This window comes from Actinoplanes sp. NPDC051861, from assembly GCF_040681145.1.
Lineage (GTDB): Bacteria > Actinomycetota > Actinomycetes > Mycobacteriales > Micromonosporaceae > Actinoplanes.
Genome location: NZ_JBFAYE010000033.1, coordinates 1 through 57079 on the forward strand (window position 1 = coordinate 1; position 57079 = coordinate 57079).

Sequence of the window (57079 nt, forward strand, 5' to 3'; positions counted from 1 at the left end):
AACCCGGTCGAGAAGGTCTGGTCGACGATGAAAGCCAGCCTGGCCAACCTCGCCGTGCGCACCGCCACCGACCTGACCGCCGCCGTGAAGAACCGACTCAAACGCATGCAATACCGCACCGGCCTGATCGACGGCTACCTCACCGGAACAGGTCTATCCCCACCCACCTCAGCCGGACCCTGACGGCAAAAGGTGTCTAGCCCGCCATCGTCAGGTGTGGGCGGGCCGGAGACCGAAGTTTCGCGTCACCAGGTCGGTCACCAGGGAGGACATGGTTCGCGCGTCGCCACCCGTCGCGCTCCAGAGCAGGGCGGCGGCCGCGCCGTCGATGCGTACCGTCACCGCGGGCAGGCTCTGCGCCTCCACCTCCTGGACGGGCACGAGTGCCGGCAGCGGCACCGGCAGGGGCGGCGGGGAGACCGGAGCTGTCCGAGGGCCACACGTCAGGCATCCGGCTGTGACGCCGGTCAGCACGTACTGGGTGACCGCTCCCCGGTTGACCGGTTTCCACTGGCGGTCGCCGCACCCGGTGCAGGTCACGCCGGGGACATAGGCGGCGGCCGCGGCGTGCGCGTTCTCCGCCTCCCGGACGTCGTCGTCGGTGTGCCCGCCGGTCAGCCACCGGGGCCGGGCACCGCCCGGAGCGCACGCCCAGTACCGCTGCGCCCGCGCGAAACCGTCGGGGCTCGCGCGCGGATGACGGCGCAGCGTCAGGGTCAGCAGCACCCGCCCGTCCGGGCCGGTCGTGAGCGCGAAACGGTCCGCCTGTTCGATCACGGCCCGAACATCGGCACGGCCGGGTGCGAATCAAGGGTTACCGGATCGGGCTCAGGGTGCGGTGGGGCGGCTGACGTCCCAGTGCTCGACGATCAGGAAGTTCTCGAAGCGCCAGATGTCGACCACGTCCTCGCCCGGACCGCCCTCGGCCGGCGTCAGGTGGTAGTGGGCGACCACGAACTCCGGATCCGCGATGACGTGCTGCAGTTCCAGGGTGCTGGTCGCGATCGGGGAGTTCTTGATGTACTCGATCCACGCGTCCCGGCCGGACGGCGCCCCCGGGCTGTGCGTCACGAAATCCTCTCGGATGATCTCGAACAGCACGTCGGTGTCCCCCTGGGCGAACCGACCGAACGCCTCCAGGAACCGCCTCTTGTTCTCCGCCGCGACATCGATGTCAGTCATGCATCCACGTTCGCACCACCACGCCCCCCTGTCGATCGGCCGGTGGCCGCGGCGCGGACCCGAACGGAGGACCGGAACCGCTCGGCGCCAGGGTCGAACAACGTCAGCGAGGACTCACCAGACCGGAGTTGAAGGCGACGATCACCAACTGCGCCCGGTCACGCGCCGCCAGCTTGGCCAGCAGGTGCGTGATGTGCGTCTTCACCGTCTTGACCGAGATGACCAGGGCGTCGGCGATCTCGTCGTTCGACAGGCCGTTGCCGATCAGCGCCAGCACCTCCACCTCACGCGGCGTCAGGCCGGGCGGCGGTGCCGGCGTGCGCTCACGGCGGGGAGCCGCGACATAGTGGGCCACCAGCCGGGTCAGGATCGACGGCGCGAACAGGGACTCGCCCCGGTACGTACGCCGGATCGCGTCCAGCAGCTCCTCCGGCCGGGCGTCCTTCAGCAGAAACCCGGACGCGCCCGCGTGCAGGGCCTCGTACACGTACTCGTCCAGCTCGAACATGCTCAGCACGAGCACCCTTGAGCCGTTGAGCACCGGATCCGCGCAGATCCGCCGGGTCGCCTCCAGCCCGTCGAGCCCCGGCATCCGGACGTCCATGAGGATCACGTCCGGCCTCGCCGACCGGGCCCGCAGCACCGCCGAGCCGCCGTCGCCCGCCTGGCCCACGACCGCGAGATCCGGCTCGTTCTCGATGATCATCGCGAGGCTCCGGCGGAGCAGCGGCTGGTCGTCGACGAGCAGTACGCCGATCACGTGGGCACCTCGTCGGGTATCCGCGCGGTCAGCCGGAACCCGCCGTCCACCGGCTCCGCGGACAGCGTCCCGCCCAGGCTCCCGACCCGTTCCCGCAGTCCCACCAGCCCGTGCCCGGCGCCCGGGACCGCACGCCACCCCGGTGCCGCCGGACCCCGGTCGGCCACACTCACCACCACGAATCGCCCGTCCCGGTGCACCCGCACCAGCACGTCGCACGGCCCCGCGTGGCGGGCGGCGTTGGACAGGCCCTCGCGCACCGTCCGGCAGACCGCGACCTGCACACCCTGCGTGACCTCGCCGAGCGGCTCGGCCGTCAGCCGCGGGCGCAGACCGGACGCCGACGCCGCGCGGACGATCTCCGGCAGGGCGTCCAGGCTCTCCAGCGGCGACCGGGGACCCGCCGCGTCCGGCTCGCGCAACACCGTGAGCATCCGCCGCAACTCCGACGTGGCGTGCCGGCTCGTCTCCTCGATGTCGGCCAGCGCCTCACCGAGCTCGGGGGACTTCGGGAGATGGCGGGTGCTCGCCGCGCGTACGGTGATGAGCCCCAGACCGTGCGAGACCAGATCATGCAGGTCTCGCGCGATGTGCAGGCGTTCCGCCAGGATCGCCTCGGTCGCCGCCCACTCGGTCAGCCGCCGCTCGTAATCCGCCCGGTCCGCGCGCCAGCGGCGCACCGCCCAGAACACGGCCGCGGCCGCGCCCCCGCCGATCAGCGGCGGGATCAGCCGGGCGATCGGCCCGGACGCGCCGACCGTGCACATCGCCAGCAGCAGCACCGTGGCCACCGCGGCGATGACCGGGACCGCACGGTTACGCCAGGCAGGCCGGGAATGGGCGGACACCAGCCCGACTGTAACCCTACGACCAGGGTCCGAGACGCCCCGCGAGCAACCGACGACCACGGTCCGATGTGCCGGGAACGCCCCGCCGGTTGACTGGGCCAATGATCACGATCGACCGATTGTGCAAGACCAGGGGCCGCACCCGGATCCTGCACGAGGTGAGCTTCGACGCCCGGCCCGGCCGGGTCACCGGCTTCCTCGGGCCGAACGGTGCCGGCAAGACGTCCACGCTGCGGATCCTGCTCGGCCTGGACCGCCCGGAGAGCGGAACCGCGCTGGTGGACGGCCGTCCCTATGCCGGCTGGCACCACCCGCTGACCACCGTCGGCGCCCTGCTCGACGGCAGCGGCGCCCACCGGGCCCGCTCCGCCCGCGCCCACCTGCGCTGGGTCGCCACCAGCAACGGCCTTCCGCGATCCCGGGTCGACGAGGTCCTCGACGTGGTCGGCCTGGCCGCCGACGCGGGCAAGCGGGCCGGCCGGTACTCCCTGGGCATGAGCCGCCGCCTCGGCCTGGCCGCCGCCCTGCTCGGCGACCCGCGCGTGCTGATCCTCGACGAGCCGGTCAACGGGCTCGACCCGGCCGGCATCCGATGGATGCGCACGTTTCTGCGCGATTCCGCCGACCAGGGCCGGACCGTGCTGCTCTCCAGCCACCTGATGGGCGAACTCGCGGAGATCGCGGACGACGTCGTGATCATCGACCGGGGCCGGGTCGTCGCCCGCGGCACGCTGAGCGAGGTCACCGGCAGCCACCCCACACTGGAGGACGCGTTCCTCACCCTGACGGCGGCAAGCGAGCCGTGGTGAACCTGATCCGCGCCGAGCTCCGCAAACTCCTCGGCCTACCGACCGCCTGGGTGGGCCTGATACTCGGCCTGCTCGCCGCCCCCGCGCTCGTCGTCATCAACGCGCCGGCGGTCCGCCGCGCCCTCGCCGACGGCGCCTCCATCGACGCTTCCGACCTGGGATTCCAGAACCTGGGCATCGGCCTGCTGGGCGCGATGATCCTGGGAGTGGTGACGGTGAGCAGCGAGTACACCGGCACCGGCGAGGACGCACCCGGGGCACGCCAGCTCACCGCCTCCCTCACGGCGGTGCCGCGCCGCGCGCGCCTGCTCGGCGCCAAGGCGATCGCCCTCAGCCTGGTGGTCACGGTCCAGGGTTCGCTCACGGCCGTCGTGACGCTGGCTTTGACAGAGCGAATTCACGGTACGGCGGTGCCGGCACCCGATCCGGTCAGAGTGCTCCTGGCCGTCCTGTACTGGCTGCTCATCGGGCTCCTGGCGTATGCGATAACGCTGATCGCCCGCAACGGCATCATCACCCTGACCGTCCTGATCGTGAACTCCTCGGTCGTGTCGGTCTCCTACCTCCTGACCAAGGTCACCCCGCTCGCCGCCTACCTGCCCGACATCGTCGGCGCCCACATGTTCCTGCGCGGCATCGACACCCCCGTCGAGATCTCCCCACTGACCGCCGGCCTGGTCATGACCGGCTGGGTGGCCGTCCTGCTGGCCGTCGCCGGATACCTCTTCCAGAGGCGTGACGCGTGAACGCCGTCCGAGCCGAGCTCACCAAACTGCTGACACTCCCCTCGCTCTGGATCACCGCCGCGCTCACCTGGACCGTGACCCTCCTGTTGAGAGCCGTCGACGCACCCGGTTCCGTCCCCGCCCACACGATGCCCGGCCTGCTGGTCCTCGGCGTGCTGGCCACCGCACACGAGTACCAGCCCGGCAACCAGATCCGCGCCACCCTCCTGGCCGTCCCCCGTCGCCTCCCGCTGGCGGCCGCCAAGTTCACCGCCCTGACCGTCACCGCCGTCCCCCTGGCCACCCTCGTCGCCCTGACCGGCGACGACCTCGCCACCACGCCACCACTCGTGCTCTTGATCCTGGTTGCGGCAGCCCTGGGAGTCCTCCTGCGCAACCCCTTGACGGCCGTGACCACCGCCCTGACCGCCTACGTGATCCTCGGGCCACTGCTGCGGTTCCGCTTCCCCGGCACCGCGGCCTGGCTGCCCGACACGGCCGTCCACGAACCCGGCCGCGGTCTCCTCGCGGCCTCCCTCTGGGCAGCGACCGCCCTGCTCCTGGCCGCCCTCGCGCTGCACCGCCGAGACGCCTGACCGGAGTGACGCGAAGATCGGGTCTAGACCGTTGCGCGCGCTTCCTAGATTATGTCCGGCAGCGCGCGGCCATGACATGTCCATGCATCGTTGGGACCCGCGACGCCGCTAGTTCACATTCCGGCGGGGTGGAGAGACGGCGATGGCACAACGAACGACACTCGCGGACATCCGCGCGCGCACCTACAAGAGGCGTGACGCGTGGTGGACCGTCTGGCTGGTGGACCCGCTGGCGGCCCGGCTGGTCTGGCTGGTCGCGCCGTACCGGTGGATCACACCGAACCGGCTGACCGCCGCCGCCTTCCTGATCGGCCTGGGCGCGGCGGCCAGTTTCTGGCGCGGGAGCTACGGCTGGCTGCTGGTGGGCGCGCTCCTGTTCCACCTGAGCTTCGTGCTCGACTGCATGGACGGCAAGATCGCCCGGCTGAACGGGACCGGTTCGGTCTTCGGCACCTGGCTCGACTACGTCTTCGACCGGCTGCGCGTGGTGGCGTGCACGGTCGGCCTCTTCGGCGGCCAGTACGCGAGGACCGGCGAGCTGCGCTACCTCTGGCTGGCCACGCTGGTGGTCTTCCTCGACATGTTCCGCTACCTGAACGCGCTGCAGATGCAGAAGGTCAAGCAGAGCATGAGGGAGCGGCTGCTCGCGGCCTCCGAGGCGGCCGGGAAGCCGGCGCCGGTCATCGTCGAGGAGAACGACGAGGAGATCGACGAGGGGATCCGCGCGGCGGAGGAGCGTCGTGAGCGGGTGGACGTGCACGGCGACTTCCGTACAAAATTCGGTCTTTTCGTGACAGTGCGTAATTTCCTGTTGCGGCAGCGGATCCGGGCGCACGTCTTCAGCGGCATCGAGTTCATGATGTTCGTCTTCATCCTGGGCCCGGTGCTCGACCAGATCGTGGTGGTCACGCTGCTCTCCGCGGTGCTCATGGTCGCCTTCGAGGCCCTGCTGGTCTACAAGCTCTGGACCACGACGAAGACGTTCACCAAGCGCATCGCCAAGCTGGAGCCGCAACCGGCACTGGTGTAAGAACTTTCAGCTCGAAGCCCCGGCGGGAACCCGCCGGGGCTTTTCTGTGAATCGAGAACGGCCTCTTTACGCGCGTGTCATCACTTGGTAATTTTCTGCCACCGCTGCAAGAACTTGCAAGAGTCCCTTCCGCTTCAGCAGAAGAAGCAGGCATTCATGAAGAAGATCCTCGCCGGATCACTCTCCGCCCTCACCGCAGCAGCAGCCGCACTGACCGCCCTCTCCCTCCCCACCACCGCGTCCGCCGCGGTGACCCTCAACAACAGCGACGTGGCCGCGAACCTCTGGGAGTGGAACTTCGACTCCGTCGCGTCGGCGTGCACGAACCACCTCGGCCCGGCTGGATACGGCGCCGTGCAGGTGGCGCCACCCCAGGACTCGGTGAGCCTGTCGTCCAGCAGCGACGGCGCGCACCCGTGGTGGGAGGTCTACCAGCCCACGTCGTACGACATCGCCGGCCGCCTCGGCAACCAGGCCGCCTTCACCGCGATGGTCACCGCCTGCCACGACGCGGGCGTCCGGGTCTACGTCGACGCCGTGATCAACCACATGGCCGGCGCCAACAACACCCAGACCACGACGTACGGCGGGTCGACGTTCAGCCCGTCCGGATACAGCTACCCCGCGGTGCCGTACTCGTACAGCGACTTCCACCACGCGAACGACGGGTACTGCAACGACGAGGACGGCGTCATCGACAACTGGAACGACATCAGCGAGATCACGAACTGTGAGCTGCTGTCGCTCTCCGACCTGAAGACGCAGGACTCCAGCGTCCGAACCAAGATCGCCGGGTACCTGAACAGGCTGATCGGGCTCGGCGTCGACGGGTTCCGGGTCGACGCCGCCAAGCACCTCGCGATCGACGACTTCACGGCGATCCGCGGGCTGCTCAACAACACCACGGCCGAGAACAAGCCCCCGTACATCGCCCAGGAGATCTTCCCGGGCGGAGTCTCGCCGTCGTCCTACACCGGCAACGGCGACGTGCTCGGCTTCTCGTACGCCTACGGCCTGAAGACGCAGTTCAACAACGGGACGCTGAGCAACCTCTCCGGGATCCCCGGCTGGAGCCTCGACGCGTCCAGCGCCCTGACCGCGGCCATGGTCACCAACCACGACCTGGAGCGGGACGGCTCGACACTGCGCTATCAGGACGGCACCAACTACGTGCTGGCCAACTACTTCCTGCTGGCGTACCCGTACGGCCAGCCCTTCGTCTACGACGGCTTCGCGTTCTCCACCTCGGCGACCGGCGCCTCGCCCCCGTCGAACTCCAGCGGCTTCGTCACCGCCACCGACTGCTCCAACGGCGCCTGGCAGTGCCTCACCCGCAGCACCGGCGTCAAGGGCATGGTCGCCTGGCGCAACACCACACAGTCGGCCACGACGGTCTCCAACTGGACCAACACGGCGAGCAACATCATCGGCTTCAGCCGCGGCTCACTCGGCTGGTTCGGCGTCAACCGCTCGGGCAGCGCCTCGACCGCCACGTACCCCACCGGTCTGGCCGACGGCCTCTACTGCGACCGCGTCACCGGCGGCGCGTCCGGCTCCGGCTGCGCGGGCACAGCCGTCACCGTCTCCGGCGGCAGCGCCTCGGTCACCATCCCCGCCAACAGCGCCGTAGCCATCGACGTCAACGCCCGGCCGGGCGCTTCGCCCTCGCCTTCGGCTTCGGCCTCCGTCTCTCCGTCGGTCTCGGCCTCCGTCTCACCCTCACCCTCCGCGTCGGCCTCGGTGAGCGCAACCTTCAATGTGTACGCGACGACGACCACCGGCACAGACGTCTACGTCGTCGGCAGCACCGCCGCCCTGGGCAGCTGGAACCCGGCGAACGCGGTCAAGCTCTCGGCCACCGGATATCCGATCTGGACCTCCACGGTCGCGGTGCCGTCGGGCGCGAGCTTCGAGTACAAGTACATCAAGAAGGACGCCTCCGGCACCGTCACCTGGGAGAGCAACGCCAACCGCACGGCACCCGCCGCCACCGCGGCCCTCGCCGTCACCAACAGCTGGAACCTCGCCGACGCCAACGCCACAGCCATCACGTTCACCACGACCGCCACCACCACCAGCGGCCAGAACGTCTACGTAGTCGGATCCCTCGACACCCTCGGCGCCTGGAACCCGGCCAACGCGATCCCGCTCTCCGCCACCGCGTACCCGACCTGGAGCCGCTCGGTGATCGCACCGAAGAGCACCACTTTCCAGTACAAATACATCAAGAAGGACGCTTCCGGCACCGTCACCTGGGAGTCCGGCAGCAACCGCTCCTACACAACCGGCACCGCCACGACGTACACCGTGACCGACACCTGGAAGTAGTCCCGCACCGGGTAGGCCGCCCGTCCCCGCGGGCGGCCTTTCTCGCGTCAGGTGGTGGTGACCCAGGCGCCGGTGGCGTCCACGTTGACCGCGACGTTCTGGCGGTGGCCGCCGGCGAAGTCGACCATGCACTGGTAGGAGCCGGCGCCCTGGGCGTCGACGGTGTTCGCCGAGCAGACCGCGCCGGTCACCTCGGCCTGCTTGCCGTCGGCGGTCCGGAAGTCGCCGTCCTGGACGATCGAGTCCTGCAGCCACGTGGTGGTGATCTGCGGGCCGGTGGGTTCGGGTGTGGTCTCCTGGGTGGCGAAGTAGACGAGGGCGCCCAGGATCCAGTTGATCGCCAGGGTGACGCCGAAGGCGACCCAGTACTTGCGGGTGCTGTGGCCGGTGGCCTCCGCCTTGTGTGCGCGCAGGAAGGCCGGGATCATGCCGATCAGGCCCAGGAAGAAGGTCACGACGACCACCGCGACGACGCCCGGCGCCGGTCCGTACGCCTGCGGGGGCAGCGCGGGGTAGACCGGTTGGCCGGGGTAGCCGTAGGGGCCCGCCTGGTACGGCGGCGCGGGCTGGTAGGGCGGCGCCGGCTGATAGGGCTGCTGGTAGGCCGGCGCCGGGGGTGCCTGCCCGACGTAGGCGCCGGGCACGTAGGCCGAGAACTGCTGCCCGCCGGTCGCGTGGCCGCCGTAGGGGTCGGCCACCGGCTCCGGGACCGGCTCATAGGAGGGCGCGACGTAGGCAGGCTGCTCGTAGAAGGGCGGACCGTGGCCGGGCGCCCCATGGGCGGGAGCCGCATAGCCGGGCGCCGCGGCCTCGTAGGCCGGCGCCGTGTAAGCCGGCTCGTAGGCCGGTGGCTGGACCTGCGGGTGGACCGCCGTGGGCTGGTGCTGCCAGCCCGCCGTGGGATCGGGATATCCGGTCATCTGAGCGCCCGTTCGTCGTCCTGCGTTGCGGGGCTCAACATCGGCGGGCCGGCCTCGAGCTTTAGGACAACCTGACCGGGACCACGTCGGGAGCGCCCAGGCGGGCGGCGTCGGCGGTCTCGTCGTCCTGCTGCTCCTGGGAGGCGCGTTCGGCCTCCACACGCAGCCGGTAGTTCTCCACCTCGCGGTCGCGCTGTTCGGCCGTCCAGCCCAGCACCCGGCCCATCAGCTCGGCCGCGGCCGGTGCCGCCACCACGCCCCGGTCGAACGTCTCGATGGAGATCCGGGTACGCCGGGTCAGCACGTCCACCAGGTGACGGGCACCCTCGGCCGCCGCCGCGTAGACGAACTCGGCCCGCAGGTAGTCGTCGGCGCCCTCGATCGGGCGGCCCAGGTCCGGGTCCTCGCCGATCAGGTCGAGCAGTTCGGTGGTGAGCGAGCCGTACCGGCCGAGCAGGTGCTCCACCCGCGCCACGTGCAGACCGGAGGAGGACGCGAGCAGGCCACGCCGGTTCCACAGCGCCGGATAGCCGTCCGCGCCGAGCAGCGGCACCCGGTCCGTGACGCAGCGCGGCACCGAGCGGGCGAGGCTGTGCACGCAGGCGTCGACCGCGTCGCGGGCCATCACCCGGTACGTCGTGTACTTGCCGCCGGCCACCACGACCAGTCCGGGTACCGGGCTGGCCACCGTGTGCTCGCGGGACAGTTTCGACGTCGACTCGGACTCGCCGGAGAGCAGCGGCCGCAGCCCGGCGTAGACGCCCTGCACGTCGGCGCGTTCCAGAGGCCGGGAGAGGACCTTGTTGACCTCGGTCAGCAGGTAGTCGATGTCCTTGCTGGACGCGGCCGGGTGCGCCTTGTCCAGGGCCCAGTCGGTGTCGGTGGTGCCGACGATCCAGTGCCGGCCCCAGGGGATCACGAACAGGACGCTGGACGCGGTACGCAGGATCAGCCCCGTCGATGACTGGATCCGGTCACGGGGCACGACCAGGTGGATGCCCTTCGAGGCGCGGACGTGGAACTGGCCGCGCTCGCCGACCAGGGACTGCGTCTCGTCGGTCCAGACACCGGTCGCGTTGATCACCTGCTGGGCGCGGATCTCGTACGTCCGGTCGTGTTCGAGGTCGTTCACCCGTACCCCGGTGACCCTCTCGCCCTCCCGGAGGAAAGCCACCACCTCGGTCCGCGACACCACGTGGGCGCCGTAGGCGGCCGCGGTCCGGGCCAGGAACATCGTGTGCCGGGCGTCGTCGACCTGCGCGTCGTAGTACTGCAGCGCGCCGACCAGCGAGTCCCCGCGCAGCGCCGGGCAGGCACGCAGCGCGCCGCGGCGGGTCAGGTGCCGGTGATGCGGCACCCCCGAGCCTGCGCCGCTGAACGCCATCGTGTCGTAGAGGGTGACGCCGGCGCCGGCGTAGAGGCGCTCCCAGCCGCGGTGTTTGAGCGGGTAGAGGAACCGGACCGGCCGGGCCAGGTGCGGCGCGAGGCGCTGCAGGATCAGACCACGCTCCCGCAGCGCCTCGCGTACCAGCCCGAAGTCCAGCATCTCCAGGTAGCGCAGCCCGCCGTGGATCAGCTTGCTGGACCGGCTGGACGTGCCGGAGGCGAAGTCGCGCGCCTCGACGAGGCCCACGGTCAGTCCCCGTGTGACCGCGTCGAGCGCGCAACCCGCCCCCACCACTCCCCCACCGATCACCAGCACGTCGACCTCGGACCCCGCGAGGGAGTTCAGGGCGGCGTCCCGGTACGAAGGAGAAAGGGCAACCATGATCAATCCACATCCACCCAGTCGAGGGTCCGCTGCACCGCCTTCTTCCACTTGCCGAAGCCCTGGTCGCGCTGTTCCGCGGACCAGGCCGGCTGCCAGCGCTGGGACTCGTTCCAGTTGTCACGCAGCTCGTCGGTCGACTTCCAGAAGCCGACCGCCAGGCCCGCGGCGTACGCGGCACCGAGCGCGGTCGTCTCGGCCACCACCGGGCGGCTGACCGGCACGCCGAGCACGTCCGCCTGGATCTGCATGCAGAGGTTGTTGACGGTGATGCCGCCGTCGACCTTGAGCACGTCCAGCGTCACGCCGGAGTCCTGCGCCATCGCCTCGACCACGTCGCGGGTCTGGTAGCAGATCGACTCCAGGGTGGCCCGGGCGATGTGCGCGCCGGTGTTGTACCGGGACAGGCCGACGATCGCGCCGCGCGCGTCCGAGCGCCAGTACGGCGCGAACAGGCCGGAGAACGCGGGCACGAAGTAGACGCCGCCGTTGTCCTGCACCGACGCGGCGAGGGACTCGCTCTCGGCGGCGTCGTTGATGATGTGCAGCTGGTCGCGCAGCCATTGGACGGCCGAGCCGGTGACGGCGATCGAGCCTTCCAGGGCGTAGACGGGCGCGGCGTCACCGAACTTGTAGCAGACCGTGGTGAGCAGCCCGTTCTCCGAGCGGACCAGGTTCGTGCCGGTGTTGAGCAGCATGAAGTTGCCCGTACCGTAGGTGTTCTTGGCCTCGCCGGGTGCGAAGCACACCTGGCCGACCGTCGCGGCCTGCTGGTCGCCGAGGTCGCCGGTGAGCGGGACGTCACCGCCCAGCGGGCCCCGCGTGTGCGAGATGCCGTATGTGTTCGGATCCGACGAGGGCCGGATCTCGGGCAGCATCTGCCGCGGGATGTTGAAGAACGACAGCAGTTCGTCGTCCCAGTCGAGGGTCTCCAGGTTCATCAGCATCGTGCGGCTGGCGTTGGTGACGTCGGTGAGGTGGTTGCCACCGTCGACGCCGCCGGTGATGTTCCAGATCAGCCAGCTGTCGGTGTTGCCGAAGATCGCGTCGCCACGCTCGGCCGCCTCCCGGACACCGTCGACGTTCTCCAGGATCCACTGGACCTTGCCGCCGGAGAAGTAGGTCGCCGGCGGAAGGCCGGCCTTGCGGCGGATCACGTCACCGCGCCCGTCACGGTCGAGGGCGGAGGCGATTCGATCGGTACGGGTGTCCTGCCACACGATCGCGTTGTAGTACGGCCGCCCGGTCCGGCGGTCCCACACCACCGTGGTCTCCCGCTGGTTCGTGATGCCGACCGCGGCCAGGTCGCTCGCCTGCAGGTTCGCCTTCTGCATCCCGGTGCGCACGACCGCGACCGTCCGCTCCCAGATCTCGATCGGGTTGTGCTCGACCCAGCCGGCCTGCGGCAGGATCTGCTCGTGCTCGAGCTGGTGACGAGCGACCTCGTTGCCACCATGGTCGAAGATCATGAACCGGGTGCTGGTGGTTCCCTGATCCACTGCGCCGACGAAGTCAGCCACGGTTGACCTCCACGTTCTCTTCTTCTCTCGGTGTGGGCACACGGCCCGGCTCCGGGGGCTCGGCCGACGGCAGGAACCGCCCGACCAACTGCTGGTAGAGCCCGGCGCCGAGAATGCCGCCGAGGATCGGCGCGACGATCGGGATCCAGAAGTAGAGATACCCGGTCTGGTCGCGGAAAGCTCCCCCATAGCCCGTCAGGAAGCTGGCGAGTCGCGGGCCGAAGTCACGGGCCGGGTTGATCGCGTACCCGGCGTTGGTGCCCCACGCCATGCCGATCGCCACCACGACCAGGCCGATGATGAACGGTGCCAGGTTCGCCAGCGGCGGGGTGCTCGCCGTGTCGGTGAGCGCCAGGATCAGGAACAGCAGGATCGCCGTACCGATGATCTGGTCGCGGAAAGCGCCCCACTCACCGACCGGCAGCGTGCCGTTGCCGGGCAGCGTGGAGAAGACGCCCTGGGTCTTGATGGTCAGGTTCGGGTCAGCGGCGTGCAGCACCTCGGTGTAGTTCCAGCGCACCAGCAGCGCGGCGACGAACGCGCCGAGGAACTGGGCGATCGAGTACGGCGCCACCTTCCGCCAGGAGAAGCCCTTGAAGACGGCGAGGGCGATGGTGACCGCCGGGTTGAGATGCGCGCCGCTGATCCGCGCCGCGACATAGACGCCGAGCGTCACGCCCAGGCCCCATGCCCAGGCGATGCTGTCGTGATCTCCGATGCCGGCCGCGGCGACCTGTGCCACCACGCCCACACCGAACAGGATGAGAATCATCGTGCCGGCGAACTCAGCCGCGAGCTCACCGAACAGGCCAGGGATCTTGGGTTCTGTAGCCATGCTCCCTCCCTTAAATCCGATGTCTCGGACGCTATGGAGGGGTCCGAAGTGGGGCAATGAACAGCGGTCGGCATTGTCGAACATCAATCACGGCGGGTCGTCACACGGTGGCATAGAGTCCGAAACATGCCCGGTACGGTGCAGTCGATCGAGCGAGCGGCCGCGATCCTGCGGATCCTCGCCGGTGGGCCGGGCCGGTTGGGGCTCAGCGAGATCGCCCGCGCGCTGGACCTGGCCAAGGGCACCACGCACGGCATTCTGCGCACCCTGCAGGGTGTCGGCTTCGTCGAGCAGGACCGGGTCTCCGGGCAGTACCAGCTCGGCGGGGCCCTGCTGCATCTCGGCACCAGCTATCTCGACATCAACGAACTGCGCTCACGGTCGATCGTCTGGGCCGACCCCCTCGCCGCCCGCAGCGGTGAGGCGGTCCGGATCGGCACGGTCCTGGAGGGGCGTGTCCTGGTGGTGCATCACGTGTTCCGGCCCGACGACACGTTCCAGACCCTCGAGGTCGGCGCGTTGTTGCCGCTGCACGCCACCGCGCTGGGCAAGGTGCTGCTGGCGTACCGGCCGTTCACACCGTCCGAGCTGGAGGCGTACACGCGGCTCACGATCGTGGAGCCGCGCGCGCTGACCGCCGCGCTTGACGGGGTACGCGAGGTCGGCTGGTCCGTGGAGATCGAGGAGTTCCTGCTCGGGCAGGCGTCGATCGCCGCGCCGATCCGCGGGTTCGGCGGCCTGGTGGTCGGCGCGATCGGCATCTCCGGCCCGGTCGAGCGGCTCTGCGACAGCCGCTACCGGCCGCGCGCCCCACTCGTCACCTACGTCCGCGACGCCGCCCGCGCGGTCTCGCGGGACCTGGGAGCCGCCCGATGACCGAGCGATACGTGGTCGCGATCGACCAGGGCACCACCTCCACCCGCTGCATCGTGTTCGACCGGCGCGGCCAGTTGGTCTCGCTCGCCCAGCAGGAGCACAAGCAGCACTTCCCGCGGCCCGGCTGGGTCGAGCACGACGCCGCCGAGATCTGGCGCAACGTGGAGAGGCTCGCACCGCGGGCGCTGAGCCGGGCCGGGATCGGCCTCGATCAGGTCGCCGCGCTGGGCATCGCGAACCAGCGGGAGACCACGGTGTTGTGGGACCGCAGGACGGGTACGCCGATCGGCCGCGCGATCATCTGGCAGGACACCCGTACCGACGCGCTGGTGCACGAGCTCTCCGGACGACCAGACGCGCCCGCTGTCGAGGCGCGATCGGGGCTTCCGCTGGCCACGTACTTCTCCGGGCCCCGGCTGAAGTGGGCCCTCGACCACACGCCCGGCCTGCGCGAGCGGGCGGAACGCGGCGACGTGCTCTGCGGAACCATGGAGACCTGGCTGATCTGGAACCTGACCGGCGGCCTGCACGTCACCGACGTCACCAACGCGAGCCGGACCATGCTGCTCGACGTGCACACGCTCGAGTGGTCGAAGGAGTCCCTGGAGTTCTTCGGCATACCGCGGGAGATGCTGCCCGAGGTGCGGCCGTCGATTGGCGTCTTCGGCACGGCGACCTCGGCGTTCCCGGGGGTGCGCATCGGTGCGGCGCTCGGCGACCAGCAGGCGGCGCTGTTCGGGCAGACGTGTTTCACACCGGGTGAGGCGAAATGCACGTACGGGACCGGCAGCTTCCTGCTGCTCAACACCGGCACGGAACTGGTCCGCCCGGAGAACGGGCTGCTCTCCACGGTGGCCTACCGGATCGCCGGTGAGCCGGCCGCGTACGCCCTCGAAGGCTCGATAGCCATCACCGGCTCGCTGGTCCAGTGGTTCCGCGACCAGCTGGAGCTGATCTCCACAGCGCCGGAGATCGAGACGCTGGCACGCACCGTCGCGGACAACGGCGGCTGCTACATCGTCCCGGCGTTCTCCGGCCTCTACGCACCCTATTGGCGCAGTGAGGCCCGCGGCGTGATCGTGGGCCTGACCTCGTACATCACCAAGGGCCACCTGGCCCGCGCGGTCCTGGAGGCGACCGCCTGGCAGACCCGCGAGGTCGTCGACGCGATGAACGCCAACTCCGGCCTCACCCTGTCCACGCTCAAGGTCGACGGCGGGATGACCGCCGACAACCTGCTCATGCAGATGATCGCCGACGTCCTCGACGTGCCACTGGTACGCCCCCTCGCGGTCGAGACGGTCTCGCTGGGCGCGGCGTACGCGGCCGGCCTGGCCGTAGGCTACTGGCCCGACCTGGACGGTTTACGCCGCAACTGGCACATCGCCGGCCAGTGGATGCCCGCCATGGACCCGTCGGTACGCGCCGCCGAGTACGCCAACTGGCGCCGCGCGGTGGAACGCACCTTCGACTGGATCCAGCCCGCCCAACCCCCCCGCGTGTGAAGTTCGGCCCTCCCACGCACCCCAACTCAACACGCAACAACGCACCACCTCAGCGTGTGAAGTACGGCCCACCCACAAACCCCAACTCAACACGCAACAACCCACCACCTCAGCGTGTGGAGTACGGCCCACCCACACACCCCAACTCAACACGCAACGACGGACCGCCTCAGCGGAAGGCGCGGCAGTGGCCGCACACCAGGAAGTGGCGGCTTGCCTTCACCGGGAACAGCGGGATGAAGAAGAGTGTGAACTTCGTGGAGCGCCGCAGGACCGACTGGAGCGCCTCCCACCCGCAGACCTCGCAGGTCATCATGCGGGTGCCGACCATGTGGTCCTTGGTCCGCAGACCGAACAGCACGAACAACGGAATCTCCCCGACCTCGGCGGCGCCGGACTCCATGGTGTTACCCACCCGCAAACGACATGATCCTGGGGGTAGGGTCCGGGCCCATGGTGAGCGGGTTCGGGCGGCTGTGGACCGCGTACGCGATCTCCACCCTCGGCACCTGGCTCGCCTTCGACGCGTTCCCACTGATCGCGATCCTGGCGCTGGACGCGACGCCCGCGCAGGTCTCGCTGCTCGCCGCGGCCGGGCTCGCGGTCGGCGCGGTGGTGGCGGTGCCGCTCGGCCCCTGGGTGGAGTTCCGCCGCAAGCGCCCGGTGCTGGTCGCGATGGACCTGGTGCGGTGCGCGGCGCTGCTGACGGTGCCGGTCGCGTACGCCCTGGGCCTGCTCACCCTGGCTCAGCTGATCGTGGTGTCGGTCGTGACGGCGGCGGCGGACATCGCGTTCACGGCCGCGAGCGGCGCGTTCCTGAAATGGCTGGTGCCGCCGGATCAGCTGTTACGGGCGAACGCGCGGTTCGAGTCGACGACGTGGACCGCCACGGTTCTCGGGCCTCCGGCCGGCGGTGCGGCGATCGGGCTGTTCGGGCCGGTCCTGACCGTCGTCCTGAACGCGACGAGCTTCCTGCTGTCGGCGACGGCACTGAGAGGAATCAAGAGCGAACCACCAAAGAAGCCGATAAAAACGGATAAGTCGGTTTTGGGGGGCTGGCGATTCATCGTGCGGACCCCACGACTCCGACGACTCTTCCTCAATGTGATCACCGTCAACGCGCTGATCATGGCCCCGGCCCCACTGTTGGCCGTCCTCATGCTCAGAACGCTGGAATTCCCGCCGTGGCAGTACGGGCTCGCTTTCGCCGTACCCTGCCTTGGTGGTCTTCTCGGATCCCGCCTGGCCGGACCGATGGTCGCCAAGCTCGGCCGGCACCGGGTCCTGATCCTCGCCGGAACCCTGCGCGCCTGCTGGGGCCTCGGCCTCGCCCTGATCGTGCCCGGACCGGCCGGCCTGGCACTCGTGATGATCGTCGAATTCGGCCTGATCACCTGCGCCGGCCTGTTCAACCCGGTCCTCGCGACCGAACGCCTCGACCTGATCCCGCCGGACCGGGTGGCCCGCGTGCTGACCGCCTGGTCGGTGAGCACCAAGGCCGCGATCGCCTCCGCCACCGCCCTCTGGGGCCTGCTCGCCACCGTCGCCGGTGTTCGCGGCGCGATCGCGATCGCCGGCGCGCTCCTGCTGGCCACGCCGCTGCTGTTGCCCTGGCGCAATTCCTTCAGTACGCCGCCGGACAGCCGACCCTTCTCACCGAAGCTGGAAGATTCGAGTGAGCAAAGGACGAGCTAACGGTGCAGACTTCCGCGGTTTACGACCAGATCCCCGTCGTGAAGGCGACCGGGCGGGGCACCACCACCCTCTCCGCGTTCCACGACGCCCTGGTCGAGGCCGACATCGCCGTGTACAACCTGGTCCGGCTGTCGAGCGTGATCCCGCCCGGCACCAGCGTCGACCCGAGCGGCAAGGGCCCGGTCCCGGAGGGCGCCTGGGGCGACAAGCTCTACTGCGTCTACGCCGAGCAGTACGCGACGCTCCCGGGTGAGCAGGCCTGGGCCGGCATCGGCTGGGTGCAGCGCCTCGACGGCCAGGGCGGGCTGTTCGTCGAGCACGAGGGCACCAGCGAGGGCTACGTGATCCAGGCGATCAAGAACAGCCTGCGTGACGTGGTACGCGGGCACGAGGAGGCGTTCACCGACCCGGACTTCGTGGTGCACGGCGCGGTCTGCGAGAGCGACCCGGTGTGTGCGCTGGTTGTCGCCCCGTACGAGACCGAGACCTGGGTCGGCGCCCGCGCCTGAAATGAGATCCGGCCGGTGTGCCCCCGATCACGGTGGCGCGCCTGCCGGAATCGTTCGCTGCGCCGGGAGGTTCGCGCTGACATGACGACGATCGGACTCATCGGCAGCGGGAACATCGGCAGCACCGTGGCGCGCCTGGCGGTGGCCGCCGGGCACGACGTGGTGCTGAGCAACTCCCGCGGGCCGGAAACCCTCCAGGAACTGGTCGCTGAGCTGGGCCCCAAGGCCCGCGCGGCCACCGTGGCGGAAGCGGCCGCGGCCGGCGACATCGTGGTGGTGACGGTCCCGCTGAAGGCCTACCGGGACGTGCCGGCGGAGCCGCTCACGGGCAAGGTGGTCATCGACACGAACAACTACTACCCCGAGCGTGACGGCGTCTTCGCCGAGCTGGAGGACGGCACGACCACCACGGGTGAGCTGCTCCAGGCGCACCTCCCCGAGTCGCACGTGGTGAAGGGCTTCAACAACATCTGGGCCGGTCACCTCGGCGCACTCGGGCGCCCGTCCGGCGCCGCCGACCGGTCGGCCCTGCCGATCGCGGGCGACGACGCGGACGCCAAGAAGGTGGTCACCGAGCTGTTCGACAGCATCGGTTACGACGCCGTCGACATCGGCCCGCTCGCCGAGAACCGGCGCACCCAGCGGGACACCCCGGTCTACGTCGGCACGTACGGGGACTACGGGGTTCTGCCGGGCACGCCGGCCGGTGCCGATGTCGTCCGCGAGCGCGTTGCCGCGGCCTGACAGGCATTATCCCTGGCTGAGGCCCGCCGCCCTCGGGGCGTCGGCGGCGGGCCTCGCCGCCAGGATCAGCTCCGGAACTCGTCGTGCGTGACGTACTGCCCGCCGGGCGGGGTCACGGTGCTGCGGTTCTCGCCCTGCTCCCAGGTCACGCTGCCGTCCGGGTTCTTCTTCAGGTACTTGAACTCGATCGCCGTGCCCGCCGGCAGGCTCACCTCACCGGACCAGACCGGATAGCCTGCGGCGGAGAGCGCGACCGCCCGCGCCGGATCCCATTCACCCAGCTCGCCGATGTTCCCGGTGACGAAGACGTTCTGACCCCAGTAGGTCTCGCCGGTCACGTTGAAGGTCGCCGCGACGCGGCGCGAGGCCGTCCGGAACCTCACCCCGAGGCCTTCGGTCACCGAGGTGCCGTTCACCGCGTACGCGAACCCGTCGCCACCCGCCGGGCCCTCCAGCCCGACGGTCGCGCTGATCCCGGCAGCTCGCGCCCCGGCCAGCCCTCGGTATCCGAAGGTGACCGATCCGTCGCGCCGGAGCACCGCGCTCACCGAGAGCCGCTGCGCCGTGTCCTCGCCGAAGAACCGCACGTCGCGCCACTCCACCACGAACGTGTCGCCGTCCGAAGCGATGTACACACCGGAGTCGGTTCCGACGAAGAGATCGTCCCAGAACGGATAGATCGCGTTGTTCGGCTCGGTGACGTCCGGCAGGCCGGTGTTCGCGTACCGGGTCTGCGCGCCGTCGAAGGAGATCAGCCCGTTGGTGCTGATCCAGGCCCGCTCGTGGGCGACGCCGTAGTGCGGGACGGGGAACGGCAGGCTCACCTCGATCGCGTTGTCGTCCCCGGTCAGGGCCAGCCGCTCGCTGCCCGCCCGGTAGGGCTCCGGCGACGGGCCGCAGACGTGGCCATACCGGTCGGTGCTCTGGTCGAGCGGCAGGTCCACGGTCACGTCACCGGTCAGCGTGATGTCACGGGACGCGCCACCGGTGCAGCCGCCGAGCGGGCTCACCGTGATCCGGTGAGCGCCGAGCGGGGCAGCGATCCGGTAGCGGCCGTCGTCGCCGGTGCGCACCGAGACCGGCGTACCGGCCAGCGACACGCTCGCACCGGGAACGGCTGCGCCGGCCGCGCTGACCAGGCCCTCGATCGTCGCCGAGGCGCTCACGGCCAGGTCGGCGTCGCGGGACTGCGCCACACCCTCGACGATCCGCAGGTCGGTCTCGTACGTGTCGTAGCCGAACGCGCTCACCCGCAGGTGGTGCACGCCGGCCGGGAGCCGCCCGAACCGGTATCCGCCGTCGGCGCCGGTGGCCGTGGTCCGGTCGCCGGCGCCGGTGAGCGCGACGGTCGCACCGGCGAGCGGGACGCCGGCACCGGTCACCGTGCCGGTCAGGCTGCCTGCCGGGCGCACGGCGAGGGCCACGGCGGCGTACGCGTCCAGCCTCCCCTCCCCGAACACGTTGTTGTCACCGGCCGTGCCGCCGCAACTCGTGTCGTCGGTGTCGATCGCGGTCGCGTCCAGGATCTCCCGGGTGGCCGCCACGTCCCGGCGCAGCGCCGGTGCCGCCGCCCAGATCAGCGCGACCGTCCCGGCCGTGTGCGGTGAGGCCATCGAGGTACCGCTGAGGCTCGCGTACCCGTTGCCCGGCGTGCTGGAGCGCACGTCGGCACCGGGCGCCGCGAGGTCCGGCTTGACCGTGCCGTTCTGGCCGGAGCCCCGGCTGGAGAACCCGGCGATCGCGTTGCCGATGTCGAACGCCCCGGAGGAGTACGTGTCCGCGTACGAGCCCGGGGTCGCGGCGGTGCCGCAGGACGGACCGGCGTTGCCGTTGGAGAACGCCGGGAAGATGCCCGCCGCCACCCACGCGCGGACCACGTCGGCGTACCACGGGTCGAAGCCCGGCGCGCCGCCCCACGAGTTGTTCACCACGTCCGGGGCCAGGTCGGGGCGAGGGTTCTGCCCGTTGCGGTCGGTCGGCGCGACGATCCACTGCCCGGCCGCGAGCAGCGCCGACACCGAGCAGGAGCTCGTCTCGCAGCCCTTCGCGGCGATCCAGGTGGCGCCGGGTGCGACGCCGACGCCCTCGGATCCGGCGATCGTGCCCATGGTGTGGGTGCCGTGCCCGTTGTTGTCGCAGGGGGCCGCGTCCGGGCAGACGCGGGACGGGTCGTACCAGTTGTAGTCGTGCTGGTACGACCCGTCGGCCTGGCGTCCCCGGTATCCGGCGGCCAGCACCGGGTGGTCGAACTGGACGCCGGTGTCGACGTTGGCCACCACGATCCCCTGACCGCGGTCGTCGCGATCGGCCCAGACGCGCGGCGCGCCGATCCGGTCGATGTTCCACTCGACGGCGTCGACGGCCGCCTGCACCCGCCCGGCCGCCGGTGCCGGCAGCGTCACCGGCTTGTCCGGCAGCACGGCCTTGACCTCCGGGCGGGACGCGACGGCTTCCACCAGCGCCGCGTCGCCGGTGACGCGCATCGTGTCGGCGATCCAGTAGGACTCGAACGTCGCCTTGCGGCTGGTCAGCAGCGTGCGCAGGACCTTCTGGCTGCGCGCGGCGCTCGCCCGCGCCCGGTCGTGGACCTCGGCGGCGCGCCCGCCGGTCAGGTCGAGCGTGTCGCGCAGCAGAACCCAGAACGTCGTCTTCCCGCCGTCACGCACCGCGCTGCTCACCTCCGCCGCGACCTTGGTGTCCGCGGCTTCGGCGGGCGCCGCGATCACCGCGACCGCGCCCAGCGCCAGGGCCACGGCCCAGCGCCCTCGGTGTTGCTTCATGGCGTTTCTCCCCCAGTTGGCTGTCCTTTTCGGATGGCCGGCCGGGATCGAACGCTACGTTCTTGCAAGAGGTTCCAGAACTTGCAGGCTGTTTCTGGTGCGTGAACAACGTTATATTGCCTGTTGAGTCCATGATCGATGACCTATGACGCTAATCACGACCGTCGATAACGACACATTGCTCGGCAAGAAGTTTCAAATGCTTCAGCGTACGCCCGTCAGCCGGGCGGCGGCACGCTGCTTCAGCGCGAAGCCCTGCTTTGCCGCGTCGCGCAGGCGCGCCACCAGCGGCGAGCGCGACCGGCGGGCCCACGGGACCGGCACCTCGGTGGTGCCGTACTTCGCCTTGTAGGAGTTGCCGCCCACGAAGTCGAACTCGGTGAGCCCCCGGGCCCGGGCCCAGCGCAGCGCGTGCCAGATCAGCGCCTCGTTGGGGCGCAGGTGCTGGTGCTCGCGATAGCTGGCGCCACCCCAGAAGTACATCGCGCGGTGGTGCCACGGCAGGACCGCCGTGGCGATCGACCGGCCCTCGCCGTCGCGGGCGCGCAGCAGCAGGATCCGCCCGGCGGGCGACAGGTGACGGATCAACGACCGAACTCTTTCCACCGAATAGGTGGGCACCAGGTTCTGTTTCGCGAATACGTCCCGTAATTGATCGTAGAATTCGTCGGCGAATGCGGGATCGCCGTCCACCTCTTCGATGACGACACCGGACTTGGCCGCCTTGCGGATGTTGCGCCGGCAGGCACTGGCCATCGCGGCGAAAAGATCATCCTCGGACGGCTCCAGATTGATCACCGCGGTCGGGGCGGACTCCCAGAGCAGACCCGACCCGGCCAGGTCCGCCTCGGTGAGGAAGCGGTCGCGGACCTCCGCGTGCGCGCAGCCGAGCTCGTCGAAGGCGAACGGCAGCAGCGCGTCGAGCGCGGCACGCCGCGACACACCCGGGTCCAGCTGGAACCCCAGATAGGACGTGGTCCAGCCGGCCATCGGGCTGCCCAGGATGCGCAGGCCGTACTTCCTCGTGAGCAGGCCGGTGAAGTGACCGGCCGGCGTGCTGCCGTCGGTGACGGTGGCCAGCACCGGCTCGGCGCCCTGGCACTCGGCCACGAACGCGAGCCACTCGGGCGTGTGGAAGATCAATCGGTCCGGGTATGCCGCGCGGTCGTTCCAGAGCGCGGGCGACGGCTCCACGCGTTGCAGTCGAAGCATGTGATCCCCGGTGAAGAAAAATACCTGTGGGCGGATGATGCGTCATCGTAAGCGCATTCCGCAAGGAGCCGATCGGGCTATTCCAAATCGATGTGAATCATCCTCGCGTTCATTATGACAATTGCTACTGCCGGTCTCCCCACGCATTTGCAATCGTGGGTGGAACGGTGAGGACAGACCGGGAGGTGCCGTGCCTACGGCGATCAGAAAACGCCTGAACGAGCTGGGGCTGCGCAGCAGGCTCCGGGCCCGGCCCCGGGTCCAGGGCCGCATCCTGGCGCCCGCCGGGCTGCTGCGCCGCCTGCCCAGCGCACCGGGTCTCTACTTCCCCTTCTACCACGACGTCCCGGCGGAGTACGGCGACGACCTGCGCCACCACCTGCGCACCCTGAGCCGGATCGGGCCGATGATCTCCTGGGAGAACGCGCTCGCCGTGCTCGCCGGTGACCGGCCGCTGCCCGGCCCGATGTTCTGCCTCTCCTTCGACGACGCGCACCTCACCTGGCGCGACGTCGCCGCCCCGCTGCTGCGGGAGCTGCGCGTGCCGGCGATGTTCTTCCTGACCTCCGGCATGGTCGGCCGGCCGGGGAACCTGACCTGGCAGGACTGCCGCGACCTGGTCGCCGAGGGGTTCGACTTCGGATCGCACACCGTCACGCACACCCGGCTTGCCGACCAGGACGACGAGGCCGCCGCCCGCGAGCTGATCGACTCGAAACGCGAGATCGAGGAAGAGCTGGGCGTCGAGGTCCGCGACTTCGCCGCGCCGTACGGGCATCCCGCCGTCGACTTCCGCGAGCGCGACGTGCGCACCGCCCGGGAGGCCGGATATCGCAGCTTCGCCACCACGCTGCGCCCGGCCATGCACGCCGGCGACTCGCCGATGTGGATCCGCCGCCAGGGCCTGCACCCGGCCTGGCCGATTCTGGCAGTGAGGACCCGGGTCCATGACTGACGCGCGCATCTATCTGTCCCCACCCGACGTCAGCGACCTGGAGCGCAAGCTGCTGCTCGCGGCGTTCGACTCGAACTGGGTGGCGCCGGTCGGCCCGGACCTGGACGCCTTCGAGGCGCAGACGGCCGAGCTGGTCGGTGTCCGGCACGCGGTGGCGCTCAGCAGCGGCACCGCGGCGCTGCACCTGGCGCTGATCGCGGCCGGGGTACGCCGCGGCGACACCGTCCTGGTGCCCTCGTTCACGTTCGCCGCCACCGCGAACGCGGTCGTCTATCTCGGCGCCCGGCCGGTCTTCGTGGACAGCACGCCGGACAGCTGGAACGTGGATCCCGTACTGGTCGCCGAGGAACTGCGGACCCGCGCCGAGCGGGGGCAGCTGCCGCGGGCCGTCGTCGCCGTGGACATGTACGGGCAGTGTGCCGACTACGACCCGTTGCTGGAAGCGTGCGACCGCTACGGCGTGCCGCTGATCGAGGACGCGGCGGAGGCGCTCGGCGCGACCTACCGCGGACGCAGCGCCGGGTCGTTCGGGCTGGCCGGGGTCCTGTCGTTCAACGGCAACAAGATCATCACCACCGGTGGTGGCGGCATGCTCGTCACCGACGACAGCCGGGTCGCCAAGCAGGCCCGGCACCTGGCCACCCAGGCCCGCGAGCCGGTGCCGCACTACGAGCACCGGCACATCGGCTACAACTACCGGCTCAGCAACCTGCTCGCCGCCGTCGGCCGGGGCCAGCTCCTGCGCCTGGAACAGATGATCGCCGCGCGCCGCGAGACGTTCGAGTTCTACCGCTCCGCCCTCGGCGACCTGCCCGGTCTGACGTTCATGCCGGTCGCCGGCTACGGCGTGCCCAACTACTGGCTGACCTGCGTGCTGGTGGACGAGCACCGCGACCGGGTCCTCGCCGAGCTGGCCGCCCGCGACATCGAGGGGCGCCCCGCCTGGAAGCCGATGCACCTGCAGCCCGTCTTCCAGGACTGCGTGATGCGCGGCGGCGAGGTCAGCGCCGGACTCTTCCGCCGGGGCGTGTGCCTGCCGAGCGGATCCGCCCTCACCGCGCACGACCGGCAACGGGTCGTGGAAGCGGTCCGTTCAGCCCAGGAAGGATGACGCGGCGGATGCGCATCGTCTACATCCATCAGTACTACTGCAACCCGGGCATGGCCGGCGGGATCCGCTCGTACGAGCAGGCCCGCCGCCTGGTCGCGCGCGGCCACTCGGTCGACGTCATCACCACCGACATCACGCCCGGCGCCCGCGACATGGGCTGGAAGGTGACCGACGACGACGGCGTCACCGTCCACTGGTTCCGCGTCCCCTACAACAACAACATGTCGTACGCGCGCCGCCTGCGCGCCTTCGCCGAGTTCATGATCCTGGCCGGGACGCGCGCCGCCCGGCTCAAAGCGGATCTGGTCTTCGCCACCAGCACACCGCTCACAGTCGCGGTGCCCGGCGTACTCGCGGCCAAGCTGCGCCGGGTACCGTTCGTCTTCGAGGTCCGTGACCTCTGGCCCGAGGTGCCGATCGAGATGGGCGCCCTGCGCAACCCGGTCGCCCGCGGCCTGGCCGGCGCCCTGGCGAACCTCGCCTATCGCAACGCCGCCGAGGTCGTCGCGCTCTCCCCCGGCATGGCCGCCGGCGTCGTCGCCCGCCGCCCCGGCACGCCCACCACGGTCATCCCGAACGCCGCCGACATCGACCTGTTCACCGTCGACCCGGAGGCGGTGCGCCGGTTCCGCGCCGAGCACCGCTGGCTCGGCGACCGGCCGCTGATGGTCTACACCGGCGCGCTCGGCGCGGTGAACGGCGTGGAATACCTCGTGCGGGCGTTCGGCCGGATCCGCGAGCTGGACCCCGGGATCCAGCTGCTGATCGTGGGTCACGGCAGGGAGTGGGAGTCCACGAAGGCACTCGCCGCGGAGAACCCGAACGTGCACATGTGGGAGAAGGTGCCGAAGTCCGAGCTGCCGGTGATCCTCGGCGCCGCGACCATGTCGTCCAGCACGGTCCGGCCGATCCGCGGCCTGTGGGACAACTCGGCGAACAAGTTCTTCGACGCGCTCGCCGCGTCCCGACCGATCGCCATCAACTACGGCGGCTGGCAGGCCGACCTGCTCACCGAGACCGGCGCGGGCCTGGTCCTCGACCCGGAGGACACCGAGCAGGCAGGCGAGATCCTGGCCCGGCACCTGCGCGACGACCTGTGGCTGCACCGGGCTCGTGAGGCCGCGCACCGCCTCGCCGTCGAGCGGTTCTCCCGGGACATGCTCTTCGACCGCTTCGAAGAGGTCCTGGACAGAGCGGCCGGGAGAAGCCCGGTCCGGAGCGGGGGTTGAGCGTGGAACTACGTGCGTACGTACGGGCCTGCCGGCGCCGATGGCTCTGGCTCGTGGTGCCGGTGCTGGTGGCGGCCACCGTGGCGGCCGGGCTGACGATGACCGGTACTCCCGGGCACCGGTCCTCGATGATCCTGTTCGTGAGCGGGGGCAACGGCGACCCGGACGCCGGTGCCCGGCGGCTCAACTCGTACATCGCGCTGCTCACCGGGCCGCGGGTGGCGCAGGGCGTGGTGGACCGGATCGGGCCCGAGGTCACCTCGGAGCAGGTGCAGAAAAGCCTGTCCGCCCAGGTCCGCGAGGGCACCGACCTGCTGGTCGTCTCGGCCACCGCCGAGTCGCCGGAGCAGAGCCGGCAGATCGTCACGACCGCCGCGTCGGTGCTGGTCGGGCTGGCCCGGCAGATCGGCGCACCGGGCGAGGAGGGCCCCGCACCGGCCGTCTCGATCGTGCAGGACGCGGTGACCACCCAGGAGCCGGACAACCTGCTGCGCAACCTCGGCTTCGCGAGCGTGCTGGGCCTGCTCATCGGCGCGGTGGCGGTCGCCGTGCGCGAGGCCACCGCCAAGACCGTCGGCGACGAGGAGGATCTGCGCCGGCTCGGCCTCGGCACGGTCGGGACGATCTCGCTGGGCGGGCGCGCCGGCCGGGGAACACATCCGGACCAGGCCCTCGCCGAGGCGTTCCGGCGGCTGCGCAGCCTGATACCGGACCTGGCCGACCCGGCGGTCCTCGGGCCGGGCAGGTCGCTGCTGCTCACCGGCTCGCACCGCAAGGAGGGTACCACCGCGGTCACCTGTGGGCTGGCGATAGCGATGGCCGAGACCGGCGCCCGGGTGGTGCTCGTCGACGCGAACATGCGCAACCCGGGCGTCGGCCGCTACCTGGCGCTGGACGGGGCACCGGGTCTGGCCGAGGTGCTGGCGGGCACCGCGCGGGTGCCGGACGTGCTGCAGAGCTCGCTGAACGGCCGGGTCACCGTGCTGCCGGCCGGCGAGCACGCGCCGGACCCGGGTGAGGTGCTCGCCTCCCCGCGGCTACGGGCCACGGTCCGGACGCTGACCGAGCGGTTCGACATCGTGCTGGTCGACGCGCCGGCGCTGCAGGGCGTGGCGGACGCGGCGGTGCTGAGCCGGGTGACCGACCGGGCGCTGCTCGTGGTGCGGGCCAACCACACCCGTACAGCCGACGTGCGCACGTCGATGGACCTGCTCGAGCGCGTCGGCGCGGAGGTGGCCGGCGCCGTGCTCAACGCGCTGCCCCGCAAGCTGCCGACCGGCAAGGACTGGCACGAGGTGGTGGCCGAGGTGCAGCCCGCCGAGACCGGTCTGGGCCTGTTCAGCGAGGCGCCCGACCGCCCGCCGAGGATCGACGACACGTTCGTCTCCCTGCCGGTGGTCGGCCCCGCACGTGGCCGCGCCCAGGTCGTGAAGGCCGAGATCAGCCCGCCGGAGAAGGACGAGAAACCGGAGAAGGAACCCGACGTCGCCCGCGGCTGGGCGAAGGTCTTCGAGACACCACCTGAGGACAAGAGTGAGTAGGGTCCAGGAGGCGGCGCCACGGAGCCCGGTCGCCTTCGTCGGCGGCATGCTCCGCGAGCCGTACGTCCAGTTGCTCGCCTCCCAGGTGCTCACCGGCGGCGTCGCCCTGGCCGCCAACATCCTGATGGTCCGCTCGCTGACACCCACCCACCGCGGTGAGGTCGCGCTGCTGCTGCAGGTGGTCTACCTGACCACCCAGGTCCTGCTGCTCGGCACCGAGCGCAGTTTCGTGGCGAGCTACCACAACGTGTCGGCTGCGCCGGCCGTCCGCGCGTACGCCCGGCTGCTCCTCGTCCCCTGCGCCCTGTTCCTGACCGCCGCGGTGGTCTACGCGATCGCCGCGCCGCACCGCCTCTCCCCCGGCCCGCTGATCATCGCGATGCTGGCGTGGTACGCGCTGATCGAGGCGGCCAGCCTGGCCACCCGGTCGATCGCGATCGCCGTCGGGCGGGTGCGTGACTTCCTGATCTGCCGGGTCATCGAGGCGGTGCTGCTGCTCGTGACGCTGGTGGCCCTGTACGCCACCGGCGCCTCGCACCCCGAGATGTGGTTCCTCGCCTACCTGTTCGCCGGCGCCGCGCCCACCGTCGTCTACCTCGTCATCTGGCTGCGGCTGCCGGTGCTGCCCGGGTCCGCCCCGGTCCGGCCCGACCAGAACCGCCTGGTGCGCCGGGAGGGCCTCGCCCTGTTCCCCGCGGCGATCTCCAACATGGCGATGCTGCGGGTGGACCGCCTGGTCATCCCGGCGCTGGCGTCCACCGCCGCACTCGGCCTCTACACGTCGGTGGCCACGATGACCGAGCTGCTCGCGTGGCCGGTCCGGGCGTACGCGGACTCCCGCCTCGGCCGCTGGCGTGCCTCGCACAACGACGGCGGCCTGCGCGCCAAGCCGCTCGTGGTGGCCGCCGCCGTCTACACCCTGGTAGTCGTCCCGATCGTGGCCGGCGGGCTGTACCTGCTGATCGAGCCGGTCTTCGGCCACCAGTACGCGCCGGCCAAGGCGATCGTGCTGCCGCTCGTCGTCGCCGCCGGGCTCTACGCGATCTCCCGGGTCGCGCTCGGCCTGCTGATCGCGAAGGGGCACAGCGGGCTCGTGTCGGTCGCCGAGATCACCGGGTTCGCGGTGAGCTTCGCGGCGTACGTGCTGCTCATCCCGAAGATCGGCATCCTCGGCGCGGCCTACGGCTCCCTGCTCGGCTACGGCGCCTGCCTGGCCTTCGCACTGATCACGACGATGGTGGCGAAGGACCGGCCGTGACCTCACGGATCTTCCTGGCACCGGGACTGATGCTGGTCCTGGTGACGATCGGTGGCCGCTACACCCTCGACCGGGCCGGCCTCGTCGACCTGGCCTGGGTCGACCTGCGCGTGATCGGCCTGATCCTCGCGATCGTGCTTCTCGTCATCGACGTCGCGAGAAGGGGCGAGAAGGGCACACCGAGCCGGGAGGGCTGGCTGCTCGCGGCACTGCTCTTCTTCCTCTTCCAGATCGCCTCGGCGCTGTGGGCGCCGCCCGCTTCGCGGATCGGCCCGCAGACCCTCGATCTGGTCCTGCTGGGCGTTCTGGTGCTGGCTTTCTATGTGTACGCGGTGGGCGACCCCGACCAGGCCATCCGCACGGTGTTCCGGCTGCTGTTCGTGGTCGCGACCGTCTTCGCGCTCGCCGCGATCCTCATCAGCGGCCCCGGCGAACAGGGCCGCTACTCCGCGTTCGGCGGCGGCCCGAACGTCTTCGTCCGCATCGAGATCCTCGGTGTGATCAGCGCGGTGGCGCTGTTCATGCTCACCGGAAAGCGCTGGCCGCTGCTGGTGACCCCGCTGTTCCTGCTCGCCGCGGTGCTCTCCGGCTCCCGGGCGGGCCTGCTCGCCGGCGCCGTGGTGGGTTTCGCCGCGCTGCTCAAGCTGCGCCACCGGCTGCGCACCGGCCCGATCGTGGCCGCGGCCCTGGTGCTGGTGGCCGCCGGTGCTGCTCTCTGGGCGTTCGCCCCGCCGGCATTCACCGACCTGTTCCAGGAACGCTTCGTTGAGCAGACCGTGCAGGAACAATATCTCTCCGACCGGACCTCGATCTGGGCCGCCGCGTGGAACCTCTTCCTCGACCGCCCGGTCGCCGGTGCCGGGCTGGACGGCTTCTACGGCGTGATCGGCGTCAACCAGGCCGTCGAGTACCCCCACAACTATCTGCTCGGCGTCGCCTCCGAGGGCGGGCTGATCGGCCTCGGCCTGCTCACCGCGTCGCTGGTGCTCTGGACCCGGGTCGTGCACGGCGGCGGCAACCGCCCGCAGCTGACCGGGCTCGCCGTCGCGGCGGCCGTGTTCGTGGCTCTGAGCAGCCTCTTCTCCGGTGACTACTACGACTCCCGGCTCGCCTGGATCTTCGCGGCGCTGGCCGCCGCGGCGGCGCTGACCCCGGTCAAGTCCCCCGACCGTGAGCTGGTGCTCCGATGAAGCGGCGCACCGTGTTGATCACACTCGGTCTCGGCGCGGCCGCGGTCGCCACCGCCGCGGCGCACACCGCGGTGCGCGGCGGCGAGGACGTGCCGGCGATCCGCGAGCCGATGCCTGGCGTGGCACCGGCCACCCAGGACGCGCTCAAGGTGAAACCGGTCGCGTTCTGGACCGGCGTGTTCATGAAGAGCTGGGATTTCTCGTACCGCAACGGGATTCCGCTGAGCCGGTCGGACGACAGCCGCGACCACTACGACCTGGCGTACGACGTGGACGGCCTGACCGCCATGTTCCGGGCCACCGATCAGCGCCGCTTCCTCGACCGGGCGCTGACCTACGTGGAGAACGTGGTGGCGTCGGCGAAACCCTCGGTATCACTGCGGGACAGCCAGTTCAGGGACGAGTACTCGGGATGGGCGTCCCGCAAGTCCGGCGAGGGCGGCGACGAGGTGCCGCTCTACGAGAGCTACTTCTGGCGGTACGCGACGTCGCTGCTGGTCGCCGTCCATGACAACCCCGCCGCGCGCGCCGACTACCGCGACCGCAGTCAGCGGCTGCTCGACTTCGCCGAGACGCAGATCTTCGAGAAGTGGTACTCGCGCGGCGCCGACGACACGATCTACCGCGAGCGCACGCACATGGCGGCGCACTGGGCGCTGATCTCGTTGAACCTGTCGCTGCTCACCGCCGACGCCGGCCGCCGCACCCGATACCAGACGGTCCACGACACGATCAGCACCCGGCTGCACGGGCAGATGCGGCGCAACCCGGCCGAGGCGACCGCCTACTTCTGGAGCGACGTCTGGGACTCGGCGAAGCGGCCCGGCCAGGACGTCGGTCACGGCAACGGCGTCATCACGTACGTCGTGGAGGCCCGTGACCGCGGCACCTCCTGGACCGGTGCCGACATGGCGGCTTTCGGCGCCCTGCTCACCGAGGTCGTGTGGCCGTCCGGCACCACCTACCGGATGTACGTCGACGGCACCGGCGCCGACAACGGCTGGTTCGCCGACGGTTTCGTGAAGCTGGGCCGCTACGACCCGGCCGTGCAACTGCGGCTGGAGAAACACCAGGTGGTGAACGATCAGTTCGCCGCGAACATGGCGCTCAACGCCCGCGTTCTGCGGTCGTGACACGCCGGAAGGAGACAGGACGATGACGGCTGCCCTCTTGGACCCGGCGGCACGCGAGTGGAAGGAGACGCTCCAGCACGTCGGTCACGACATGTACCACGTGCCGGACTACGTCGTCCTCGACGCGCGGCTGTACGGCGGCACCCCGGCCGCGTTCCACTTCGAACGCGACGGCCGGCGGTTGCTGATCCCGCTGATCGTGCGGGCGATCAACGGTTCGGAGCTCCGTGACGCGCTCTCGCCGTACGGCTATCCGGGCCCGGTGACCGACGCGCCGCCGGGCGACGCCGAGTTCTGGGAGCAGGCCTGCGCCGCGTTCGTCGAGACGCTGCGGGCCGAGGGGATCGTGACCGCGTTCATCCGGATGCACCCGCTGCTGAACCCGCCGATACCGGCGCTGCGCCACCACGGCGCGGTGGTCCACCACGGCGAGACCGTGTCGATGGACCTGACCGTCTCGGTCGAGGAGATGTGGAAGCAGACCCGCAGCGACCACCGCAACCACATCAACCGGGCCAAGCGGGCCGGTACCCGGGTGGTCTTCGACGACTGGGACCGGCTCGGCGAGTGGGTCGACGTCTACCACGACAACATGCGGCGGGTGGGCGCGACGTCCTACTACTTCTTCACCCGCGAGCACCTGGCCGCGCTGCACGACGCGGTCGGCGACCGGATGCACCTCGCGGTGGCCCTGGAGGGCGACGAGGTGGTCGGCGGCAACACGTTCTTCAGCTACGACGGGATCGCCACCGGGTACGTGTCGTCGACCCGGCGAGCCCCGAAGCGGTACGCCGACGAGCTGCTCTACGACGAGGTCCGGCGCTGGTGCAAGGCCCGCGGCGACGAGGTCTTCCACCTGGGCGGCGGCAAGGGCGGCGCCAACGACTCGCTGTTCACGTACAAGGCGGGGTTCTCGACGAGCCGGCACCCGTTCCACACCTGGCGGGTGGTGGCGGACCGGCCGGCGTACGAGGCCCTGGTGCGCGAGCGCAAACCGGGCGCCGACCCGGCCGACCTGACCACCACGTTCCCGTCCTACCGTTAGGAGCGCGCCATGCGGATCACCTGCGTCGGCGGAGGTCCCGCCGGACTGTATTTCGCGGTGCTGGCGAAGCTCGCCGACCCGGACCACGAGGTCACCGTGCTGGAGCGCAACCCGGCCGGTGTCACCTGGGGCTGGGGCGTGGTCTTCTGGGACGACCTGCTCGACGACCTGTTCCGATACGACTCGGTGAGCGCGGAGCGGATCTTCGCCTCCGCGCGCCAGTGGGACGAGTACGAGGTGCGTGCCACCGGGAAACCGGTCACTCACCTGGCCGGGTACGGGTTCAGCCTCGGCCGGCACCGCCTGCTGGAGATCCTGGCCGAACGGGCGGCCGAACTCGGGGTTGTCGTGAGCTACAGATCCGATTTATCGGATTTGTCGGACTTGCCACCGGCTGACTTGGTCATCGCCTGCGACGGCGCTCGCAGCCGGATCCGCGAGCAGCACGCGGAACACTTCGGCGCCGAGGTCGAGGTCGCCTCCAACAAGTACATCTGGCTCGGCACCCCGCACGTCTTCGACACGTTCACGTTCGGCTTCGAGAAGACCGAGGCCGGCTGGATCTGGTTCCACGCGTACCCGTTCAACTCCACCACCAGCACCTTCATCGTCGAATGCCAGCCGTCGACGTGGTCCGCGCTCGGCTTCGACGACCTGGACGCCCGCACCGGCGCCGCGAAGCTGCAGGAGATCTTCGCCGACCACCTGGGCGGCAAGGAGCTGATCGACCACCGCGCCGAGGTGGGCGGCACCGGCTGGCTCAACTTCCGCCGGGTCACCGCCCAGCGCTGGGACCACGGCAACGTCGTGCTGATGGGCGACTCGGCGCACACCACACACTTCGCGATCGGCTCCGGGACCAAGCTGGCGATGCAGGACGCGATGGCGCTGGCGGACGCCATCGCCTCCGGTGACGAGCTGGCCGTGGCCCTGGAACGTTACGAGCACCGCCGCAAGGCGGCACTGGCACCGCTGCAGCGCGCGGCGCGGGCCAGCAGCGCCTGGTTCGAGCGGGTCCCCGACTACGTGGACCTACCTGCCAGGCGGTTCTCGTACGCTCTGTCGAACCGGCGCGGGGAGTATCCGATGTGGCGTTACCTGCTGCACATGGCCACCCAGAACACGGTGCCCCGCACCCTGCTGCGCTGGACGCTCAGCGCCCGCAGGTGGAGCCGGGCACGGCGGCGCCCGGACGCCGCCCATCACCGGCTGGCGGTGCCGAACACCGCTTGACAACAGAACAGCGAAGGGATGACCGATGGCCGAAGGCGCCCTACTGCAACCCGACGACAGATCGTGGGCGGACGCGCTCGACCGCGTCCGCCACGACGTCTACCACCTGCCCGACTACGTCAGCCTGGACGCCCGGCTCAGCGGAGGCACACCGGTGGCGTTCCGGTACGACGAGGACGAGCGGGTACTCCTCGTTCCCCTGGTCCTGCGCCCGATCCCGGAGACGGGACTGTCGGACGCGATCTCCCCGTACGGCTACCCCGGCCCGATCAGCAACGTCGTGCCCGCCGGCACCGGCTTCTGGAGCCGGGCGGTCCGGGCCATGTCCGACCTGCTGCGCACCCACGACGTGATCACCGCGTTCGCCCGGCTCCACCCGCTGCTGCCCGCCCCGCTCGACGTTCTGGAGAGCGCCGGCACCGTCGTGCACCACGGCGAGACCGTCACGATCGACCTGACGCTCGGCACCGAACAGATCTGGTCGGACACCCACCGCACACACCGCAACCAGATCAGCAAGGCGCGGCGCGCGGGCGTACGGATCGTCTTCGACGACTGGACCCTGCTGGACGACTGGATCGCCACGTATCACGCGACCATGCGGCGGGTCGGCGCCACCGGCTTCTACTTCTTCGAGCCGTCCCACTTCCACCGGCTGCGCCACGCACTCGGCGACCACATCCACCTGGCCGTGGCCCTTTGCGGCGACGAGGTGCTGGGCGGCAACCTGTTCTTCGAGCTCGGCGGCATCATGCACACCCACCTGCAGTCCACCCGCGACGGACAGATCTGGTGGGCCGACAAGCTGCTCTACCACGAGGTGCGCCTCTGGGGCCGCGAGCGCGGCAACCACACGTACCACCTCGGCGGCGGCCTGGGCGGCGCGGACGATTCCCTCTTCCGCTACAAGGCCGCCTTCGCCCCCGGACGACAACCGTTCCACACCTGGCGAGTGGTCACCGACCCGATCGCGTTCGAAAAACTCGCGGCCGGCGCCCCGCTCACCGGCCGCTTCCCGCCCTACCGCTAGGCGGCCGCACGGCTGGCCGGTCCGGTGTCGTACCTCTCCACCAGGCCGGCCAGGATGTCGCGCGTGCGGTTCAGGTCCGTGATCTGTTCCTCGACCCGCTTGAGTTCGTCGCCCAGCCGGCCGGCCAGCCACGGCGTCCGGATGCTCTCGTCGGCGACGCACGGCAGCACGTCCTTGATCGTCGCCGTGGTCAGGCCCGCCGCCAGCAGCGATTTGATCAGCCCGACCCGCTCGATCGCCACCTCCGGATACGTCCGGTGGCCGCCCCCGCCGGACCGTTCGCTGACCAGCAGGCCCTGCTCCTCGTAGTAGCGCAGCGACCGCGCGCTCGCGCCGGTCGCCGCGGAGAGATCGCCGATGCGCATCGCTGTCTCCTGGGTCACAAGGGCTTGAATCTCACATCAGTGTCAAGTTCTACCGTCGTCCCATGATGACCGCAACCCGCCTGAGCAGCCCGGTCTCCGTCGCCGGCCTCACCCTGCCGAACCGTTTCGTGATGGCGCCGATGACCCGGTTCCGCTCGCCCGGTGGCGTGCCCACACCCGAGGTCGCCGACTACTACCGCCGCCGCGCGGAGAACGGCGTCGGCCTGATCGTCACCGAGGGTGTGCTGGTCGGGCATCCGAGCGCGAGCCACGAGACCACGGTGCCGCGGATGACGGCGGGTTCTGCCGAGGCGGGCTGGCGGCGGGTGACCGGCGAGGTGCACGCGGCGGGCGGGAAGATCGCCGCTCAGCTGTGGCATCTGGGCAGCGAGCGGGAGGCGGCCGACGGTTACCCCGCGTGGACGCCGTCGACCATGAGCACCGGTGACATCGACGTCATCATCGACTCCTACGCGCGGGCGGCGCGGGTGGCGGTGCGCGCCGGGTTCGACGCCGTGGAGATCCACGCGGCGCACGGTTACCTGCTCGACGAGTTCCTGTGGGCCGAGACCAACCGGCGCACCGATCGCTTCGGCGGTTCGCCGGCGGCGCGGGCGGCCTTCCCGGCCGAGGTGGTGGGCGCGGTCCGTGCGGAGCTTCCGGGTCAGATCCCATTGATCGTACGCGTCTCGCAGTTCAAGGAACGCGACTACGACGCCCGCATCGCCGCGACACCGGCCGAGCTCGCCGAGATCCTGACCGTGCTCGCCGCCGCCGGTGCGGACGTGCTGCACGCGTCGCAGCGCCGCTTCTGGGAGCCGGCCTTCGACGGCTCACCGCTGAACCTGGCCGGCTGGGCCAAGAAGATCACCGGCCTGCCCACGATCACGGTGGGTTCCGTCGGGCTCAGCCGCTCGTCGTGGCTGTCCCGTCTCGATCTCCTGGAGCGCGGCCTGACCGACGAGTACGACCTGGTCGCGCTGGGCCGGATCCTGCTCGGAAACCCCTCCTTCGTGCGGCTGCTGGAGGAGGATCGACTCGGTGAGCTCCGCGATTACCGCAAGGCGGACGAGGACATCTACTTCTAGCGATGACCCCGTTGATATGCCGACTCTGAGATCAACCACAGGGCATTCATAGGCTTCGATGTTTTGCTGCGGTCTCCCCCAACGGCAGAAGGAGGAACCACATGCAGGACAACGAAGCCTTCGTCCGCGAGGTGCACGACAAGGGCCTCGCGTACGACCTGCCCACCATGTCCCGGCGCCGGATGCTGACCGCGGTCGGCGGCGCCGGCGCCCTCGCCGTGGCCGGCGGCTCGCTGCTCAGCGGCACGGCCGGCCCGGCCGCCGCGGCGTGCGCGGCCGAGGTCGACTCGGAGACCGCCGGGCCCTACCCGGCGGACGGCTCCAACGGGCCGAACGTCCGGGTGCTCTCCGGCATCGTCCGCAGCGACATCCGGCCGTCGTTCGGCACCTCGACGACTGTCGCGCCGGGCGTGCCGCTGCAGTTCTCCCTGACCGTGCTCAACGCGGCGTGTGTGCCGACGGTGGGCGCGGCGATCTACGCCTGGCACTGCGACCGGGCCGGGCGGTACTCGTTGTACTCCTCGGGTGTCACCAACGAGAACTACCTGCGCGGCATCCAGGTCACCAACGCGTCCGGGACCGTGACGTTCACCAGCATCTTCCCCGGCTGCTACGCCGGGCGGTGGCCGCACATCCACTTCGAGGTGTACGCGTCGCTGGCCGCGGCGACCAGCGGGTCCGGGCCGATCCGCAAGACGTCACAGATCGCGCTGCCGGAGGCCGTGTCGCGGACCGTGTACGCGAGCGCCACCGGGTACTCCCAGTCGGTCACGAACCTCAGCCGGATCACCCTGGCCCGGGACATGGTGTTCGGCGACGACCTGGCGGCGACGCAGATGGCGTCGGTGACCGGTTCGGTCTCCGCCGGCTACGTCGCCGCCCTGACGATCACGGTGTGACCGCTCGCCGCGCCGGGCAGGTGCCCGGCGCGGCGACCCACTCACCGCCGGAGATATCCGTGCGGGTCGAGCACGTACTTGCGGGCCGCACCCTGATCGAAGTCCTGGTAGCCCTGCGGGGCCTGATCGATCGGGATCGCGGTGGCGTTGACGTTCTTCGCGATCTGCACCCGGTCGTGCAGGATCGCCATCATCAGGCCGTGGTTGTACTTCATGACCGGGCACTGACCGGTCACGAACGAGTGCGACTTCGCCCAGCCCAGGCCGAGCCGCAGGGAGAGCGAGCCGACCTTCGCGGCCTCGTCCACGCCGCCCGGGTCGCCGGTGACGTACAGGCCGGGCACGCCGATCGCGCCGCCCGCCCGGGTCAGGTCCATCAGCGAGTTCAGCACGGTCGCCGGCATCTCGGTCTGCGCGTCGCGGCCGTGACCGCGGGCCTCGAACCCGACCGCGTCGACGGCGGAGTCGACCAGCGGCTGGCCGATCGCCGGTGCCGCCCGGCCGAGGATCTGCTGCACCTGCTCGGCCGGCTCACCCCGGGACACGTTGATCGTCTCGCACCCGAAGCTGCGGGCCTGCGCGAGCCGGTCCTCGTTCAGGTCGCCCACGATGACGACCGCGGCGCCCAGCAGGAACGCCGACGTAGCGGCGGCCAGACCCACCGGGCCGGCGCCGGCGATGTAGACCGTGGAGCCGGTCGTCACGCCCGCACTCACACAACCGTGGTACCCGGTCGGGAAGATGTCCGAGAGCATGGCCAGGTCCAGCGCCTTCTCGAGCGCCTGGTCCCGGTCGGGGAACCGCAGCAGGTTCCAGTCGGCGTACGGCACGAGCACGTACTCGGCCTGCCCGCCTACCCAGCCGCCCATGTCGACGTAGCCGTACGCCGAACCGGGCCGGTCGGGGTTCACGTTCAGGCAGACCCCGGTCTTGCGTTCCTTGCAGTTGCGGCATCGGCCGCAGGAGATGTTGAACGGCACCGAGCAGACGTCACCGACCCTGATGTACTCGACGTCCGGCCCGACGTCGACGACCTCACCGGTGATCTCATGACCGAGCACGAGCCCCTCCGGGGCGGTGGTGCGCCCGCGGACCATGTGCTGGTCGCTGCCGCAGATGTTGCTGGCGACCGTCTTGAGGATCGCCCCGTGCGGCGTCTTGCGCCCCACGTTCATCTTGTTGACGCCGGGCCCGTCCTTCATCTCGTAGGTCGGATAGTCCAGGTCGCGTACCTCGACCTTGCCGGGCCCCTGGTAGACAACCGCTCTGTTGCCTGACATGGTGCGCCTCCATCCTTCGTTGCTCCGTTCGCCATATTTCTCGCGGAGTGACCAGATCAGAACCGTCCGTAGTGTCGATAAGCGGCGATAATCCCATTTGGTACGCCGCGTCTACGCTCCCGGTCGGATGACGGGCGCGCCGTGATCCGACAGAGTGGGGTGCGTGAGCGGGGTTCGGCGGGGCGACGTGGCGTGCGCGCTCGCGTTGTGCGCCTTCCTGGTGATCTGGAACCATTCCTTCGCCGACCGGATGCCGGGCACGCGCGAAACGGACACCCTCGCGGACATCCTCGTCGGCGCCGAGGCCGTCGCGCTGATCTGGCGCCGCGTCGCACCCCGGCTGGTCCTCGCCGCGGTCGTGGTGATCCTGACCGTCTACCTGCTGCTCGGCTTCCCCTACGGCCCGGTGTTCCTGCCCCTGGTCGTCGCCGTCTTCACCGTCGCCCGGCAACTACCCTGGCGTTCCGCCGCGGTGGCCGCCGGCGTCGCCGTCCCGGTCCTGGCCATGCACAACGTGAGCGACGGACTGGCGTGGACCGACCTGGCCGGGCTGCTCCCCGCGGCGGGCTGGGTGGCCGTGCCGTTCACGATCGGCACCCTGCGCGCCCAGCTCAGCGAGACCGCCGAACGCGACCACCGCGAAGCCGTCGAACGCGGTATCCAGGAGGAACGACTCCGGATGGCCCAGGAGGTGCACGACATCGTCGGCCACGGCCTCGCCGCGATCAAGATGCAGGCCGACATCGCCCTGCACGTTCTGGAGAAACAGCCGTCGATCGCCCGGCCCACCCTCACCGCGATCAGCTCCTCCAGCGCGCAGGCCCTCGACGAACTGCGCACCACACTGCGGATGCTCCGCTCGGCCGACGAGGCTGTGGCGTCCACACCCGGGCTGGCCGACCTCGACGCCCTCTGCCGGCGGATGCGCGACGCCGGCCTCCGCGTGCGCGTGCACACGCTCGGATCACCGCAGACCCTCGCGGCCGACGTGGACCTCGCCGCCTATCGGACGGTCCAGGAGGCGTTGACGAATGTGCTCAAGCACGCGTACCCGAAAGAGGCTTTGATCGTGCTGGAGAACGAACCCGGCGCCCTGCTGATCAGGGTGACCAGCGCCTACCCGGCCGATGCGACGCCGTCCGGCGGCGGCATGGGCATCAACGGCATGCGAGAGCGCATCGCGGCGCAGGGCGGCCGCCTCTCCGCCGGCCCGGCGACCGGCGAGAGGTTCGTCGTGGAGGCCTGGCTGCCGGCGGTCACCCGATGATCTCGGTGCTGGTGGTGGACGACCAGGATCTGGTACGCCTGGGACTGCGCACACTCCTGACGAGCGAGGACGGCTTCACGGTGGCCGGCGAGGCAGCCGACGGCCTGACCGCGGTCCGGCTCGCCGCCACCCTGAAACCCGACGTCATCCTGATGGACATCCGCATGCCCGGCATCGACGGCCTCGAGGCCACCCGCCGCATAGTGGAGTTCTCGGACACCCGCGTGATCGTCCTGACGACGTTCGAGCGCGACGAGTACGTGTTCGAGGCCCTCCACATCGGCGCGAGCGGCTTCCTCCTGAAGGACACGCCACCGGTCACCCTCCTCGACGCGATCCGCACCGTGGCGGACGGCGGCGCCCTCCTCTCCCCGTCGGTGACCCGAACCCTGATCAGGGAGTTCGTGACGAAGGGCCCGCGCCGGGTGGTTCCGCATCCACGGCTCGGTCAGCTCACCGAGCGGGAGCGGGAGGTGGTCGCTCTGGCCGCCGAAGGCCTCACAAACCAGGAAATAGCGGCCCGTTTGGTGGTAAGTCCCGCAACAGCCCGAACCCACGTGAGCCGTGCAATGGTCAAACTAGGCGCCCGAGACCGAGCCCAGCTGGTCGTCTTCGCCTACCAGTCCGGCCTGGCCACCTGACTCCCCCACCCCCGACCCTCTTCGCCCACCCGCGGTCGTCGCGCGGATCCTCGCTGGTCAGGCGGCGCCGACGAAACCCCGCGTGGGCGCGGGATGCGGGTCGGCGAGCGGTAGCCGGAGCACCGTAGGGTCAATCGGCAACGGCGCGGCACCCGCTCCGGCGATCGGACGCGGCCGGCGCGGCTCCACCCGCCCCGAACTGCCCCCACGCCCCGGATAGATCAGCAACCCGTTGACAGGATCCGGCACCGCGTCCAGCGCCGCCCGCACGACCGGCAAATCCCGATAAGTCGCGAAACGCTCCTCGCGCCGGAACCCGATCTCAAAGAGCACACCCCACGTGAACCGGTGCCACCGCCACTCATAGGCCCCGTGCGCAATGGCCGCCTCAACCAGAACATTGCCGAACGAGTCCCGCCAGCGCGCCGCCGACTGCCGCGCGCCGTCCAGTACTTCAATCGACCACCATCGCAGTTCCATGGTCCCCCGATGCTACTTCTCCCCTAGCCCGATGGCCCTCAAGTTGGCACACCCCTCCTCCAGCAAGATCTTGGAGAGTTGCGCCGGTATACGAGCCGAAACTCTCCAAGATCTGCGCGGGGGTCGAGAACCGGCGCCGCAGCCAGCGCAACCAGCGCAGCGGCGCGGCGAGCGCAGCCGGCGCGGCGAGCGCAGCCGGCGCGGCGAGCGCAGCCGGCGCGGCGAGCGCAGCCGGCGCGGCGTGGACGGCGCGGCGCAGCCGGCGCGGCGTGGACGGCGCGGCGCAGCCGGCGCGGCGTGGACGGCGCGGCGTGGACGGCGCGGCGCAGCCGGCGCGGCGCAGCCGGCGCGGCGCAGCCGGCGCGGCGTGGACGGCGCGGCGTGGACGGCGCGGCGTGGACGGCGCGGCGCGGACGGCGCGGCGCGGACGGTGCCGGCGGCCGGGAGGGGATCGTTCAGGCGGCGGTGGAGCGGCGGCGGCCCGAAGGCAGAGCGTGCGCCGGCCTCCGCGGAGCCAGATGCCGCGGAGCACGCCGCACCTCCGGCCTCGCCCCCGCCTGCCGCGTCTCCGGCAACTGCGGGCCCGCCCACGCCGGCACAGCTCCCGGCGGGCTCAAAGTGCGATCCGGCGGCACCCACAGCGGTTGCGGCGCCGACGCCGTCCCCCACCACAGGAACGTCCCGTAACCACGGACGAGTGGCGGCTGCAGCGCCGGCCAGTGCGCCTCCGGTGGAATCGCCAGCCGCCAGGCCTCCGCCGGCACCAGTGCCAGTCCGGCCTGCGCCGGGACCACTGCCGGGAGCTGGGAAGGCGAGTCGCCCGCCGGGGTGGTTGCTGCCGGGGCCGAGGCCAGGACGACGGCCGCGAGGATCGTGATCGCGCCGGCGGCCAGGGCGGCCGGTTCCCAGCCGGGGCGGACCGTGTCGCCGAGCAGGGTCAGGGCGATGAACGACGGTGCGACGACCTCGCCCGTCCAGTGAACCGCCGTTACCCGGCCGACTTCGCCCTGCTGTAGCGCGTTCGCGTACAGAATCATGCCGTTGATCGGAAAGATCAGGAGTGCCCAGACCAGGGGCTCGGTGGCGATGGCGACGACGCCCGTCTGCCAGGAGTCGACGGGGGGCATGTGCAGGGCGCGCCCGGTCAGCGCCGCGCCGCCCAGCGAGAATCCGCCGACCGCCGCGATCAGGCCGGGGATGCCGATCTTCGTGGTGGCCCAGCCGAGGATCACGAGTGCGACCGCCGCCGCGCAGAAGGCGAGCCGCATGGTTGCCGACGGCATGACCTCGTGCTGCTGCCCGGCCGACATGGCCAGGACCGTCAGGGCCGTGCTGGTGCAGACGATCGCCACGACGTCGCGGCGGCGCAGGCGGGACTTGAGGAACAGCCAGGCCAGCACGGCGGTGACGGCGAGGGAGCCGGCCAGCACCGACTCGACGACATAGACCGCCAGTTGCTGCAGGGCGAACATCGCGGCGACCCAGGCGGAGATGTCGAGGGCGATGCCGATCATGTAGAGCGGGTGCCCGAGCGTGCTGACCGTGCTGTGGCTGCGTTTCGCGCCGACGGCCTGCAGGATCGATCCGACCGCGTAACTCAGGGCGCCGTAAACGGCCAGTCCCAGTGCAATCCAGCCCGCGGTCGCCATGGCCACCTACCGAAGATCACTCAGCGTAGATCGTCTCCTCACGCCCTGATGATATGACGTGAGTGAAGTCCACGCGACCCCAGCGATCCGACCACATCGGAGATTCGCTGGACGTCCTCCGGGCCGCAGCGGTGGTCGACCGGCAGCGTCAGCACCCGGGCCGCGAGATCGGCCGCCTCCTCGTCGCCGCTCCAGAGCCGGCCGCGGTCCTGCCGCCAGTGCACCGGTGCGTAGATCCGGTGCCGGGCGAGGTGTTTCAGCAGGTCGTCGCGCAGGCTGGGTGATGCGCATTCGAGCTGCACCCGGAACGGCCCGTCGGACAAGACCGCAAAAGCATCTTGGGTACGGGTGACAAGCGCGTCAGCGAGTGTCCGTGCGTGGTGCGCGTTCGCCGTACGCAAACCTGGCACATCAAGGAGTGGCAGTGCCGCGACCGTGACCGCGCAGGCCGGCCCGGCGCAGCCCAGCAGCTCCCGCTCGCCGCGCTGTTGCAACTCACGGAACCGGTCCTTGGGCACCGGCCGGCCCTGCAGCCAGGCCGCCTTGAGCAGCATCGCGGCCAGCTTCAGTTGAGCCCCGTTGCTCTCCGGCCCCCGCGGCGCGGGCAGGTCCAGGCCGCGCGGTGACCACAGCAGGCCACCGTCCGGCAGCGGCAGGGTCTTGCGCAGTGAGGCGACGGCGTAGTCCGCGGTGCTGGCCGCCGCCCACGGGCCGAACGGGTCGTGCGAGTGGTCCTCGATCACCGGGATGCCGGGGTGCGCCCGCATCCACGCGTCCCACGGCCCGGCCTCCTCGCGCCCGAACAGGTTCTGCGCGAGCACGACGTCGCCGGCGACGGGCCGCAGCGTGTCGAAGCGCGGGCCGATTCCGTCGGGCAGATGGCGGTACCAGGTGATCGGCAGCTGCTCGCTGAGCGCCTCCGCGACGCCCATGCAGAAGTACGACGGGATGTGCAGCTTTCCGGCCGGCGCGAGCGTGCGGAGCAACTCGATCAGCGCGCCGCAGCCGGTGGCGAACAGTGATCGTTGTTCCGGCAGCCATCCGGGCAGGCCGCCCTGCTCAGCGCCGAGCAGGACGGCCGGGTCCCAGTGGAACTCGGATCCGATCTCAAGCGACACGGGACGGGGCCTTCGTCCGCTCGATGTTGAGCGTGTCCACGTGCACCGGCGGCTCGTCCCGGTTGACGGTGAGCGCGGTACGCCAGAGGATCCGCAGGTCGAGCGCGGGTGACCAGTTGTCGACGTACCAGCGGTCCAGGATGAAGCGCTGCGGCCAGTCGATGTCGTCGCGGCCGTTGACCTGGGCCCAGCCGGTGATGCCGGGCTTGACCTCGAGGCGGCGGGCGTCCGCGGCGGAGTAGCACGCGACCTGCGGCAGCACGTCGGGACGCGGCCCGACCAGGTTCATGCTGCCGGCCAGCACGTTGATCAGCTGGGGCAGCTCGTCGAGGCTGGTGCGGCGCAGGAAGCGGCCGCAGCGGGTGATCCGCGGATCGTTCTCGACCAGGCCGAACGGGTCGTCGATGCCGAGCTGGGCGCTGAGCGCGACCGAGTCGTGCACCATCGAGCGGAACTTCAGCATCCGGAACGGCACACCGTCGCGGCCGGCCCGGTCCTGTACGAACAGGACACCCTTGCCGTCGGCGATCCGGATCCAGGCGGCGACCGCCAGGACCAGCGGTGCGAGCAGGACAAGCATGACGGCGGCGGCCAGGCGGTTCAGGCCGTTCCAGAAGAGGCGTACGAGGTCCACTGTGAACTCCTAGAGCGACTCGACGGTTGGTCCGGTGATGCGGCGGCGGGTGTCGAGCACGTACGCGGCGTGCCCGACGACCAGATCGAGGTCGAACTCGTCGTGGTCGGCGAGCAGGACGACCGCGTCGGCGGCGGCGACCTGCTCGGCGGTGAGGTTCACGCGGATCACGCGGCTGTCGACGTGGGCGTCCTCGATGACGTGGGGGTCAGCCGCGCGTACCTCCGCGCCCATGTCCAGAAGCAGCGCCGCGACCCGCCGGGCCGGCGACTCGCGCGCGTCGCCGGTGTTCTTCTTGTAGGCGAGGCCGAGCAGCAGGATCGTGGAGCCGTTGACCGCCTTGCGCCGCTCGTTGAGCCCGGCGACCAGGCGGCGGGCGACGTAGTCGGGCATGTGGTTGTTGATGTCGTTGGCGAGCTCGACGAACCGGAAGCTCTGGCCGAGGGTGCGCTGGACCCGCCAGGACAGGTACGACGGGTCGATCGGCAGGCAGTGGCCGCCGACGCCGGGACCGGGCACGAACCGCATGAAGCCGAACGGCTTGGAGGACGCCGCGTTGATCGCCTCCCAGACGTCGATGCCGAGGGCGTGCGCGTACACCGCGAGCTCGTTGACCAGGGCGATGTTGACGTGCCGGAACGTGTTCTCGAGCAGCTTGGCCAGCTCGGCGACCTTGGGGTCGGAGACCGGGACGGTACGGTCCACGACCGTGGCGTAGAAGGCCTGCACGTGCGCCAGCGAGGACGCGTTGATGCCGGAGACGACCTTCGGCGTGGTGGTGAGGTTCCACTCGCGGTTGCCCGGATCGATGCGCTCGGGGCTGTACCCGAGGTGGAAGTCGACGCCGGCGATCAGCCCGGAGCCCTCCTCGAGCAGCGGTCCCACCAGCTCGGTCGTCGTGCCCGGGTACGTGGTCGACTCCAGCGCGACGGTGGCACCCGGCCGCAGGTAGCGGGCCAGCACGCGGGCGGAGTCCTCGATGTACCGCAGATCCGGGGTGCCGTCGCGCAGCGGCGTCGGCACGGCGATCACGGCGACGTCGAACCCGGCGCAGGCGCGGGGGTCGGACGAGGGGTGGAAGGTGCCGATCTCCAGGACCTGCTGGAGCTCGGCCGAGGTGACGTCGTCCACGTAGGACTCGCCGGTGGCGAGCCGCTTTATCCGCTCGTCGTCGACGTCGAAGCCGACGACCGAGTGGCCGACCTGGGCGGCCCGGACCGCGAGCGGCAGCCCGACGTATCCCTGACCGGCGATGACGACCCGCATGGGTGTGCTCTCCTTCTCTGTCTCGGTGCGTTGCTTCGGGGGCCGTACCTTGGGCCTGCGACGGTTCACGGGCGCCCTCCGGGCGGGACGGCAGCGGTCTCCGGGTGGCGCTTGCTGGCCACGGGCGCCCGGTGCCAGGTGTTGTTCGAGAGCGGCCCGCCCGGCATCGGCTTGTCCCGGCCGATGGGCAGCGCCGGGCTCTCGGCGAGCCATCGCAGGACGGCGATCAGGTCCTCGCGGGTGGCGGACGGGTCGAGCAGGGAGAGCACGGCGCCGTCGAGCGGCGGCACCGGCGCCTGCGAGATGAGCGGGTGGTTCGGCCGGTGGTCGGGCTCTTCCGGGCCGAGCAGGATCTCGGCGAGCTTCTCCCCCGGCCGCAGCCCGGTGTAGACGATCTGGATGTGCTGGTCGGCGGCGTCGGCGATGCGCCGGGCCACGTCGGCGATGCGTACCGGCTCGCCCATGTCCAGGACCAGCACCTCGCCCTTGCTGTCCAGCGCGCCGGCCTGGATCACCAGCCGGACCGCCTCCTGGACGGTCATGAAGTAGCGGGTGACGTCCGGGTCGGTCACGGTGATCGGCCCGCCTGCCTCGACCTGGGCGGCGAACGCGGTGAGCACCGAGCCGCGGCTGCCGAGCACGTTGCCGAACCGGACACTGCTGTAGGTGCCGGCCGCCCCGGTGTCGGCGGCGGCGGTGAGCCGCTCGGTGATCCGCTTGGAGTAACCGAGGACGCTGCACGGGTCGGCGGCCTTGTCGGTGGAGATGTTCACCAGCCGGTCGACGTTGTGCTTCAGCGCCGTCTGCAGGATCTGGTACGTCCCGATGATGTTGGTCTTGAGCGCCTCGGACGGGTGCATCTCCAGCAGCGGCAGGTGCTTGAGGGCGGCGGCGTGGAAGACCACGTGCGGCTTGTGCTCGGCGAAGACCTCGTCGAGGCGCTGGGAGTCGCGGATGTCGGCGACGACCAGGTTGCGGTCGTCGAGCATGCCCCGGCCGTCGAGCGACAGCTGCACGGCGTGCAGGCCGGACTCGTCGCGGTCCAGCATGACCAGCTTGGCCGGGTTGAAGCGGGCCACCTGCCGGCACAGCTCCGAGCCGATCGAACCCCCGGCGCCGGTCACCAGGACCCGGCGGCCGGCCAGGTATCCGGCGACGGCGGCCAGGTCGATCCCGATCTCGCGGCGGCCGAGCAGGTCCTCGTGGCTGACCGGGCGGATGTCCTCGACCCGGACCGTACGCCCGAACAGCTCGACCACCGGCGGAACCACCTTGAGGTCCACGTTGAGCGGCTGCGCCAGGTCGGTCAGGCCGCGGATCAGGTCGGCGCTGGCGCTGGGAATGGCGATGACCACGGCCTCGGCGCGGAACCGGCGGACCACCTCGGCCATCGCGTACCGGTTGCCGGCCACCGGGACGCCCATCACGTGCAGGGCGCGCTTGGCCGGGTCGTCGTCGAGCAGCGCGACCGGCACGTACCGGCTGGAGGGGCTGCGCAGCATGGCGCGGATGACCTGGGTGGCGCCCTCGCCGGCGCCCATCACGACGACACGGATACCGTCCTCGGGCGAGGGACGCAGGCGGCTGTCCTGGAGCAGCCGGACGGTGTAACGGAGGCCGGCGGCGAGCACGAGCGTGATCAGGCCGGCCGCGATGATGGCCGAGCGGGGTGCGAGCCGTCCCAGGAACGTGTCCAGGACGAAGACGACCGGTGTGGTGACGGCGACCGTCTTGACCAGCGCGGCGATCTCCTCGAAGCACCCGTACGACCAGCGCCCGGTGTAGAGGCCGAACCGGATGCCGGCGGCGGTCTGCACTCCGGCGGCGACCGCGGAGAGGATCACCAGGCCGCGGACGTCCACCTCGCCGATGGCGCCGTCGTGGCGCAGCAGGGTGGCGATCAGCAGGGCGAGGGCGAGAGCCACGGCGTCGGTGCCGGCGCGGAGCGCACGGCCGGGCAGAACGGTGCGGAACCAGGACGCCGGGACGGTGGCTACCTGCATGGAATCCCCCTCGTGCGATGCCTGCTGGCTGGTCGGCTCGGCTGGTCAGCCACAAAGAAATTGCTTTTCCGGCGGGTTTGAATATCGTCGCCAGCGCCTTTTCGACCCGTGTGAAAATCAGGGTTCCAGCCAGGCAGGGCTGATTACAGTAGCAATTGTCATGGGCTACATGAGAGATGCTCATGTTCCTTGATCGTCGAATCCCGGCGATACATTCAGGCCTGGTCGGCTGCCCATTCGGCGGAGGATGTCATATCCACAGTGAGAAGCTCTCACCTTAGGCATGACATCTGCGACTTACGAAACAACAAATATTGCGGCAGCGTCGAAGAAGCGGAGAGTCACAAGCGATCTGTCGAGAATGCGACCGGGGGACGGCCGGGGGATCAAAAATGAGGGTGCTGCACGTCATCAGCGCGCTGGAACCGGGTGGGGCCGGGCACCAGTTGCGATTGCTGGTGCGCCGGCTCCCGCATGACAACGAGGTCGTCACGCTGGCGCCCGGCGACGCCGGGACGATGGCCGCCGGCGACGCGCCGGTTCACCGGCTGGCCAGCAGCGGCGACCACGATCCGGCCGCCGTCGCGCGCCTGCGCCGGCTCATGCGCCGCGGGCGGTACGACGTGGTGCACACGCACCTCTATCGAGCCTGCGTCCAGGGCCGGATAGCCGCCCGGCTGGCCGGTGTCCGGCACGTCGTGGCGACCGAGCACCACCTGGGCACCGAGGTCATCGAGGGGCGGCGGGTGTCGCCCGGGGTCCGCGCCCTCTACCTGACCGGCGAACGCCTCGGCCGCGTCACCATCGCCACCTCACCGGCGATCGCCGAGCACCTGCGCTCCTGGGGCGTGCCGGAGGAGCGGATCACCATGATCCCGAAGGCGATCGACCCCGCCGAGTTCCGGTTCGACCCGTGCCTGCGGGCGCGGGCCAGGGCCCGGCTGGGCATCGCGCCCGGCGTGCCGGTCGTCGGCGCGGTCGGCCGGCTCGAGCCGGATCGCCGCTTCGACCTGCTGATCCGTGCGATCGGCGAGGTGCCGGGCGCGACCCTGCTGCTGGTCGGCGACGGCCCGGCCCGGGCCGCGCTGGAGCGTCTCGCGGACATCGAGGGGGTGTCCGATCGCGTGCGCTTCGCGGGGGCGGTCGGCCACGCCCGCGAGATGCTCTGCGCCATGGACGTCTTCGCCTCACCGGACCAGGAGACGTTCGGGCTGACCACCCTGGAGGCGATCGCCGCCGGGCTGCCGGCGCTCTACGCCGCATGCGCTCCGCTGGAGGAACGCGCCGCGCTGCGCACCCCGGTCCGGGGCACCCAGCGTCTGTCCCGCGACCGCGAGTCACTGCCCCGCGCGCTGCGTGCCGAACTGCTCTGCCTCGCCGAGCGCCGAGGCGAGCGGCTGCCGCCCCGATCGGCGGGTGTCCGGTACGACGCGGACCACCTCGCCGATTCCGTCGGCCGCCTTTACGAGCACATCGCGGACGGTCCCGGGCGGCGCCGGGTCATCGCACCGCTACTGGCGTACCGCGGTCGGTTCGGGCGAAAGAACAGCTTTCCACTGCCCGGCGGAAACGTTCGTAACGCATGAGCCTGCGGAACAGCAGATAACCGACGAGAGCGCCGAGCGTGTTCGACATCAGGTCGTTCACGTCGGGCCATCGGTTGGCGTGCAGCTGGATCACCAGAACGGCCTGTGAGACCTCGATGGCGAGGCTGATCAGGAAGCCCGTGAGCACGACCCGGCGCTGTTCCCGGACGCCGAACATGATGTACATCAGCGCGGCCATCGGCAGCGTCATCACGGTGTTCAGAATGACGTCGGCGGGGCGGGCGCTGAGCACCGGTTCGAGAATCAACCGGTACGGCTCCGGGTCGCCGGCGCCGGGGCCCCAGGAGAGCGGCAGCGGCAGCATGGTCGCGCCGAGCACCGCCACCGTCCACCAGCTCGCGAACCAGGCCATGCCCAGGCGAGCCCGGGTCATCAGGCCGCGCCGGTGCAGCACGGCGCCGGAGACGGCCATCAGAAAGACGCCCAGGGGCAGCAGGATCGGCAGAGCCGGGATGGTGATCTGGTGCGTCATCGGCACTTACGCTACGCCAACCGACTGGGCACACCCTGTGAAATTCAGCGCAGCCAGCCCTGCTTGCGGGCGATCCGGATGGCGTCGAGGCGGTTGCGGGCACCGGTCTTGGAGATGATCGCGGACAGGTAGTTGCGGACCGTCCCGCCGGACAGGTAGAGCCGCCCGGCGATCTCCTTGACCGACTCACCCTCAGCGGCCAGCCCGAGCACCTCGAGCTCGCGGGTGCTCAGCCCGCGGTCGGTGTTGAGCGAGGCGGCCTGCAGCATCGGCGAGACCACCCGCTCACCGCTGGCCAGGCGGCGCACAGCGTCCGCCAGCATGGCCGGCGAGGAGTCCTTGACCAGGAAGTTCAGCCCGCCGTTCCACCGGCGCGGCGGGAGCATGCCGCGCTTGGACGGATCGCAGAGCAGCAGCATGGAGCAGGACGGGATCGCGGTGTGCAGGTCCTCGGCGATCGGGAGCACCTGACTCACCATGTACTCCGTGTCGATCACGACGACGGTCGGCCACAACTGCGCGGCCCGCTGCGCGAGGTCGCCCCCGATCGGGAGCGTGTCGACGTAGTGCATGTCCGGCTCGGTCTCGAGGAACGCGCGCACGGGGACACCGAAATATCCCTCGTCTCTCACCACGACGACCCGGATCATCACACCACCCTCGTCGATGGACACCGCCGGCCACGGCCGGCGCGTCGGTCTGATGCTTTACCTTTCTATCGCCCCGTGTCCATTCCGCGGACGGCGGGCCGACAGATCTTCCAGTGATCCGGAACAGCGTGGGTTGTCCCAGCTCAAAACAACTCCGTGCCACCGGAGATCGCTGCCGGGCCCGTACTTAACGTAACGGTCGGGGGCACTGTTCGCACATAGCCTTAGCCGATCGACTGACCGAGGTCTGCCGGATCTACTAATCGAGGGGCCGAAATGATCGCGTCACCGATCAGATACCCTGTGGTAACCGTGGTCAATTACCCTTTTTCCAGGATAAATCGGACAGCAAAGTGATCCTTATTCGCCATTCCGATCACCTGAAAGTGATATTGGCAGGGCTATCGCAACCAGACCGTTATTCGCTCTATTCGCCAGCGAACGTGAAAGTGTCTGACCGAACCGAATTCGGATTTGCCCGTACCCTCCCGGGTGGTACCCCGAACGTGCGCTTGAACGCCCGGCAGAAGGCCGCCTCCGACGCGTACCCGAACCGGCGCGCCACGGCGGACAGCGGCTCCCCGCTCTCCCGCAGGTGCGCGTGCGCCAGCCACATCCGCCACTGCGCCAGGTACTGCATGGCCGGCTCGCCCACCAGGTCGGTGAACCGGGCCGCGAACGCCGACCGGGACATCCCCGCCTCCCGGGCCAGCGACACCACACTCCAGTCCCGGCCCGGCGTCCGGTGGATCGCCGCGAGCGCCCGGCCGATCTGGTCGTCGCGCAGCGCGGCCAGCCAGCCCTGGTGCGCCTCCGGCGCGCTGCCGAGCCAGGCCCGGATCGCCTGGATCACCAGGATGTCGGTGAGCCGGGTCAGCACGGTCTCGCCACCCGGGCGCAGCGCCTGCGCCTCCCGGGCGATCAGCTGCAGGGTGCTGTGCAGCCAGCCGGCGTCCGGCTCCTCCCATGAGTCCAGACAGATCACCGGCGGGAGCTGGGTGACGAGCCGGTCGCCGGCCACGTGGTCGAATCGCAGCACCCCGTACGTCACCTGTGTCCGCTCGCCACCACCGCCGTACGTCAGCAGCTCGTAGTGCTCGCAGATCGGCTCGACCGGCAGGTCGAACAGCGGCACGACCGGCAGGCCCGCCGCACTGCGGAACCGGTGCGGCGTGCCGTGCGGGATCAGCGTGAGGCTGCCGGCGGCCAGGCGCAGCGGCTCGGCACCGTCCACCTCGAGCAGGCAGCCGCCGGCGGTGACGACGACCATGGCCAGCTGGCCGGGCAGCGGCGGGACGTCGATGCCCCACGGAGCGGTGAGCTCGGCGCGGCAGTAGAACGTCCCGGTGAGGCGCAGCAGGTGCAGCGCCTCGCCGAGGGGATCGGTGGCGAGCATGTCCCCATCGTCCACGATCCTGGACGATCTGCAAAGCAGTCGGGACTTTGAACGATTGTTCGTCCACGGGAGACGCTTCAGGCTGGTGCCATGACAGAGATTCTTGTTCTCGGGGCGCGCGGCAAGACCGGGCGCCGGGTGGTCGAGCGGCTCTCGGCGGCGGGGCACGCGTACCGGGCGGTGGGGCGGCCGGTGTTCTCGTGGGAGGACCGGGGGACGTGGTCCTCGGTGCTGACGGGTGTGGTTTCCGCGTACATCGTGCATCCGGAACTCGCCGCACCCGGCGTGAGCGACATGATCGAGGCCTTCGCGAAGCGGGCGAAGGCCGCCGGGGTCCGCAGGCTGGTGTTGCTCTCCGGCCGCGGCGAAGCGGGCGCGGAGCGGTGCGAGGAGGTCGTGGCGGCCTCCGGGCTGGACCACACACTGGTACGCGCCAGCTGGTTCGCCCAGAACTACACCGAGGGCCTGCTCGTCCCGTCGGTGGAAGCCGGCCTGATCGCCCTGCCGGCCGGCGACGTCGGCGAGCCGATCGTCGACGCCGACGACATCGCCGACGTGGCGGTGGCGGCGCTGACCACCGACGGGCACAGCGGCCGCCTCTACGACGTGACCGGCCCACGGCTGCTGACGTTCGCGGAGATGGCCGCCGAGATCAGCGCGGCGGCCGGGAAGCCGGTCGGGTACGCCCCGGTCGACCCGGAGACGTTCCGCGCCGCGCTGGTCCCGATGGTCGGCCCCGAGCAGGCGGACATGCTCACCCAGCTGTGTGCCGAGGTGTTCGACGGGCGCAACGAGAAGGTCGGCAACGGCGTACGTGAGGCCCTCGGCCGCCCGCCCCGCGACTTCACCGACTTCTGCGCGAACGCGTGGACGGCGTGAACCGGGTCGTGCTCGGGCTGGCCGGCGCGGTGGTCCTGATGATCGGGCTGGCGAGCCTGGTCGCGCCGGTCGCCTTCCACGAGTCCAACGGGATCACCGGCGCCGGTACCGGGCTGCTCAACGAGACGCGGGGCACCGGCGGCGGGCTGATCGGGCTCGGCGCGATCGTCCTGGCCGGGGCGTTCGTCCCACGGCTGGCGGTGTTCTCGGCCGTCGCCGGGTCGGTGGTCTACCTGGGGTTCGGGCTGGGCAGGGTGGTCAGTCTGGCGGCCGACGGGTCACCGGGCGGCGGGCTGATCCTCGCCGCGGTGGTGGAGATCGCCCTGGGACTGGCCTGCGGTTTCGTCTTGCTTGGATCGCCTCGGAAAGTGCAGTGACGGCCCACCCGCCAGGCACCACAGGGCGATGACCGGGTCGCAGAGCGCGCAGCCGAACGACGAGTTGTGGTCGAACGGCAGGATCGGCTCGCCGCGCAGGTGGTGCACGACGTCCCAGGCGGTGTGCAGCAGCCAGCCCACCCCGATCCAGGTCCACGACGTCAGCCCGCGGAACGCGACGAACGCCAGCACCGCGGCGAACGCGACCTCGCCAACACCCAGCCCGCCGCCGCTCAGATAGGCGGCGCCCGCACCGCCGACCATGATCGCGTTGAACGGCCGGCGGTGCGGGTCAGGAATCAGCGAGCTGAGGACGACATAGGCAACGCCGATCAGGATCGGCACCAGAACGTTCATGAGCAGAACGTAGGTGCCGATCCCGACCCGGCACAGTGGCCGGAATGCCGACTGTCAACGGGTTCTGGCCACGTCGCTTCCGGTCTCCTTGGCGATCCGGACCAGTTCGAGGAGTCCGGACGCGTACTCCTGCGACTCGGCGTGCGCCTCGTCGAACGGCGGCTGGAAACCGACTCCCTCCCACTGCTGCGTGGCCTCGTTCCAGCGGTCGTTGCCGACCTCGAAGTTCCACGCGGTGATGCCGAGGTCGTAGTACAGGTGATCGGCGGAGTTGCCGGCCGCGGAGTAGAGCACGTCGGCGACCGGCCCGGTGTACGCCGGCCACGTGACCGTGCCCCGCTCGGACGAGATGGCCCCGACGATCCGCTTCGCGCTGTCCAGGAAGTACTTCTGCTCGTCGATCGACGGCCGCGGCAGCGTCACCCGGCCCGGCACCTTGTACGCGCCGGGCGCCCACATGAAGTAGCCGCCGTAGCTGTGCACGTTGAGCGAGAACTTGATGTTGGTGTGCGCCTCGGCCAGGGCGATCACGTTGCGGCTCTCCGCCTCGGACAGTTCGGCGGTGCCCGCGTACGTGCCGGACAGGCAGTTGGCACTGGCACCCACGTAACCGTCGAAGTAGGACCCGACCGCGTAGTTGCGGTTCACGTCGACGCCCCACGAGTTGCGGTACCGCGGGTCACGCGAGGCACCCGTGCAGTGGTTGACGATGTTCTTGCGCTGGAAGTTGAAGTCGTTGAACGAGTAGTTCGCCCCGTCCGGGTTCACCATCGGGATGACGAAGACGTCCACCGAGTCGACCAGGTCGCGGGTCGCCGGGTCGCTCGCGTAGTTGGCCAGCAGCCGCTCCGCGAACTCCAGCGTCACCAGCGGCGTCGCCCACTCCCGCGCGTGCTCCTGCGAGTAGGCGAGCACACCCGGCTTCGAGCCGTCGCGGACCTTGCCGATGCGCAGCGCCTGCACCGTCCACGGCTTCTTGGAGACCTCCGTGCCGGCCAGCCCGTCGTCCAGCCGCGCCGGTCCGGCGACCGGCATCGTCAGACCCGCCGAGCCGTCCTCCACGAACGCCCGGAACCGCTGCGGGAACTTCGCCGAGATGAAGGCGGCCACCTGGTCGGTCGTGCTGATCACCCGGCCGCCGGCATCCGTCGCGAGACGCACGGTCAAAACCCGATCACGGTACGCGGCGGACAGCGCGCGATTCGCGGCACCGGGATCGACGGTGCGCACCTGGACACCGTTCATGCCCTGGTCACCGAACTTGACGGAGTCGACGACGATCGCGGCCGTGGCCGGGTCGCCCAGGTAGGCGACAGCGGTACGCCGGTACCCCTGCGTCCTGTTCGGCAGGTTGATCACGTCGACCAGCTTCGGGTACTGCCGGCCCAGCCGCTTGATCCGCGCGGCGATGTCGGTCGGCGTCATGTACGCGTCCACGAAGTCCTTCTGGTACCCGCTCGGCAGCGCCGGCGGGGTGCTGCCCGGCCAGGCCTGCGGGGTGATCGCCCGGGACGTCCCGCCCAGGCTGGAGGTCGCCTTGACGCTGACCGGACGGCCGGGTAGCGGCTGGGGCAGCGCGTAGTGGTACTGGTACTCGTCCGCGTCCTCGAACCGGACCAGCGGGTACGACCCGGTGGTCCCGTCCGCGGCGGTCCAGGTCACCGTGATCTCCACATCCGGGTCGTCGGAGGCGGTCGTGGCGACCTGCGTCTGCAGGAACGTGCGGCCGTTGCTCGTCCACCAGTACGCCTGGAGGAACTGCAACGTGTCGGCGGCCGCGGCCCGCAGGCTCTGCGCCCGCAGACCGGCGGTGGCGGACTCGCGCTGGATCAACTGGACCGGCCTGGCGCCCTCGGCGGTCAGCGCGGCCAGTTCCCGGTCGTCGACCACGAGGTCGGCGAGGACGGCACCTGGGACGGTGCGTGGCCGTGCCGCGACGTCGGCGCCGCGTGCGACCAGGCGGTCGAAAGCCGCCTCGTCCGGTAGCTGGAATCGGATCAGGCCACGTTCGCCACTCGCCAGGCTGATCGGCGCGGGAGTGGGCGCCTCGGCTCCGGCTCTGGTTTCGGCGGCAGCGGCGCTAGCGGGAACGGTCAACAGACCGGCGGTCAGGACTGCGGCGGTCAGGGTGGCCGGCCAACGGCGTCCGGACGACATCGAACCTCCTGCGGCTTCGAAGGATGTTGCCCTCACCGCAATCCATAGATCCGAATCTGTCAATGACGCTGGCCGAATTCCCGGTCCCGGCGGTACGCTGCCTCGCGATGAACACCTTCCTGTGTGGATTGGGGGTCTCGTTCGCCGAAGGTGAGTGCTGATGCACTCCGACGCGACCGGGAACACCCGCCTTCTCGCCTGGCTGCGCGTGCGCCAGTTCGCCGTGCCGCCCACCATGATCAAAACCGCGACCGCCCGCCGCCTCACCGGCGACTGGGCCGGGGCGTGCGCCGCCGCGCGCTTCGACACCGACCTCAACCCGCGCGCGGTCGCCCGTCTGTACGGCGCCCAGGTCGCCGCCCAGCTCCGCGCCGACCTGCGCGACCTCGCCCCTGACCTGCTCCGATGGCACTTCCCCCGGGTAGCGCCGGACGGGCTGCTACGTCCCGGGCTGACTCTGACGCTCGCCCGCTACGACCCGCCGGGTGAGGGGCCGTTGCATCTGGTCGCCCGCACTCCCCCGGCCTGGGCCGACGCAGGACAGCGGATCAGCCTCGCGCTGTGGTCCCGCTCCCACCGCGAACCCAGCCCCGACCGCCGCTTCCGCCTAGACCTACACCGACACCTCTGGAACGCCCACAACTCCCCCACCCTCCCCACCCACCGTGTGGAGTACGGGTCAACGGGCGAGCCCAACTCCACACACCCACCACTCGACCTTCAGCGTGTGGAGTACGGGTTAACCGGCGGGCCCAACTCCACACACCCAGCACTCGACACCCAGCGTGTGGAGTACGGGTTCACGGGCGGGCCCAACTCCACACACCCACCACTCGACACCCAACGTGTGGAGTACGGGTTCACGGGCGGGCCCAACTCCACACACCCACCACTCGACACCCAGCGTGTGGAGTACGGGTTCACGGGCGGGCGCAACTCCACACACTCGGCGCTTGACACCCAGCGTGTGGAGTTTGGGTTTGTGGGTGGGATGAAATCCACACACTTGGCGGGGTTGGTGGGGTTGGCGGTGGGGCGGTGGGCTGAGGAGGCGCGGATTCTGCTGGAGGCCGACGGTGCCCGTGGGCCGGTTCTCGTGCGGGTCGGCTGTGGGCGGCGGCTGTTGTTCGATCCCGAACGGCTCACCGCGGAGCTGGTGCGGGTGCGCGCTTCGGCGGGGCTGCCGATTCTGCCGTACGCGGCCACCTGGGTACCGCCGGACCTGGAGTTGCTGAGCGCCGGACTGATCGAGCCCGAGGCGCTGCACCCGCTCGTGGCGGCGGCGCTCGTGCCCGGATACCGGCCGTCTCCCGCTGCGGCGGCGGAACCGGCGCCCGAGCGGATCGTCGACTGCCGTGGCGCCCGGCACCGGATCGGGCTCGCCGCCGGAGTCCTCGCGCCGCTCGACCACGACCCCGCCGAACTGCGCCGCGAGGCGCTGCTGGTGGCACTCGGCGGCACACCGCTGCCCTGCCTGCAAGCCGTTGATCTGGTCAACCGGCACCCGGAGTCACTCGACGACGTCCGGGCGCGGCTCGACCACGGTGACTACGACGGCGCTCTCGCCGAGGTGGAGCGCCTGCTCGGCCCGTCCGCGACGCTGCGCGAGGGCCCGCTGCGCGACGAACTGGAGGCGGCCGCCGCCCGGCGTCTCACCCACAGCATGTACCGCTCCGGGCTGACCGGGTACGGACCGCCCCGCCACACCCGTCCGCCCCGCCGGCTCTCGAAAAGACTCACGAAAACCCTCTCGAAGACAAGGTGATGCATTTGACCTCTCTCGACGTTGCCTCCGACCTTCTCGACCTGCTGGGTGACACCCGCACCGAGCCACGGCCGGACGTCCAGTTGGAGGCGCTGACCCTCGCCGTCAGCGCCGACCTGCCCGTGCTCCTCTGGGGCGAGCCGGGCATCGGCAAGACCTCTGCCCTCGAACAGCTCGCCGGCGCGCTCGAGCTTCCGCTGACCACGGTGATCGCGAGCGTGCACGAACCGTCGGACTTCGCCGGGCTGCCCGTGGTCGGCGACGATCCGGCTGTGCAGGGGGTACCGATGGCGCCTCCGGAGTGGGCGGTGCGCTTAGCGCGTACCGGAAAGGGGTTGCTCTTCCTCGACGAGCTCTCCACC

At 70.6% G+C, this 57079-nt stretch carries 53 protein-coding genes and 1 pseudogene (1 of these 54 cut by a window edge); 30 read left to right on the forward strand and 24 right to left on the reverse strand.

Going from position 1 to position 57079, the window contains the following annotated elements:
* Positions 1 to 183, forward strand: a pseudogene (locus AB0M02_RS44385) (IS630 family transposase); the annotation flags it as partial.
* A 27-nt stretch (positions 184 to 210) separates the two neighbouring features.
* Here the strand turns inward: AB0M02_RS44385 and AB0M02_RS44390 are convergent.
* The 4 genes from AB0M02_RS44390 to AB0M02_RS44405 form a co-directional block, all read right to left on the reverse strand.
* Complete coding sequence (locus AB0M02_RS44390; protein WP_364238552.1) at positions 211 to 777, reverse strand: hypothetical protein; 567 nt, start codon at positions 775 to 777, stop codon at positions 211 to 213.
* 51 nt (positions 778 to 828) lie between these two features.
* On the reverse strand, positions 829 to 1182 hold the full coding sequence (locus tag AB0M02_RS44395; RefSeq protein ID WP_364238553.1) for a nuclear transport factor 2 family protein: 354 nt from the start codon (positions 1180 to 1182) through the stop codon (positions 829 to 831).
* A gap of 103 nt (positions 1183 to 1285) precedes the next feature.
* A complete protein-coding gene (locus AB0M02_RS44400) occupies positions 1286 to 1942 on the reverse strand; it encodes a response regulator transcription factor (RefSeq protein ID WP_364238554.1) in 657 nt (218 codons plus the stop codon).
* The gene (locus tag AB0M02_RS44405) at positions 1939 to 2790 is read right to left on the reverse strand and encodes a histidine kinase (RefSeq protein ID WP_364238555.1); all 852 of its coding nucleotides are present in this window, start codon (positions 2788 to 2790) and stop codon (positions 1939 to 1941) included. The genes AB0M02_RS44400 and AB0M02_RS44405 overlap by 4 nt, the downstream gene beginning before the upstream one ends.
* Before the next feature lie 101 nt (positions 2791 to 2891).
* On the opposite strand from AB0M02_RS44405, the gene AB0M02_RS44410 reads away from it, so the two are divergent.
* From AB0M02_RS44410 to AB0M02_RS44430, 5 genes are all read left to right on the forward strand, one after another.
* The gene (locus AB0M02_RS44410) at positions 2892 to 3599 is read left to right on the forward strand and encodes an ATP-binding cassette domain-containing protein (RefSeq protein WP_364238556.1); all 708 of its coding nucleotides are present in this window, start codon (positions 2892 to 2894) and stop codon (positions 3597 to 3599) included.
* Entirely contained in the window at positions 3596 to 4345 is a 750-nt protein-coding gene (locus AB0M02_RS44415) for a hypothetical protein (RefSeq protein ID WP_364238557.1), read from the forward strand. Before AB0M02_RS44410 ends, AB0M02_RS44415 begins: the two co-directional genes overlap by 4 nt.
* Positions 4342 to 4920, forward strand: coding sequence for a hypothetical protein (locus AB0M02_RS44420; RefSeq protein WP_364238558.1), 579 nt, complete (start codon positions 4342 to 4344; stop codon positions 4918 to 4920). Before AB0M02_RS44415 ends, AB0M02_RS44420 begins: the two co-directional genes overlap by 4 nt.
* Positions 4921 to 5062: 142 nt before the next feature.
* A complete protein-coding gene (locus tag AB0M02_RS44425) occupies positions 5063 to 5950 on the forward strand; it encodes a CDP-alcohol phosphatidyltransferase family protein (protein WP_364238559.1) in 888 nt (295 codons plus the stop codon).
* 156 nt (positions 5951 to 6106) lie between these two features.
* The gene (locus AB0M02_RS44430) at positions 6107 to 8278 is read left to right on the forward strand and encodes a carbohydrate-binding module family 20 domain-containing protein (RefSeq protein ID WP_364238560.1); all 2172 of its coding nucleotides are present in this window, start codon (positions 6107 to 6109) and stop codon (positions 8276 to 8278) included.
* 47 nt (positions 8279 to 8325) lie between these two features.
* On the opposite strand, the gene AB0M02_RS44435 is transcribed toward AB0M02_RS44430, so the two are convergent.
* The 4 genes from AB0M02_RS44435 to AB0M02_RS44450 all read right to left on the reverse strand — a co-directional run bounded on the left by AB0M02_RS44435 (position 8326) and on the right by AB0M02_RS44450 (position 13321).
* Complete coding sequence (locus AB0M02_RS44435; RefSeq protein ID WP_364238561.1) at positions 8326 to 9198, reverse strand: hypothetical protein; 873 nt, start codon at positions 9196 to 9198, stop codon at positions 8326 to 8328.
* Between the two features lie 61 nt (positions 9199 to 9259).
* Positions 9260 to 10966, reverse strand: coding sequence for a glycerol-3-phosphate dehydrogenase/oxidase (locus AB0M02_RS44440; protein ID WP_364238562.1), 1707 nt, complete (start codon positions 10964 to 10966; stop codon positions 9260 to 9262).
* 2 nt (positions 10967 to 10968) lie between these two features.
* On the reverse strand, positions 10969 to 12486 hold the full coding sequence (gene glpK / locus AB0M02_RS44445; protein WP_364238563.1) for a glycerol kinase GlpK: 1518 nt from the start codon (positions 12484 to 12486) through the stop codon (positions 10969 to 10971).
* Positions 12479 to 13321, reverse strand: a complete 843-nt coding sequence (locus AB0M02_RS44450) for an MIP/aquaporin family protein (protein ID WP_364238564.1) — start codon at positions 13319 to 13321, stop codon at positions 12479 to 12481. Before AB0M02_RS44450 ends, glpK (AB0M02_RS44445) begins: the two co-directional genes overlap by 8 nt.
* Positions 13322 to 13447: 126 nt before the next feature.
* On the opposite strand from AB0M02_RS44450, the gene AB0M02_RS44455 reads away from it, so the two are divergent.
* Positions 13448 to 14197, forward strand: a complete 750-nt coding sequence (locus tag AB0M02_RS44455) for an IclR family transcriptional regulator (RefSeq protein WP_364238565.1) — start codon at positions 13448 to 13450, stop codon at positions 14195 to 14197.
* A complete protein-coding gene (gene glpK, locus AB0M02_RS44460) occupies positions 14194 to 15702 on the forward strand; it encodes a glycerol kinase GlpK (RefSeq protein ID WP_364238566.1) in 1509 nt (502 codons plus the stop codon). Before AB0M02_RS44455 ends, glpK (AB0M02_RS44460) begins: the two co-directional genes overlap by 4 nt.
* Before the next feature lie 169 nt (positions 15703 to 15871).
* Here glpK (AB0M02_RS44460) and AB0M02_RS44465 read toward each other — a convergent pair whose 3' ends face one another.
* Entirely contained in the window at positions 15872 to 16117 is a 246-nt protein-coding gene (locus tag AB0M02_RS44465; protein WP_364238567.1) for a zinc-ribbon domain-containing protein, read from the reverse strand.
* A gap of 38 nt (positions 16118 to 16155) precedes the next feature.
* Between AB0M02_RS44465 and AB0M02_RS44470 the strand changes: the two genes are divergently transcribed.
* Genes AB0M02_RS44470 through AB0M02_RS44480 form a run of 3 tightly spaced genes read left to right on the forward strand, consistent with a single transcriptional unit; the run spans position 16156 to position 18650 of the window.
* A complete protein-coding gene (locus AB0M02_RS44470) occupies positions 16156 to 17397 on the forward strand; it encodes an MFS transporter (protein WP_364238568.1) in 1242 nt (413 codons plus the stop codon).
* 2 nt (positions 17398 to 17399) lie between these two features.
* Positions 17400 to 17906, forward strand: a complete 507-nt coding sequence (locus tag AB0M02_RS44475; RefSeq protein WP_364238569.1) for a pyruvoyl-dependent arginine decarboxylase — start codon at positions 17400 to 17402, stop codon at positions 17904 to 17906.
* Between the two features lie 15 nt (positions 17907 to 17921).
* Positions 17922 to 18650, forward strand: coding sequence for an NADPH-dependent F420 reductase (locus AB0M02_RS44480; RefSeq protein ID WP_364238570.1), 729 nt, complete (start codon positions 17922 to 17924; stop codon positions 18648 to 18650).
* Between the two features lie 65 nt (positions 18651 to 18715).
* Here the strand turns inward: AB0M02_RS44480 and AB0M02_RS44485 are convergent, their stop codons facing one another.
* Together AB0M02_RS44485 and AB0M02_RS44490 are read right to left on the reverse strand one after the other, a co-directional pair.
* On the reverse strand, positions 18716 to 21430 hold the full coding sequence (locus AB0M02_RS44485) for a S8 family serine peptidase (RefSeq protein WP_364238571.1): 2715 nt from the start codon (positions 21428 to 21430) through the stop codon (positions 18716 to 18718).
* A 204-nt stretch (positions 21431 to 21634) separates the two neighbouring features.
* Positions 21635 to 22624 (reverse strand): GNAT family N-acetyltransferase, encoded by a 990-nt coding sequence (locus AB0M02_RS44490; protein WP_364238572.1) that lies wholly within the window; start codon positions 22622 to 22624, stop codon positions 21635 to 21637.
* Positions 22625 to 22832: 208 nt separating this feature from the next.
* On the opposite strand from AB0M02_RS44490, the gene AB0M02_RS44495 reads away from it, so the two are divergent.
* The 10 genes from AB0M02_RS44495 to AB0M02_RS44540 are packed head-to-tail and all read left to right on the forward strand — an operon-like array spanning position 22833 to position 34367.
* The gene (locus AB0M02_RS44495) at positions 22833 to 23597 is read left to right on the forward strand and encodes a polysaccharide deacetylase family protein (RefSeq protein WP_364238573.1); all 765 of its coding nucleotides are present in this window, start codon (positions 22833 to 22835) and stop codon (positions 23595 to 23597) included.
* On the forward strand, positions 23590 to 24708 hold the full coding sequence (locus tag AB0M02_RS44500) for an aminotransferase class I/II-fold pyridoxal phosphate-dependent enzyme (protein ID WP_364238574.1): 1119 nt from the start codon (positions 23590 to 23592) through the stop codon (positions 24706 to 24708). Before AB0M02_RS44495 ends, AB0M02_RS44500 begins: the two co-directional genes overlap by 8 nt.
* Positions 24709 to 24716: 8 nt before the next feature.
* Entirely contained in the window at positions 24717 to 25937 is a 1221-nt protein-coding gene (locus AB0M02_RS44505) for a glycosyltransferase family 4 protein (protein ID WP_364238575.1), read from the forward strand.
* Between the two features lie 2 nt (positions 25938 to 25939).
* Positions 25940 to 27478 (forward strand): polysaccharide biosynthesis tyrosine autokinase, encoded by a 1539-nt coding sequence (locus AB0M02_RS44510; protein WP_364238576.1) that lies wholly within the window; start codon positions 25940 to 25942, stop codon positions 27476 to 27478.
* Positions 27471 to 28736: an NAD(P)H-quinone oxidoreductase gene (locus AB0M02_RS44515; RefSeq protein ID WP_364238577.1), complete on the forward strand. Its 1266-nt coding sequence runs from the start codon at positions 27471 to 27473 to the stop codon at positions 28734 to 28736. The genes AB0M02_RS44510 and AB0M02_RS44515 overlap by 8 nt, the downstream gene beginning before the upstream one ends.
* On the forward strand, positions 28733 to 29926 hold the full coding sequence (locus AB0M02_RS44520; protein WP_364238578.1) for an O-antigen ligase family protein: 1194 nt from the start codon (positions 28733 to 28735) through the stop codon (positions 29924 to 29926). Before AB0M02_RS44515 ends, AB0M02_RS44520 begins: the two co-directional genes overlap by 4 nt.
* Positions 29923 to 31059 (forward strand): hypothetical protein, encoded by a 1137-nt coding sequence (locus AB0M02_RS44525; protein WP_364238579.1) that lies wholly within the window; start codon positions 29923 to 29925, stop codon positions 31057 to 31059. Before AB0M02_RS44520 ends, AB0M02_RS44525 begins: the two co-directional genes overlap by 4 nt.
* A 22-nt stretch (positions 31060 to 31081) precedes the next feature.
* On the forward strand, positions 31082 to 32104 hold the full coding sequence (locus AB0M02_RS44530; protein ID WP_364238580.1) for a GNAT family N-acetyltransferase: 1023 nt from the start codon (positions 31082 to 31084) through the stop codon (positions 32102 to 32104).
* 9 nt (positions 32105 to 32113) lie between these two features.
* A complete protein-coding gene (locus AB0M02_RS44535; protein WP_364238581.1) occupies positions 32114 to 33337 on the forward strand; it encodes an FAD-dependent monooxygenase in 1224 nt (407 codons plus the stop codon).
* A 25-nt stretch (positions 33338 to 33362) separates the two neighbouring features.
* Positions 33363 to 34367, forward strand: a complete 1005-nt coding sequence (locus AB0M02_RS44540; RefSeq protein WP_364238582.1) for a GNAT family N-acetyltransferase — start codon at positions 33363 to 33365, stop codon at positions 34365 to 34367.
* Here AB0M02_RS44540 and AB0M02_RS44545 read toward each other — a convergent pair.
* Positions 34364 to 34732, reverse strand: coding sequence for a MerR family transcriptional regulator (locus tag AB0M02_RS44545; protein WP_364238583.1), 369 nt, complete (start codon positions 34730 to 34732; stop codon positions 34364 to 34366). The two genes, AB0M02_RS44540 and AB0M02_RS44545, sit on opposite strands and share 4 nt — an antisense overlap.
* Positions 34733 to 34794: 62 nt before the next feature.
* Between AB0M02_RS44545 and AB0M02_RS44550 the strand changes: the two genes are divergently transcribed.
* Positions 34795 to 35820 carry a 12-oxophytodienoate reductase gene (locus AB0M02_RS44550; RefSeq protein ID WP_364238584.1) on the forward strand — a complete coding sequence of 342 codons (1026 nt, stop codon included), beginning with the start codon at positions 34795 to 34797 and terminating at the stop codon, positions 35818 to 35820.
* Between the two features lie 101 nt (positions 35821 to 35921).
* A complete protein-coding gene (locus AB0M02_RS44555; protein WP_364238585.1) occupies positions 35922 to 36719 on the forward strand; it encodes an intradiol ring-cleavage dioxygenase in 798 nt (265 codons plus the stop codon).
* Positions 36720 to 36760: 41 nt separating this feature from the next.
* Here the strand turns inward: AB0M02_RS44555 and fdhA are convergent, their stop codons facing one another.
* Positions 36761 to 37999 carry a formaldehyde dehydrogenase, glutathione-independent gene (gene fdhA, locus AB0M02_RS44560; protein WP_364238586.1) on the reverse strand — a complete coding sequence of 413 codons (1239 nt, stop codon included), beginning with the start codon at positions 37997 to 37999 and terminating at the stop codon, positions 36761 to 36763.
* Between the two features lie 163 nt (positions 38000 to 38162).
* Between fdhA and AB0M02_RS44565 the strand changes: the two genes are divergently transcribed.
* Both AB0M02_RS44565 and AB0M02_RS44570 read left to right on the forward strand, forming a co-directional pair.
* The gene (locus tag AB0M02_RS44565; RefSeq protein ID WP_364238587.1) at positions 38163 to 39266 is read left to right on the forward strand and encodes a histidine kinase; all 1104 of its coding nucleotides are present in this window, start codon (positions 38163 to 38165) and stop codon (positions 39264 to 39266) included.
* Entirely contained in the window at positions 39263 to 39907 is a 645-nt protein-coding gene (locus AB0M02_RS44570; protein ID WP_364238588.1) for a response regulator transcription factor, read from the forward strand. The genes AB0M02_RS44565 and AB0M02_RS44570 overlap by 4 nt, the downstream gene beginning before the upstream one ends.
* Positions 39908 to 39964: 57 nt before the next feature.
* Here AB0M02_RS44570 and AB0M02_RS44575 read toward each other — a convergent pair whose 3' ends face one another.
* From AB0M02_RS44575 to AB0M02_RS44600, 6 genes are all read right to left on the reverse strand, one after another.
* Positions 39965 to 40387 (reverse strand): hypothetical protein, encoded by a 423-nt coding sequence (locus tag AB0M02_RS44575; RefSeq protein WP_364238589.1) that lies wholly within the window; start codon positions 40385 to 40387, stop codon positions 39965 to 39967.
* Between the two features lie 455 nt (positions 40388 to 40842).
* Positions 40843 to 42036, reverse strand: a complete 1194-nt coding sequence (locus AB0M02_RS44580; RefSeq protein ID WP_364238637.1) for a hypothetical protein — start codon at positions 42034 to 42036, stop codon at positions 40843 to 40845.
* A gap of 38 nt (positions 42037 to 42074) precedes the next feature.
* Positions 42075 to 43154, reverse strand: a complete 1080-nt coding sequence (locus tag AB0M02_RS44585) for a hypothetical protein (RefSeq protein ID WP_364238590.1) — start codon at positions 43152 to 43154, stop codon at positions 42075 to 42077.
* Positions 43144 to 43788, reverse strand: coding sequence for a sugar transferase (locus AB0M02_RS44590; protein WP_364238591.1), 645 nt, complete (start codon positions 43786 to 43788; stop codon positions 43144 to 43146). The genes AB0M02_RS44585 and AB0M02_RS44590 overlap by 11 nt, the downstream gene beginning before the upstream one ends.
* 9 nt (positions 43789 to 43797) lie before the next feature.
* Positions 43798 to 45054, reverse strand: a complete 1257-nt coding sequence (locus AB0M02_RS44595; protein WP_364238592.1) for a nucleotide sugar dehydrogenase — start codon at positions 45052 to 45054, stop codon at positions 43798 to 43800.
* 65 nt (positions 45055 to 45119) lie between these two features.
* Positions 45120 to 47057, reverse strand: a complete 1938-nt coding sequence (locus AB0M02_RS44600; RefSeq protein WP_364238593.1) for a nucleoside-diphosphate sugar epimerase/dehydratase — start codon at positions 47055 to 47057, stop codon at positions 45120 to 45122.
* Positions 47058 to 47449: 392 nt separating this feature from the next.
* On the opposite strand from AB0M02_RS44600, the gene AB0M02_RS44605 reads away from it, so the two are divergent.
* Entirely contained in the window at positions 47450 to 48643 is a 1194-nt protein-coding gene (locus AB0M02_RS44605; RefSeq protein WP_364238594.1) for a glycosyltransferase, read from the forward strand.
* Here AB0M02_RS44605 and AB0M02_RS44610 read toward each other — a convergent pair.
* The 3 genes from AB0M02_RS44610 to AB0M02_RS44620 all read right to left on the reverse strand — a co-directional run bounded on the left by AB0M02_RS44610 (position 48558) and on the right by AB0M02_RS44620 (position 51197).
* A complete protein-coding gene (locus AB0M02_RS44610) occupies positions 48558 to 49136 on the reverse strand; it encodes a VanZ family protein (RefSeq protein WP_364238595.1) in 579 nt (192 codons plus the stop codon). The two genes, AB0M02_RS44605 and AB0M02_RS44610, sit on opposite strands and share 86 nt — an antisense overlap.
* A gap of 44 nt (positions 49137 to 49180) precedes the next feature.
* Entirely contained in the window at positions 49181 to 49786 is a 606-nt protein-coding gene (locus tag AB0M02_RS44615; RefSeq protein ID WP_364238596.1) for a response regulator transcription factor, read from the reverse strand.
* Between the two features lie 427 nt (positions 49787 to 50213).
* The gene (locus AB0M02_RS44620) at positions 50214 to 51197 is read right to left on the reverse strand and encodes an AraC family transcriptional regulator (RefSeq protein WP_364238597.1); all 984 of its coding nucleotides are present in this window, start codon (positions 51195 to 51197) and stop codon (positions 50214 to 50216) included.
* Positions 51198 to 51272: 75 nt separating this feature from the next.
* On the opposite strand from AB0M02_RS44620, the gene AB0M02_RS44625 reads away from it, so the two are divergent.
* Positions 51273 to 52061, forward strand: coding sequence for an NmrA family transcriptional regulator (locus AB0M02_RS44625; RefSeq protein ID WP_364238598.1), 789 nt, complete (start codon positions 51273 to 51275; stop codon positions 52059 to 52061).
* Positions 52058 to 52438 carry a DUF4345 domain-containing protein gene (locus AB0M02_RS44630; RefSeq protein WP_364238599.1) on the forward strand — a complete coding sequence of 127 codons (381 nt, stop codon included), beginning with the start codon at positions 52058 to 52060 and terminating at the stop codon, positions 52436 to 52438. Before AB0M02_RS44625 ends, AB0M02_RS44630 begins: the two co-directional genes overlap by 4 nt.
* On the opposite strand, the gene AB0M02_RS44635 is transcribed toward AB0M02_RS44630, so the two are convergent.
* Together AB0M02_RS44635 and AB0M02_RS44640 are read right to left on the reverse strand one after the other, a co-directional pair.
* Positions 52340 to 52795 (reverse strand): DUF6010 family protein, encoded by a 456-nt coding sequence (locus tag AB0M02_RS44635; RefSeq protein WP_364238600.1) that lies wholly within the window; start codon positions 52793 to 52795, stop codon positions 52340 to 52342. The two genes, AB0M02_RS44630 and AB0M02_RS44635, sit on opposite strands and share 99 nt — an antisense overlap.
* A gap of 54 nt (positions 52796 to 52849) precedes the next feature.
* Positions 52850 to 54952 (reverse strand): M14 family zinc carboxypeptidase, encoded by a 2103-nt coding sequence (locus tag AB0M02_RS44640; protein ID WP_364238601.1) that lies wholly within the window; start codon positions 54950 to 54952, stop codon positions 52850 to 52852.
* A gap of 160 nt (positions 54953 to 55112) precedes the next feature.
* Here AB0M02_RS44640 and AB0M02_RS44645 point away from each other — a divergent pair, with 160 nt between their 5' ends.
* Together AB0M02_RS44645 and AB0M02_RS44650 are read left to right on the forward strand one after the other, a co-directional pair.
* Positions 55113 to 56717 carry a hypothetical protein gene (locus AB0M02_RS44645; RefSeq protein ID WP_364238602.1) on the forward strand — a complete coding sequence of 535 codons (1605 nt, stop codon included), beginning with the start codon at positions 55113 to 55115 and terminating at the stop codon, positions 56715 to 56717.
* A 5-nt stretch (positions 56718 to 56722) separates the two neighbouring features.
* Positions 56723 to 57079, forward strand: the 5' portion of a protein-coding gene (locus AB0M02_RS44650; protein WP_364238603.1) for an AAA family ATPase. It continues 813 nt past the right edge of the window; 357 of the gene's 1170 nt are visible here — the first part of the coding sequence; its start codon is at positions 56723 to 56725; its stop codon lies beyond the right edge, outside the window.

Bases quoted from the DNA above. Each gene is read 5' to 3' on its own strand.
- AB0M02_RS44500 (WP_364238574.1), top strand. From the start codon at position 23,590: ATGACTGACGCGCGCATCTATCTGTCCCCACCCGACGTCAGCGACCTG.
- AB0M02_RS44505 (WP_364238575.1), top strand. From the start codon at position 24,717: ATGCGCATCGTCTACATCCATCAGTACTACTGCAACCCGGGCATGGCC.
- AB0M02_RS44615 (WP_364238596.1), bottom strand. From the start codon at position 49,786: ATGATCCGGGTCGTCGTGGTGAGAGACGAGGGATATTTCGGTGTCCCC.
- AB0M02_RS44595 (WP_364238592.1), bottom strand. From the start codon at position 45,054: ATGCGGGTCGTCATCGCCGGTCAGGGATACGTCGGGCTGCCGCTCGCG.
- AB0M02_RS44440 (WP_364238562.1), bottom strand. From the start codon at position 10,966: ATGGTTGCCCTTTCTCCTTCGTACCGGGACGCCGCCCTGAACTCCCTC.
- AB0M02_RS44425 (WP_364238559.1), top strand. From the start codon at position 5,063: ATGGCACAACGAACGACACTCGCGGACATCCGCGCGCGCACCTACAAG.
- fdhA (WP_364238586.1), bottom strand. From the start codon at position 37,999: ATGTCAGGCAACAGAGCGGTTGTCTACCAGGGGCCCGGCAAGGTCGAG.
- AB0M02_RS44535 (WP_364238581.1), top strand. From the start codon at position 32,114: ATGCGGATCACCTGCGTCGGCGGAGGTCCCGCCGGACTGTATTTCGCG.
- AB0M02_RS44395 (WP_364238553.1), bottom strand. From the start codon at position 1,182: ATGACTGACATCGATGTCGCGGCGGAGAACAAGAGGCGGTTCCTGGAG.
- AB0M02_RS44455 (WP_364238565.1), top strand. From the start codon at position 13,448: ATGCCCGGTACGGTGCAGTCGATCGAGCGAGCGGCCGCGATCCTGCGG.
- AB0M02_RS44570 (WP_364238588.1), top strand. From the start codon at position 39,263: ATGATCTCGGTGCTGGTGGTGGACGACCAGGATCTGGTACGCCTGGGA.
- AB0M02_RS44605 (WP_364238594.1), top strand. From the start codon at position 47,450: ATGAGGGTGCTGCACGTCATCAGCGCGCTGGAACCGGGTGGGGCCGGG.
- AB0M02_RS44450 (WP_364238564.1), bottom strand. From the start codon at position 13,321: ATGGCTACAGAACCCAAGATCCCTGGCCTGTTCGGTGAGCTCGCGGCT.
- AB0M02_RS44430 (WP_364238560.1), top strand. From the start codon at position 6,107: ATGAAGAAGATCCTCGCCGGATCACTCTCCGCCCTCACCGCAGCAGCA.
- AB0M02_RS44470 (WP_364238568.1), top strand. From the start codon at position 16,156: ATGGTGAGCGGGTTCGGGCGGCTGTGGACCGCGTACGCGATCTCCACC.
- AB0M02_RS44530 (WP_364238580.1), top strand. From the start codon at position 31,082: ATGACGGCTGCCCTCTTGGACCCGGCGGCACGCGAGTGGAAGGAGACG.
- AB0M02_RS44540 (WP_364238582.1), top strand. From the start codon at position 33,363: ATGGCCGAAGGCGCCCTACTGCAACCCGACGACAGATCGTGGGCGGAC.
- AB0M02_RS44550 (WP_364238584.1), top strand. From the start codon at position 34,795: ATGATGACCGCAACCCGCCTGAGCAGCCCGGTCTCCGTCGCCGGCCTC.
- glpK (WP_364238566.1), top strand. From the start codon at position 14,194: ATGACCGAGCGATACGTGGTCGCGATCGACCAGGGCACCACCTCCACC.
- AB0M02_RS44575 (WP_364238589.1), bottom strand. From the start codon at position 40,387: ATGGAACTGCGATGGTGGTCGATTGAAGTACTGGACGGCGCGCGGCAG.
- AB0M02_RS44640 (WP_364238601.1), bottom strand. From the start codon at position 54,952: ATGTCGTCCGGACGCCGTTGGCCGGCCACCCTGACCGCCGCAGTCCTG.
- AB0M02_RS44610 (WP_364238595.1), bottom strand. From the start codon at position 49,136: ATGACGCACCAGATCACCATCCCGGCTCTGCCGATCCTGCTGCCCCTG.
- AB0M02_RS44525 (WP_364238579.1), top strand. From the start codon at position 29,923: ATGAAGCGGCGCACCGTGTTGATCACACTCGGTCTCGGCGCGGCCGCG.
- AB0M02_RS44555 (WP_364238585.1), top strand. From the start codon at position 35,922: ATGCAGGACAACGAAGCCTTCGTCCGCGAGGTGCACGACAAGGGCCTC.
- AB0M02_RS44625 (WP_364238598.1), top strand. From the start codon at position 51,273: ATGACAGAGATTCTTGTTCTCGGGGCGCGCGGCAAGACCGGGCGCCGG.
- AB0M02_RS44435 (WP_364238561.1), bottom strand. From the start codon at position 9,198: ATGACCGGATATCCCGATCCCACGGCGGGCTGGCAGCACCAGCCCACG.
- AB0M02_RS44410 (WP_364238556.1), top strand. From the start codon at position 2,892: ATGATCACGATCGACCGATTGTGCAAGACCAGGGGCCGCACCCGGATC.
- AB0M02_RS44600 (WP_364238593.1), bottom strand. From the start codon at position 47,057: ATGCAGGTAGCCACCGTCCCGGCGTCCTGGTTCCGCACCGTTCTGCCC.
- AB0M02_RS44635 (WP_364238600.1), bottom strand. From the start codon at position 52,795: ATGAACGTTCTGGTGCCGATCCTGATCGGCGTTGCCTATGTCGTCCTC.
- AB0M02_RS44485 (WP_364238571.1), bottom strand. From the start codon at position 21,430: ATGAAGCAACACCGAGGGCGCTGGGCCGTGGCCCTGGCGCTGGGCGCG.
- AB0M02_RS44580 (WP_364238637.1), bottom strand. From the start codon at position 42,036: ATGGCGACCGCGGGCTGGATTGCACTGGGACTGGCCGTTTACGGCGCC.
- AB0M02_RS44545 (WP_364238583.1), bottom strand. From the start codon at position 34,732: ATGCGCATCGGCGATCTCTCCGCGGCGACCGGCGCGAGCGCGCGGTCG.
- AB0M02_RS44645 (WP_364238602.1), top strand. From the start codon at position 55,113: ATGCACTCCGACGCGACCGGGAACACCCGCCTTCTCGCCTGGCTGCGC.